The sequence below is a fragment of the Microbacterium sp. Bi128 genome (genome assembly GCF_918698205.1).
The window spans coordinates 1-40,395 of record NZ_CAKKMM010000004.1 but is presented as its reverse complement, the minus strand read 5'-3'; the positions used below and the strand labels follow the sequence as shown (position 1 = coordinate 40,395).

The window sequence follows — 40,395 nt, the reverse complement described above, 5'->3', positions numbered from 1 at the left end:
GGCTCTGGGTGGCGAAGCCGCCCGAGAGCGCTTGCACGGTGCCGATCATCAGGGCGTTCACCGCGATCGTGACGACGAGCGGCGGCAGACCGAACAGCGTGATGACGACGCCGCTGGCCAGGCCGAAGGCGGCGGTGGCGATGATCGCGGCGGCGATGGCCCCCGGCAGCCCCAGAGCGTCGTCCGCACCGAAGCGGGCGACGATGAGGGCTCCGAGCGTGACGGCGCCGGGGATGGAGAGGTCGAGTCCGCCCTGCTGGATCACGAGCGTCTGCCCGACCGCCACGATCGCGATGAGAGCCGCGAACGGCAGCATCGAGACGATCGCCGTCGGCCCCACGCTCCCCGGCGCGATCACCGGGCTGATCAGGAACAACGCCGCCACGGCGATGAGCGCGCGGGTCCCCGGCCAGGCCAGGACCATCCGCGCCGTGGGACCGTGGTCCTTCGGCGCGATGCGGGCGGGAGCGGCGAGGTCGGTCATGCCGTCACCAGCGTGGGGTGCCAGGTGCCGTCCAGACGCGCCTCGGGCATCTCGCCCAGCAGGTAGCTGCGGGAGGCCTCGGCATCCGCCTTCAGCCGGCCGAGGTCCACCCCCACGAGCTCGCCGTCCTTCTTCACCCGGCGCCCCTGCACGAACACGTCGCGCACGAGACCGGGGTGGGCGGAGTACACGAGGCTGCCGATCGGGTTGTTCAGCGGCGTCAGCGCGAGCGAACGGTCGTCGAGGACCACGATGTCGGCGGCCTTGCCCACGGCGATCGAACCCGTCGTCTCGGCCAGGCCCGCGGCGTGCGCGCCGTCGATCGTGGCGAACTGCACGACGTCGGCGCACGTGAGACTGATGCGTTCGAGGACCTCGCCGGTGTCGACCGAGGGGGCGTTGTCGAGGGCGCGCTGCATCCCGATGGCGGTGCGCATCGTGGCGAACATGTCGCCGCCGTTCGAGCTGCACACGTCGATCGAGAACGTCGGGCGGATGCCGGCGCGCAGCAGACGGCCGGTGGCCGGGAAGCCGTGACCCATCTGCATCTCGACGTCGGGGGCGACCGAGGCGGTGCCGCCGCTGTCGGCGATGAGGCGCAGCTCGTCGTCGCTGAGGGTGCAGCAGTGCACGTACGTGGTGCGGTCCGAGAGGAGTCCGTCGGCGTGGAGCTTGTGGATCGGGCCGGACTTGCCCCAGTAGCCGTCGCCGGCGTGCATCGTGACGCGGAGGTCGAGGTCGGCCGCGAGCCGGAAGTCCAGGACGTTGACCTCGGGAGTGACGAACTGCGGACCGCGCAGCGCGAGCGCCATCGTGACCAGACCGTCGCTCGAGGCGAAGTGCTCGTCGCGGACGCGGCGGGCGTCCTCCGGGTGCGGATTGGCCGACGGGAGGCTCCCCCACTGGTCGGCGCCGCCGCCGTGCGCGAAGACGGCGCGCATCCCGGTGTCCTTGAGGGCGGCGACGGCGGCGTCCGCGTGCTCGGGGGTCGCGAGGTTGTGCGACCAGTCCACGAGGGTCGTGATGCCGGAGTCGAGGGCCTCGAGGGCGCCCAGGTAGTTGCCGGTGTAGGTGTCCTCGGGGCGGAAGTGCTTGCTGAGCCCGGAGTGCAGTCCCACCAGGTACTCCGTGAGCGACCAGTCCGACGCGAGGTTGCGGACGACCGACTGCCACGTGTGCCGGTGGGTGTCGACGAAGCCCGGGTGCACGATGCGTCCGCGCACGTCGATGACCTCGGCACCCGCGGCATCCAGACCCTGTCCGATGGCCTCGATCGTCCCGTTGGCGCCGATCAGGATGTCGGTGTCGGTGAGGACCTCGCCGGGGCGGACGGCCGTGATGACGGTCCCTCCCCGCAGCAGCGTGCGCTCGCTCATGTGGTGGTGACTCCCTCGTCGAACCGGAGCGTCCTCGCTCCGGTGATGTGCGTTGATTGGATGCTAAAAAGCCAGACTGAACATGTCAAGTATTTGTTATCACTATGTGCAGTTCGTCCAGCAGGACTGAATTTCACGCGCGCTCGCGGTACAGCGGAATGTCGATCGGGGGCTGCGGAATGAAGGACGCCGCACCGCCCATCCGCTCATACAGGTACTCGTGGGAGCGCTCGAGGGTCGCCGTCGCGGCCGGCAGGTCGACGTGAGACAGTGTGCCGCCGCGCTTGACGATGCGCCCGTCCACGAACACCGTGTCGATGCAGCCGGCGTGCGCCTGCGAGATGACCGCCCCGGTCGGGTCGGCCCTGTTCCACCCCACCTGGCTGATGCCCGACATGTCCACCAGAACGATGTCCGCGCGTTTGCCCGGGGTGAGCGAACCGACGAGATGGTCCACACCCGCCGCCCGCGCACCGTTGAGCGTCGCCCACCGCAGCGCATCCTTCGTCGTCCACGACATCTCCTGCGGGGCCCGCATCGCCGCGTACCCCGGCTCGTCGGCGCGATAGCGCGACGCCTGCAGCACGAGGCGGCTGTGCGAGACCATGTCGCCGCCGTTGCCCGACACGCAGTCGATGCCGAGGGTCGGCCCGGGAGTGAAGGCGGTGGCCTCGCTGATGGCCGGATACCCCATGCCCATCTGCATCTCGGTCTCGGCGCACACCGACACCGTCACGCCGCTGTCCTTCAGCAGCTCCCACTCGCGGGGGGTGTTGAAGGTGCAGTGCACGAGGAGCAGGTCGTCGGCGAGCAGGTCGTGGGCGTGCAGCATCTCGACGTCCTGGAACAGCTGACGCACCATGACCTGATTGGCGTGCATCGTCACGCGGGCCCCCAGCTCGCGCGCGAGGCGGAACTCGGCGGCCACGTCGGCCACGGGGGCGATCGCCAGCTCCTGGGGCGCGATACCGAACCGCAGCAGCTGGTCGTCGCTCGCGAAGTACTGGTCCCGGATCTCGCGCGCGAGCCGCGCCCGCGTGGCCAGGGCGGCCGGATCGGATCCGGCCTCCGACCCGCCCCGAGACTGACTCCACGTGTTCGTGGTGATCGGGGTGAGCCCGTGTCCGTAGAGCGCCCGGATGCCGGCATCCCGGAGCCCCGTCACGGCGGCGTGGGCGCCGTCGGGGTCGAGGATGTTGTGACAGTAGTCGACGATCGTGGTGATGCCGGAGTTGAGCGCGTCGAGGGCGCCCACGTAGTTGCCCGCATACATGTCCTGGGCGCGGTAGAGCGGAGCCATGTGCAACCGGATGCCGCGCAGGTAATCGGGGATGTTGCCGTCGGCCAGGATGCCGCGCAGAGCGGTCTGCCACGTGTGGCGGTGCGTGTCGACCATGCCGGGGATGGCGATCTTGTCGCGCCCGTCCACGATCTCGGCGTCGGCGACCGAGATGTCGGGGCGGATCTCGCGGATGACCCCGTCCTCGATGAGGATGTCGGTGCGGGTCAGGTCCCCCAGGTCGTCATCGACCGTGGCCGCCGCCACGTTGCGGATGAGTGTGCGCATTTCTTGCTCGCTCCCTCGCGATCCGTTCGGGTCTTCCTCGACCCGACGTTGTGCTGAACTACACACGAATGTACAGTCGCTCCCAGATTTGTAAAGCAGCAGCGAACGTTTTGATGGCGTCGAGGAGGACCCATGAACACAACGACCCCCCGCATCGCCGTGCTGGGCACGGGCGCACAGGGAGCGAGCATCGGCGCGGATCTCCTTCGCGCCGGGCTCGACGTGACGTACATCGAGCAGTGGCCCGCCCACGTCGAGGCGATGCGTGCCCGCGGGATCGAGGTGCGTCTTCCCGACGAGACGCACGTGACGCCCGTCCACCCCCTGCACCTGTGCGAGGTCGCGACGCTGCGAGAGCCGTTCGACATCGTCTTCATCGTCGTGAAGGCCTACGACACTCGCTGGGTCGCCGAGCTCATCGCCCCCCACGTCGCCGATGACGGACTCGTGGTCGGGCTGCAGAACGGGATGACCCAGGATGCCATCGCCGCCGCCGTCGGCGCGCACCGGACGATGGGCGCCGTCATCGAGGTGGCCTCGAACATGTTCGAGCCCGGCATCGTGAACCGGCAGACCCCCGTCTCGGGCTCGTGGTTCGCCGTCGGCGCGTACGACGATGCCGCCCGCGGCCGGGAGCACGAGGTGCAAGCGGTCCTCTCGCACACGGGTCGCGTCGACGTGTCCCCCGACATCCGCTCCTCCAAATGGATGAAGCTCGTCGCCAATGCCGGGGAGCTCGTCCCCTCCGCGATCCTCGACCTCCCGCTCGCGTCCGCCGTCGCCCTCCCCGGCGTCCACGACTTCATGATCGAGTGCGGAAAGGAAGCGGCGCGCGCGGCCCTCGCCGACGGGAGCCGGCTGGTGCCGATCTTCGGCCTCTCCGACGAGGCCGTGACCGACCCCGACCGCTACGCCTCCGACCTGTTGGGCGAGGTGCTCGACAGCTTCTCGCTTCCCGACACCAAGACCACGGTGCTGCAGGACTGGATGAAGGACCGGCACGCCGAGTACGACGAAGTGAACGGCCTCGTGGTGTCGGTGCTCGCCGCCGCCGGGCAGGCAGCCCCCTACAACGCGCACACGGTCCGACTCGCCCGCGAGATCGAGGCGGGCCGGATGACGCGCTCCGCCGCCAACGTCGACGTCCTGCTGGACGTCCCCGGGATCGGGTGAGGCCCCGCCGTGTTCAGGCGCGGCGCACACGCTGTGTGCAGGGCGGCGGGTAGCGTGGTGCTCCAAGAGGCGGGACCCCGATGATCGGAGTCACCGCCTTCGGAAGAGGAGGCGCCGACATGACCGACGACATCGGTGGCAGACTGCGGGACGCGCGGCTGCAGCGGGGGCTGAGCCTGCGGAGCGTGGCGAGTTCCCTCGGCGTCTCGGCCAGCCTCATCTCCCAGGTGGAGACGGGCAAGACCCAACCGTCGGTGTCGACGCTGTACGCCATCGTCACCCACCTCGGCATCTCGATCGACGAGCTCCTCGGGGTCTCCGCGAGCCCCGTGGTCGGTGCCGCGGCCCCCGCGCCCGAACCCGCGCTCGCCGACCCGACGGTGCAGCACGCCGCCGACAACGCCGTGCTCGACATGGAGAACGGGGTGCGGTGGGAGCGCCTGGCCGCCGGCGCCGGCCCCGCCGACGCGCTGCTGGTGACGTACCAGCCCGGGGCGTCCAGCTCCGTCGAGGGCAAGATGATGCGCCACGCCGGAATGGAGTACGCCTATCTGCTCGAGGGCGAGCTGACCCTGCGCTTGGAGTTCGACACGTTCACTCTGAGGCCCGGCGACAGCCTGCACTTCGACTCGGTGCGGCCGCACCTGTACGTCAACCAGAGCGACGCGATCGCGCGCGGCATCTGGTTCGTCGTCGGTCGCCGCGAACAGAATCAGGCCATGCCGTCGGCGGGGCAGCAACTGGGCGCCCCGCGCGAGACGATCGAGTCAGCGGTCGACGTCCTCCGGGCGATGGACGACCTCGACCGCTGACCGCGCTCAGCGCGTCACGCCGTGACGCGCGGACCGACGCCGTGACGCGCGGACCGACGCCGCGTCGCGGTGGGGTCGATGATCGTCTTGATCTGCCGTGCGCCGCCGTGGGTGAGCGGGCCGAGAGCACCCTCGGCCACGTCGTCGAGCGGGAGCACTTCGTCGGCGACATCCGTCCAGTCTTCCCGAGCCGCGAGCAGTTCGACCGCCCGCGGAAGATCGGCGGCCATCGCGTGGGCGACGGTTCCGACGATCGTGTACTCGCGCAGCGTCCACGATCCCAGCGGAACGGGGACGTCTTCGCGTTGGATGCCGACCGGCACCAGGACCGCACCGGGCAGGGCCGCCGCCACGATCTCGTCCCAGCCGGCGCGCGATCCGCTGACCTCGAACAGCACGTCGGCCTCCCACCCCGCCGCGGCGAGCTCGGCGACGACGGTGCTCTCCCCCGCCACGAACGTCCGCTCGGCGCCGAGGTCGCGCGCGAGGGCGAGCCGCGCCTCGGAACGGTCCACCGCCATGACGCGTGCGCCGACGGCCGCGGCCGCGACGGTCAAGAAGGCCCCGATGCCGCCGATGCCGAGGATCACGGCATCCTGACCCGCCGACAGTCCACTGCGGGCGACGGCGTGGACGGCGATGGCCATCGGCTGCGCGAGGGCGAGCGTGTCGGATGCCAGCCCCCACGCCGTGACGTCCAACAGCGTGGCGGCGGGGACGCGGACGAATTCGGCCAACCCGCCGTCTACCTGGAGCCCGGCCGTCCGGTAGTGACGGCACAGGTTGGTCCGACCCGACCGGCAGGGCTTGCACTCGCCGCACGAGATCCCGGCGCCGCACACGACCTGCGCGCCGACGGCAAGATCGACTCCCTCGCCGACCGCTTCGACGATTCCGGTGAACTCGTGCCCCAGGACGACGGGCAGCTGTGTGAGCACAGGCCCCCGGGAGTACTCCGTGGCATCCGATCCGCACACCCCGCACCCGGTCACGCGGACGAGGGCCTCTCCGGGACCGGGCGTGGGCACGGCGCGGCTTTCGACGCGCAGATCGCCCGATCCGTACAGCACCGCGGCCCGCATGTCGGTCACAGGGTCGTTCCGTCCGGCACGTCGAGCTGCACAGCCTGGCGCGACTCGATCATCCGCGACAGGTGGGCGGCGTACACCGCCGCGTGCTCCGGGGAATCGAGGTACGCCCCGAGTGCTTCTTCGTCGGCGACCAGAGCGATCACGGCGTAGTCGGCGGGACTCGGACGCAGGCGGAGGTTGGTGCCGCAGCGGTAGCCGCGCAGCATCGGCAACGCCGTCGCCATCTCCTCGAGCGCTCCCGTCAGCGCCTCCACCTCCTCCGGGCGGACCTCGGGTCTCCAGGTGAACAGTGCGGCGTGCAGGATCATGCGGTCCTCTCAGTCGTGGGAGCGGGCGACGACATGAGCGTCGCCGTCGGTGTAGCGGTAGGGGTTCTCGATCTCCTCGTCGACGGGGATCTCGGGGTGCATCCCCTCGGCCCACGCCTGCTCCCCCAGCTTCGAGCGCACGTACTCCACCGACGCCGCGACCTTGTCGCGCACCGGAGCGAGCGGCAGACCGATGCGCGCGCCCTGGTACTTCACGACCTTCCCGTCCACCACGACGGTGTGCACGTCGGCCGTTCCGGCCTGGTACACGACGTGGGCGTAGGGGTGCAGGATCGGGGTCATCGCGGGCGACTCGTCGTTCTTGATGAGCACGATGTCGGCGCGTTTGCCCGGGGTGAGCGAGCCGATGCGGTCCTCCATTCCGAGCGAGAGGGCACCGCCCATCGTCGCCATGCGCAGCACGTCCTCGGCGCGCAGCCGGTTGGCCACGATCGTCTCGCCGCGCGCGTGCGCCTCGAGGTGATCGCGCGAGCGGTCGGCGCTGAGGGTCGCCCGCATGGCCGAGAAGAAGTCGGCGCTCCACCACACGCTCGTGTCCATCGAGAGGGATGCCGAGATGCCGTGCTTGCGGATGGCCCACGTGGAGGGATACCCCTGCCCCGCGCTCTGCTCGGACTCGGTCGCGACCGAGACGGTGCCGCCGGTCGCGGCGATCTTCTGGTAACTCTGCTCGTTCAGCGAGGCGGAGTGGACGTAGCAGATCTCGGGAGTCATGAACCCGGCGTCGTACATCTGCGTGATGGCGGTGTCGGTGGTGGCGCCCCACACGCCCGCGTGCGTCGTGACGCGCAGACCGAGCTCGCGCGCGGCTTCGAACGCGCCGCGCTCGGGGAAGTCGGAGGCCCCGGGCACGTCGAAGGCCAACTGCAGGCCCATCATGTCGTTCTGCGCCGAGAAGTTGCGCGAGACGAAGTCGCGGAACTCGGGGGCGTTGGCCCACTCCCACGGCGCCCCGAGGTAGTTGCCGTACCCGAGCACGAAGCGGCCGGGAATCTCGCGCAGCGCCTGCAGCGCGGCCTCGCCGTATTCGGGCGTGCGCAAGCCGTGCGACCAGTCCAGGGTGGTGGTGACACCGGTGTCGACGGATTCCAGTGCGCTGAGGAGGTTGCCGGCGTAGACGTCCTCGGGGCGGAAGACCTCGCCCCAGTTCAGGTAGTAGAAGACGAAGTACTGGCTCAGCGCCCAGTCGCCGCCGTAGCCGCGCAGAGCGGACTGCCACATGTGGCGGTGCGTGTCGACGAAACCGGGGGTGACGATGCCCCCGGAAGCGTCGATCTCGAGGGTGCCCTCGGGCACGTCGAGACGGTGCCCGACCGCGGCGATGTCGCGGCCGATCACGAGGACGTCGGCGTCCTCGAGGACGCCCTGTTCGTCCATGGTGATCACCGTCGCATTGCGGAAGACGAACGGGCGATCTGCCGAGAACTGCTCGGCGGCGGGTGTGGTGTCGGTCATGGCCTTCTCCCCATCGAGAATGTTCGTTCCTGGTTTACACTCTCTGCAAGGCGGAGGCAAGAGTGCGATTTCCGTTCAGTCCAATTGGATGATCGGCGCAACATCCCCCGCCCACGTACGCCCACACTCCAACGAAGGAGCATGATGTCCACACCGTCCATCGCCGTGCTGGGCGCCGGTGCCAACGGCGCCTCGATCGGCGCAGATCTCATCGACGCGGGCCTCGATCCGGTGCTCATCGAGCAGTGGCCCGCGCACGTCGACGCCATGCGTCGCGACGGCCTGCGCATCGAGATGCCGTCGGGAACGCGCCACGTCCACCCGCGGACGCTGCACCTCTGCGAGGTCGCCACGCTCCGCGAGACCTTCGACCTGGTGCTGCTCGTGACGAAGGCCTACGACGCCCGCTGGGCCGCGACGCTCATCGAGCCGTACCTCGCCCAGGACGGCGCGATCGCCGCGGTCCAGAACGGCATGACGACGCAGACCGTCGCCGACGTCGTGGGCGCCGACCGCTGCGTCGGAACGGTGATCGAGATCTCCTCGACCATGACCGACCCCGGTGTCGTCCACCGCCACGTCGACCCCGAGCGTTCGTGGTTCGCGGTGGATGCCACCGCCCGGCGCGGCCACGACGTCGCCGACGTCCTCTCCCACGCCGGAGAGGTCGCCCGCGTGGACGACATCGCCTCGGCGAAGTGGATGAAGCTCGTCAGCAACGCCTCGGTCCTGGTTCCGACGGCCGCGCTCGGCCTCCCCATGGTCGACGCGATCGCGGTGCCCGGTATGCGCGACCTCATGCTCGAGGCCGGACGCGAGGCCCTCCGGGCCGCCGGGGATCACCGCGTCCTGCCGATCTTCGGCCTCACGCCCGCCTCGATCGCCGCGTCACCCGACGTCGTCGTGACGATGCTCGACGCGCTCTACGAACGGTTCACGGTGCCCGGGGCGACGACGACCGTCCTCCAGGACTGGCGCAAGGGCCGACGCAGCGAGGTCGATGACATCAACGGCACCGTGGTGGCGGCCGGTCGCCGACTCGGCATCCCGACTCCCGTCAACGAGGCGATCGTCGCCGTCGGCCACGCCATCGAGCGCGGCGAGGTCGACCCCTCCCTCGACGCGCTCGCCCTCATGCGGGGCGGCGGAGCCGCTTAGCCGGCGTGGCGCAGCGTCGAGACCTGATAGAGCGCGACGGATGCCGCGATCCCGGCGTTCAGCGACTCGGCCGCCGTCGAGATCGGGATCGACACGACCTGGTCGCACGTCTCGGTGACCAGGCGCGAGAGACCCTTGCCCTCGGAGCCGACGACGATCACGACGGGACGGTCCGCGAGCTCGAGCGAGGGCAGCGACACGTCGCCGTCTCCGGCCAGACCGAGGATGAAGACACCCTGCTTCTTGAACTCCTTCAGCGTCGCGGTGAGGTTCGCCGCGAGAGCGACGGGGACGCGCGCGGCCGCGCCGGCGCTGGTCTTCCACGCCGCCGAGTTCACGCTCGCCGACCGGCGCTGCGGAAGGATGAGCCCCTGGCCGCCGAACGCGGCGGTCGAGCGGATGATCGCGCCCAGGTTGCGCGGGTCGGTCACACCGTCGAGGGCGACGAACAGCGGCAGCTCACCGCGGTCGACGACCTTCTCGAGCATGTCCTGCGGGTGCGCGTACTCGTACGGCGGCACCTTGAGCGCGACACCCTGGTGCACGCCGTCGAACCCGGCCATCCGGTCGAGCTCGGGGCGCGTGACCTCGAGGACGGGGATGCCGCGGTTCGTGACGATCGACAGCATCTCTTTGACGCGGTCGTCCATCTCGACGCGCTGCGCGATGTAGAACGCGGTGGCCGGGATCTTGGCGCGCAGGGCCTCGAGGACGGAGTTGCGGCCGGTGACCGTTTCGGTGTCATCGGCCTGCTTCGCACGCCCGCGGCCCTGCGAGGAGCCGACCGGGCGCACGCCCGGCTTGCCCTTGCCGCCCGCGGCGGCGTAGCGCTCCTGAGCGGCCTTGCGCTTGCCCGCGACGTGCCAGGCGCGGTCCTCGGCCTTGGGCGTGGGGCCCTTGCCCTCGAGCGCCTTGCGCGAGTGTCCGCCGGTGCCCTTCAGGGGCCCCTTCTTCTTGCCGGGGTTGCGTGCTCCCGGGCGTCCAGGCTTAGGCATCGATACTCCAATTGGTTCCGGCCGGAGTGTCCTCCAGCGTGATTCCGGCGGCGGCGATGGCATCTCGGATGCGATCGGCGGCCGCCCAGTCCTTGTCGGCGCGAGCGCGGGCGCGCTGCGCGATCATCTCCTGCACGAGGGCGTCGAGGGCGACGTCGACTCCACCCCCGGCGGTTGATTCGGTGAGCTCGAGGCCGAGGACGGCGAGCATTGCGACGACCGCCCGGGCGGCGGCCACGGCGGCGCGGAGATCTCCGCCGTCGATCGCGACGTTGCCGGCGCGCACCGTCTCGTGGATCACCGCGAGCGCCTGGGGAACGCCGAGATCGTCGTCCATCGCCGCGGCGAATGGCTCGGGCAGCGAGTCGGCGGCATCGAGCGCGGACTCCGCCGCGGCCCGCTGGACGCGCTGGGTGAACGTGTCGATACGACCGAGCGCCGCGGCCGCCTCCTCGAAGGCGCGGTCCGAGACGTCCAGGCTCGAGCGGTAGTGGGCTCCGGCGAGGGCGTACCGCACGACCCGCGCGTCGCGCTCGGCGAGCACGTCATCGGCGAGGACGAAGTTGCCGAGCGACTTCGACATCTTCTGCCCGTCGACGGTCACGAGACCGTTGTGCACCCAGTAGCGCGCGAACGGATCGCCCGCGGCGGTCGACTGGGCGATCTCGTTCTCGTGGTGGGGGAAGCGCAAATCGAGGCCGCCGCCGTGGATGTCGAACTCGGGCCCGAGGTAGCGCCGTGACATCGCGGAGCATTCGATGTGCCACCCCGGTCGGCCCTCGCCCCACGGCGACGTCCAGATCGCGGAGGTCGGCTCGCCCTCTTTCGCGCCCTTCCACAGCGCGAAGTCGCGGGGATCGCGCTTGCCGCGCGGGTCGGCGTCGGCCGCCGACTCCATGGCATCCACGCTCTGACGCGTGAGCTCGCCGTAGGCGGGCCAGGACCGCACGTCGAAGTAGACGTCGCCGGCGGCGGCGTAGGCGTGTCCGCGATCGATGAGCTCGGCGATGAGCTCCTGCATCTGCGTCACCGAGGCGGTGGCGCGCGGCTCGTAAGTGGGGGGAAGGATGCCGACGGCGGCGTACGCGTGCGAGAACTCCTGCTCCATGCGGTACGCGAGCGCCCACCACGGCTCGGTGTCGGTGGCGTTGGCGAGCACCTTGTCGTCGATGTCGGTGACGTTGCGCACGAACGTGACCCGACCGAAGCGGTGCGCGAGCCAGCGGCGGAGCAGGTCGAACGCGAGGGCGGCGCGGACATGGCCGATGTGCGGACCGGACTGCACGGTGGGGCCGCAGACGTACATCGTGACGTTCGCGGGGTCGACGGGGACGAAGTCGCGCAGAGCCTGCGCTTTCGTGTCATACAGCCGAACGGTCACCGCACAAGCCTACCGGCCGCCCCTGACGGCGACCCGTGCCCGAAACACGCCGCCGTTAGTGTCTCGGCATGGCCCTCGAGATCCACCCCGACGACCTGTCCGCCGCCGACACCCGTGCCCTCGTGACCGCCCACGTCTCGGGCATGCTCGAGGACACCCCGCCCGAGAGCTGCCACGCGCTCGACGCGGATGCGCTCGTCGACAACGGCGCGCTGCTGTGGGCGGCGCGAGTGGATGGCGAGCTCGTGGGCATCGGCGCGCTGGCGGCCTGGGGCGAGGATGCCGGGGAGCTGAAGTCGATGCGCGTCACCGAGGCGTTCCTCGGGAAGGGCATCGGCCGGGCGATCCTCCGGCACATCATGGCCGAGGCACGGGCACGCGGCATCCGGAGCCTGTGGCTCGAGACCGGCAGCGGCGACGATTTCGCCGCCGCGCGCGGCCTCTACGCGAGCGAGGGGTTCGTCGAATGCCCGCCGTTCGGGTCATACCGCGCCGACCCGCTGTCGACGTTCATGACGCGAGAGATCTAGACCGGGACGACCAAGGCGGTCGCGAAGGCGGCGACACCCTCGGTGCGGCCCGTGAAGCCGAGCCCGTCCGTGGTCGTCGCGCTCACCGAGACCGGCGCTCCCCCGAGGGCCTCGGACAGGACGCGCTCCGCCTCGTCACGGCGCGACGCGAACCGCGGACGGTTCGCCTGCACCTGCACCGAGACGTTGCCGATCCGCCAGCCGGCCGCCGCCACGAGGTTGCGCGTGTGGGCGAGGAAGGCCTCGGCGTGCGCGCCCGCGAACTCGGGCCGATCGGTGCCGAAGTGAGTCCCGATGTCACCGAGTCCTGCCGCCGCGAGCACCGCGTCGACGATCGCGTGCGCGACGGCATCGCCGTCGGAGTGGCCGGACAGCGCCGGCTCCCCCGGCCATTCCAGACCGGCGAGCCACAGCGTGCCCTCGCCGCCGAAGCCGTGGACGTCCGTGCCGATGCCCACGCGCGGGGTCCGTTGCGGCGGGGACGGGTGGGCCGCCGGAACCGGAGCCGAGAGCAGGGCTCGGGCGCGGTCGAGATCGGGCCCCGTGGTGATCTTGAACGAGGCCGCATCGCCGTCCACCGTGATCACGTCGTGGCCGGCGGCGGCCACGAGAGCGGCGTCGTCGGTGTGGTCGGCGTCGGCGGAGGCGAGCGCCTCCTCCAGGACACCGCGCCGGAACCCCTGCGGGGTCTGCGCCGCAGCCAGCTCGGACCTGTCCACCGCCGCGACGATCGCGCCCGTGGCATCCACGCGCTTGATCGTGTCCACGACGGGGACGGCCGGGATCACCGCGTCGGCTCCGCGTTCCAGGGCCGCCACCACCCGCTCGAACACCGCGGGCGGCGTGAGGGCGCGCGCCGCATCGTGCACCAGGACCGTGTCGACGTCGGCCCAGAGCCCGGCGAGCCCCGCGGCGACCGAGGACTGGCGCGTGGCTCCGCCCGACACCACCGACACCAGATCGATCCGGTCGCCGGCCACCTCGCGGGCGTCGGTGAGGGCGGGACCCTCGAAGCCGGCGGGCACGACGATGACGACCTGTGCGCGCGGCGCGCCGAAGACGCCCCGCAGCGCGTGCCGCAGGATCGTGTGCTCGTCGAGCCCGACGAATGCCTTCGGAGCGCCGCCGGCCAGGCGTGTGCCGGAGCCGGCGGCGACGACGATGACGGCCAGACGCGGAACGGGTGAGGGAATCACCCGACCACGCTAGCGCGGACGCGCGGACGAACCGCGCGCGGGATCAGGACGCCAGGACCTCGTCGAGCACGACGCTCGCGCGGTCTTCGTCGGTCTTCTCGGCCAGGGCGAGCTCCGAGACGAGGATCTGCCGGGCCTTGGCCAGCATGCGCTTCTCGCCCGCGGAGAGACCACGGTCCTGATCCCGGCGCCACAGGTCGCGCACGACCTCGCTCACCTTGATCACGTCGCCCGAAGCGAGCTTCTCGAGATTCGCCTTGTAGCGGCGCGACCAGTTGGTCGGCTCCTCGGTGAAGGGGGCACGCAGCACTTCGAACACGCGGTCGAGACCCTCTTTGCCGATCACGTCACGAACGCCGACCAGGTCGACGTTGTCGGCGGGGACCTCGATGACGAGGTCGCCCTGCGTGACGTTGAGCTTCAGGTACTTCTTCGTCTCGCCCTTGATGACGCGTTCTTTGACCTCGATGATCGTGGCCGCGCCATGGTGCGGGTAAACGACGGTCTCGCCAACCTCAAAAAGCATGGAGTTATGTCCTTTCGGCAACATCCAGGATACCACAGGGCCCGATGCGCTAAAGTTCCGCCCCACCCCGGACGATCCCTCCTCCACGCGCGCGAGGAGGACCGCGGCGGGCGGGCGGCACGTCCGGACCCCGTAGGATAATCAGGATGCCGTTTGTCGTTCCGGGAGGATCCGTGAAATCGCGCCTGTTCGCGTCTCTGGCCGTTGGTGCCGCTGTCGTTCTGGGCACGACGGGATGCAACCTCGTTGCCCCCCAGGCGACCACCATCGACTACTCCGCCTCCGACGGGGTGAACGTGCCCGAGTCGGGCCCCTTGCAGGTGCGCAACGCCCTGATCGTGGCCGATGAAGAGGGCACGGTCGGCAACTTCGTCGCCGCCATCGTCAACGACACCACGAAGTCGCAGATGCTGCGGCTCGAGGTCGGCGAGGGCAGCAGCGCCGTCCGCGCCTCGGTGAACGTCGCGGCCGGCCGCACGCTCAGCCTCGGCGACCTGGCGAACGACGTCGCGCCCCTGCAGCTCGACGGCATCGATGCCGTCCCCGGCTCGACGATCCCGATCTTCTTCCAGTCCGGCGATGCCGAGGGTGCCCTCATCCAGGTGCCCGTGCTCGACGGCGCGCTCGAGTACTTGCGCCCGCTCGCGCCGACCCCGACGCCAACGGGTCTTCTGGTGGCGACGCCGACGCCCACGCCGTCTTCCTGACCTCACACGACGAAGGCGCCGACGGGATTCCGTCGGCGCCTTCGTCGTTGCGGCGAGTCAGGCCTCGAAGCGATAGCCGAGACCGCGAACGGTCACGAGCATCGACGGCTCGCTCGGGCTCTGCTCGATGCGCGACCGGATGCGCTTGATGTGCACGTCCAGCGTCTTGGTGTCGCCGAAGTAGTCGGTCCCCCATACGCGGTCGATGAGCTGGCCGCGCGTGAGCACGCGACCGGCGTTGCGCATGAGGACCTCGAGCAGCTCGAATTCCTTCAGCGGCATGTTGATCTCGGCGCCGTCGACCGAGACCGTGTGCCGGTCGATGTCGAGGGTCACGCGACCGCCGGTGAGGATGCGCTCGTCGAGGTCGGACTCCTCCGGGCTCCGGCGGCGCAGCACCGCGCGCATGCGCGCGAGCAGCTCCCGGGTCGAGTAGGGCTTGGTGACGTAGTCGTCCGCGCCGAGCTCGAGCCCCACGACGATGTCCACCTCCGAGTCCTTGGCGGTGAGCATGATGATCGGCACCTGCGACGTCAGCCGCAGCTGACGGCACACCTCGGTGCCCGGCATCCCGGGGAGCATCAGATCCAGCAGGAGGATGTCGGCACCGCGCTCACGGAACGCGGTGAGGGCCAGCGCACCGTCCTCGGCGATCTCGACCTCGTAACCCTCCCGTCGCAGCAGGTAGGCGAGCGGGTCTGCGAGATCGGGCTCGTCCTCGACGATCAGAACGCGGGTCATGCGGTGTCTCCCTTCACGGGTGCGGGGCGGGCGGCGGAGCCGGTCTTGCGGCTCTTGCGACGCGCCTTGGGACGAACGAGGTCGAGGTCGGGTGCCTCGGACCGGGGCAGTCGGATGGTGAACGTGGACCCGCGTTCGGGGCGCGACCACAACCGCACCTCGCCGCCGTGGCGCTGCACGGCGTGCTTGACGATCGACAGTCCGAGGCCGGTGCCACCGGTGCGACGGGATCGCGCCTGATCCGCGCGGTAGAAGCGCTCGAAGACGCGGTGCTGATCGCTCTCGGGGATGCCGATGCCGCGGTCGGTGACCGCGATCTCCACGACGTTCTCGTCGAGTTTGACCCCGACGCCCACCTTGGACCCGTGCGGCGAATACGCGATGGCGTTGGCGATGAGGTTGCCGAGCGCCTCGGTGAGGATCTGCGGCTCCCCGCGCACCCACAGGCCCTTCGTGCCACCGCGCACGACGGTAACCTGCGCCGAGTCGGCCTGGATCGTGTGCGACTCGATCGCCGCGGTGACGACCTCGTCGATCGAGACGTCGCGGACCTCGCTGAGCTCGTCCGAGGCCTGCAGCCGCGACAGGCTCAGGATGCGATTGGTGAGCGCGGACAACCGCGAGATCTCGGCCTGGAGGCGCCCGGAGAAGTACCGCACCTGCGGAGGGTCATCGGCGGCGGACTCGATCGCCTCGGCCAGCAGGCTCACGGCACCGACGGGTGTCTTGAGCTCGTGGCTGGTGTTGGCGACGAAGTCGCGGCGCATCTCCTCGACGCGCTCGCGTTCGGTGATGTCGCGCAGCACCAACAGCACGAGGCGGGCCGAGACGGGTGCGGCACGAACGGCGACCAGGCGCGGCTCGGCGGGGGCCGCTCCCCGCCGGAGGCGCAGGTTCTCGCTCACGGCGGCGCCGTTGTCGCGGGCCTCGCGCGCGACGCGGCGCAGATCCTCGTCGGCGATCGCGCTGCCGGCATCCAGCCCGAAGACCTCGGCGGCGGGCGAGAGCGCCAGTACCGTGCCCGACGTGTCGCACACGACGGCGGGGTCGTCGAGGGCACCGAGCACCGACTCCACCCCCTCGGGGAGAACCGACGAGCCCTGGGCGGCCGCCCGGTCGCGAACGCGCTGCGCGGCCACGACGAGACCCACGACGGAGCTCCCGACAATGATTCCCACGAGGAGCGCGAGCAGCGAGAGCTGCGTCTGATCCATGGCACCAGCGTAGAGCCGCCCATCGGGCGTCACCGTCCGTTCAGACGGGGAGGGCGGTGGCGAGAGGCTACTATTCACTGTCACAGCACCACTCGTTAACCTTCGCTCGGAAGAATCCCCCGAGGGTCGCGGAACGTTTGTGTGCCGTGCCGCCGACGAGGAAGGTACCGCGATGCGCGAAGTATTCCATCAGTCCCTCGAGGACGTCCAGGGCCGACTGGTCGAGATCGCCGACCTGGTGGCGGTCGCCATCGACCGTGCCACGCGCGCGTTCGGCACGAGCGACGTCGCCCTCGCCGAGGAGGTCATCGAGGCCGACGCGATCATCGACGAGAAGGCACTGGCGCTCGACGAGCTCGCCATCGAGATCCTCGCCCGCCAGCAGCCGGTCGCCCGCGACCTGCGGATCGTCGTCACCGCTCTGCGCGTGAGCGCCTCGCTCGAGCGCATGGGCGACATGGCCGAGCACATCGCGCAGCTCGCACGCTCGCGGTTCCCGGAGCGGGCGATCCCGAAGGGCCTGAAGAGCACCTTCACGCGCATGGGCGAGCTCGACGTGGAGGTCGCGCGCAAGCTCGCCGAGCTCCTGCGCACGCAAGACCTGCGCATCGCCGAAGAGATCCGCGACAACGACGACGACATCGACGAGCTGCACGTCAGCGTGTTCGAGAAGGTCCTCGGCGATTCGTGGAAGGGCGAGGCCACGGCCACGGTCGACGCCACGCTCGCCAGCCGCTACCACGAGCGCTTCGCCGACCACGCGGTCTCGGTCGCCAAGAAGGTCGTCTACCTCGCCACGGGCGACTGGGCGGGCGCCGACGACGAGACTCCGGTCCCGGCCGCCTGACGCAGAACGACGAAGAGGGGGTGGATGCCACGGCATCCACCCCCTCTCGCGTTGCGGCTCGTCAGCCCTTCGAGCCCTGCGCAGCGACGGCGGCGGCACCGGCGGCGGCGGCCTCGGGGTCGAGGTACTCACCGGGGCCGAGCGGCGCGAGGTCGTCGTCGAGACGGTAGACCAGCGGGATGCCGGTGGGGATGTTCAGCTCGGCGATGTCGGCGTCGCTGATGCCCTCGAGGTGCTTGACGAGGCCGCGCAGCGAGTTGCCGTGCGCGGTGACCAGGACGGTCTTCCCGGCCTGCAGGTCGGGGACGATGTCACTGTGCCAGTACGGGAGCATGCGGTCGATGACGATCTTCAGCGACTCGGTGTCGGGCACCTCGCCGTCGATCCCGACGTAGCGCGGGTCGCCGACCTGGCTGTACTCGTCATCGGCGGGCAGCGGCGGCGGCGGCACGTCGAACGAACGGCGCCAGAGCATGAACTGCTCGTTGCCGAACTCTTCGAGCGTCTGCGCCTTGTCCTTGCCCTGGAGGGCACCGTAATGGCGCTCGTTGAGGCGCCACGTGCGCTTGACCGGGATCCACAGGCGGTCAGCCGCGTCGAGGGCGATGTTGGCGGTCTGGATCGCACGGCTGAGCACCGAGGTGTGCAGCACGTCGGGCAGGACGCCGGACTCCTTCAGGAGTTCGCCGCCGCGCTGGGCCTCGGCCTTCCCCTGGTCGGTGAGCCGGACGTCGACCCAGCCGGTGAACTGATTGGTCTTGTTCCACTCGCTCTGCCCGTGGCGGAGGAGGATCAGCGTGTGAGGCATGACTCCATGCTAGCGACGCCGTGCGGTCGTCTCCGAGCGCGCGCCTGGCATCATGTCGGAGTGAGTCCCTCCCCCGTCGGCCGCCCGACACGCGGCACGACCGGGGTCAATCGGCTGCGGCGGGTCGACCGCTGGATCGCGCGGCATCCCGCGCTTCGCCGCGCCGACGACCCCCTCGTCGTCGACCTCGGGTTCGGCGCCAGCGCGGTCACCCCGCTCGAGCTGCACGCGCGACTCACGCGGGTGCGCCCGGATGCCACGGTGCGGGGCCTCGAGATCGATCCCGAGCGTGTCGCGCGGGCGCGCGCCCAGGCTGCGGGGGTCACGGGCGTCGACTTCGCGGTCGGCGGATTCGAGGTGCCGATGCCGCACGGTCGGCGTCCGGCCATCATCCGGGCCATGAACGTGCTGCGGCAGTACGACGAGGCCGACGTCGCCGCAGCCTGGGAGCGGATGTGCGGGCGGCTGGCTCCCGGCGGCATCCTCGTCGAAGGCACGTGCGACGAGATCGGCCGCGTCGTGACCTGGGTGGAGGTCGGCCCGGATGCCGCACCCCGAACGCTGACCGTGTCGCTCCGGCTCGCGGGTCTGGAGGATCCCGCGATCCTGGCCGAGCGCCTCCCGAAGGCGCTCATCCACCGCAACGTTCCCGGCGAAGGCGTGCACGAGTTCGTCGCCGCGCTGCAGCGGGAGTGGGTTCGGGCGGCGGCGGTCGCGCCGTTCGGCGCCGTCCACCGGTGGCGCACCTCCGTCGAGGCGCTGGCGGCCGCGGGATGGCCGGTGCGGGGACGCTCGCGTTGGCGACTCGGCGAGGTCGGAGTCGAGTGGAGCGCCGTCGCGCCGCGCTGAGCCTCTCAGACCCGCGGCAGCAGCGCCTGGGCCTCGGCGGACGGCATCCCCGTCGCGACGAGCAGATCGACGGTGAGTGGCCGCATCGCCGAGATGAGGTTGAGTTCGCCGATGTTGCCGTCGGGCAGGATCACGGCCGGATCCAGACGCGCGGCCAGCGCGGCGAGCGCGGCACGGGCGGCCGGTTCCATCGCCACGTCGTCGAGGGCGTCACGAACGAACCCCGCGCCGCGTTCGATCTCGCCGAGGAGGTCGGCCGACACCGCGCGGGGCTGCCCGTCGGCACACAGATACGCCGCGCGGCGGGCGACGACGCGTAGGTTGCGGGTGGCGAGATCCATCGCGGCACGGACGCGGGCGTGCCGGTCGAGCTCGGTGCGCTGGCGCCGCAGGAACGGCGAGATGCGCGCCACCTCCTGCCCCGACTCGAGCGAGCCGCTCCAGGCGTCCACGTAGGTCTGGAGGGCGCGGGCGCGCTCGAGACCTCGGTCGGCGCGGGCGCGGTCACCGCGACGGAGGGCGCGCACGATCGTGGCGGTCGCCACGTCGAACGCGTCGAACAGCTCGTCGGCGTCGCGCAGCTCGGTGCGGCGGAGCGTGCGCGGGATGAGCGCCGTGACCAGCAACGCCGCCGCTCCCCCGACCGCCCCGTCGATGAGCCGCACGAAAGGGACGCCCGTGACGAGCACGAGGGCGATGAGCGACTGGACGACCGCGGCGAGGGCGAAACCGGGCTGCGGTGACAGGAATCGCGCCACCAGCAACGTGACCAGCATCGCCAGTCCGATCTGCCACCAGCCGGCACCGACGATCATCAGCACCAGCTCGGCGAGCAGGATGCCGACGAGCATGCCCGCGACGGTCTCGGCGACCCGCCACGGACGCGCGTCGCGCACCAGGCCGAGGCTGGACACCGTGACGGTCGCCGCCAGCAACGGAACGGGGTGTCCGAGGACCGCGTGCGCGAACGCGTACGCCGCGGTGGCGGCCACCACGATCTGCACGATCGCGGGAAGGGACTCGCGGACGCGGCCCAGCCGACGCCGCAGGGTCGTGCGCAGGCGCGACCGTGGCACGACGACCCCGATGGTCGTCGAGGAATCCTCGTCGGTCATTCCGCGGGGCGGCGACGGCCCAGGCGCGGCAGGCGCGGGACGCCGGCCGTGGCGCCCGCGTCGGCGGGCACGACCGTCTCGGCAGAGGCGGCGATCGGGCCGTCGGCGGTGTCGACGACGTAGGGCACGTCGGCCGCGGCGGTGCGCTTGACCAGCGCGAGGGCGATGGGCCCGTCCTCGTAGTGCAGGGCGACCGAGGTCACGGCGCCGACGGCGTCGTCGCCGATGCGCACGACGTCGCCGCGCGCCGGGAGCACGCTGTCGCTGCCGTCGAGCTGCAGGGCGACGACGCGGCGCGGCGGGTGCCCGAGGTTGTGCACCTTCGCCACGGTCTCCTGACCGCGGTAGCAGCCCTTCGACAAGTGCACGGCGGTGCGCAGCCAGTCCATCTCGTGCGGGAGCAACCGCTCGTCGGCGTCGACCGACACGCGCGGACGCCACGCGGCGACACGCAGCGCCTCGACGGCGTCCCGACCGGCGAGAGCGACCTCGCCCGCCACCGCGGCGGCGACGATGCGATCGAACTCCGCAGCATCCACCACCGCTTCGGCCCAATCGCGCTCCGCACCGGGGTGATCCTCGACGCGGGCGTACGCCCAGCCGCCCGGCGACACGTCCGGCCAGGGATCGACCCACACGACGGGGGAACCGGTCGGGGCGAAGGCGGCGAGCGCGCCCACGGCCGCGCGCGTCCCCCCGATCACCGAAAGTTCGTCGGAGCGGTCGCGCACCTCCACCCGCAGGCGGAAGCGCATCCGACCCAACCATGCCGCCAGTGGCTCGGCGTCAGCGGCATCCACGAGGAGCCACGCGGTCTCACCGTCGTCGACGACCGCGGCGGCGTGCTCGACGCGGCCCTGCGGGTCGAGGATGAGCGTCTCGGTCGAGACGCCCGGGGGCAAGTGCGTGAGCGCCTGCGACGACAGCGAGTCGAGCCAGCTCAACCGGTCGGGACCGGAGACCGACAGCACGCGGCGATCGCCCAGGGGTGCGAGGGCGGAGCCGGATGCCAGGCGTCGCTGCTCCGCGAGAGGGGCGCCGACGTGACGCAGTCCAGCATCGTCGACGACGGCCCCGGGAACCTCGGAAAGGGGCGCCATCACTCGGCCCGAGCCAAGCGTGCCGAGGCGTGCGACGCGCGTTCGCGTCCGAACGCCGCGATGTCCCACGCCCACAGCAAGTGGTCGTCGACCAGTCCGTACAGCCGTGTCGCGGACGTGTACGGCTTCGCCCCCGCGGTGCGGACGACCGCGTCGGTCGCGAGGTCGATGCGGGGTCCGCGGACCTGACCGAGGTAGAGCTCGAGGATGCCGTCGGAGTGGGCCAGGCTCACCTCGAGGGGGAAGCCTCCCTCGGCAGTGCGGAGCGTCTCGACGTCGTCGGCGGTGCGGGCCGCGGCGGACGCGGTGGGCGGCAGGAGCGCCGGACCGGCGTCGGCGTCGGTGGCCGGGCGCGCAACGCGCCAGTATCCGGTCTCGGACACGAGGGGCCGACGGCTCTCGCCGTCGAGAAGCCACGCGTGACCGGTGTAGTTCAGGAAGTCGCCGCCGTCATGGCTGAAGCTCACGCGGTGCGCGAACTCGCCGGAGAACGTGCGGCCATCGGCCTCGTAGTCGATGACGCCGGTGCCCTCCCACACGCCGATCAGCCACGAGAGCGGGACGAGGTCGGCGGGGAGGTCGGTCGGGATCTCGATCACGACGGCGCTCGTCAGCGCTGGCCGCGGTAGAGGTTCCAGATGACCGTTCCGGAGACGAAGGCGATCGCCAGCGAAGCGAGGCCGAGAAGTCCCACGAAGAAGAGTTCGAGCGCGAGGAGGTCCATGGCCCAACTCTACCGGGGAACGATGGATGCCAGACCGAACCCGGCCGTGATCAGACCCAACACGATCAGGGCGCCCAGGACACTGGCCGCGACCCGCTGGATGAACGCCTGCGACCGCCCGCCCCAGAGCTGCACCGCGAACGCGGCGATGACGCACCCGCCGAGCGCGACGGTGATCCACTGCGCGCGCCACTCCGTCGGGACGAACAGTCCGATCGCGACGCCGGCCACGAGGGCCAGCCCCCAGACCGCGACGATCCCGCCGAACGTGCGGCGCGGCGCGAGGTCGGGGGTCGACATGCCCTCCATCATGGCGCACCCCGGGCCATTCGTGCGCCCGGGCATGTCCGGGGCGCGTCGCACGCGAGGCCGTGACGGTGCGAACGCGCCGCTGACCCTAAGATGGGGCGGGTGCGGCAGGCCCGCACTGGGAGGTCCGTTTGGCTCAGCTTCTGGTACTCAGCTCCGCCCCCGGCGGCAGCGCCGTGCTGCCTGCGCTCGAGCTGTTGAGCCACCGCGTGCGGCAGATCCCCGCCGAACCGGCCCAGCTGGTCAACGCGCCGAGCGCCGATGTCGTCTTCATCGATGCGCGCGTCGACCTCGTCGGCGCCAAGTCCCTGTGCAAGATCCTCACGACCACGGGCATGGAAGCACCGCTCGTCCTGGTGGTGACCGAGGGCGGGCTGACCGCCGTCTCCACCGACTGGGGCGTCGACGACGTCGTGCTCGTGGGAGCAGGGCCGGCCGAGATCGACGCGCGCATCCGCTTGGCGATGGGGCGCCGCAGCGCAGAGCAGGTGTCCTCGCGCATCTCGACCTCCGGCATCACGATCGACGAGTCCTCGTACTCGGCGAAGGTGCACGGCAAGCCGCTCGACCTGACGTACAAGGAGTTCCAGCTCCTGCACTTCTTCGCGACGCACCCGTCGCGGGTGTTCACTCGCGAACAGCTGCTGAGCGAAGTGTGGGGCTACGACTACTTCGGCGGCACCCGCACCGTCGACGTCCACGTCCGTCGCCTGCGCGCCAAGCTCGGCGACCTCGAGCAGCTGATCGGCACCGTGCGCAACGTCGGATACCGGTTCAACGTCTACGAGGACGAGCAGCCGCCCGTCCCCGCACCGTCCGCCTGATCCCCGCCGCGCGGTTCCGTTCACGCGCGTGTCACCGACCCCTGCAATGATGAGGGAATGATCGAACACGACGTGCTCGACGCGGGCCTGGGCGACGCGGACGACGACGATTTCGACGAGGCCGTCGAGGCCGCGGACGAGCAGCTTCCCGACCATCGCTATCTCGATCGCGAGATCAGCTGGCTGTCGTTCAACCAGCGCGTGCTCGAACTGGCCGAGGACCCCACGGTTCCGGTGCTCGAACGCGCGAACTTCCTCGCGATCTTCGCCAGCAACCTCGACGAGTTCTTCATGGTGCGCGTCGCCGGCCTCAAGCGCCGCATCGTCACCGGCCTCGCCGTGCCGACGAACGTGGGCCGGGCTCCGCTGGACGTCCTCGCCGACATCTCGGCCGAGGCCCACCGTCTGCAGCTGCGGCACGCCGCGGCCTGGACCGACCAAGTGCGCCCGGCTCTCGCGGACGCGGGCATCGAGGTCGTGTCCTGGGATTCGCTCGACGAGGACTCCGCGTCGCGGCTCACCGAGTACTTCCAGCGCAACGTCTTCCCGGTGCTCATGCCGCTCGCGGTCGACCCGGCGCACCCGTTCCCGTACATCTCGGGCCTTTCGCTGAACCTCGCGATCCGCATCCGCAACGCCCGGACCGGTCGCCAGGAGTTCGCCCGCCTCAAGGTGCCGCCGATGCTGCCGCGCTTCGTCGAGGTGCCCAGCAACGGCCGCGGCGTGCGGTACCTGCCGCTCGAGGAGCTCATCTCCAATCACCTCGGCGATCTCTTCCCCGGGATGGAGGTGCTCGACCACCACGCGTTCCGCCTCACCCGCAACGAAGACATGACGATCGAAGAGGATGAGACCGAGAACCTCATCCAGGCGCTCGAGGCCGAGTTGCTGCGGCGCCGATTCGGTCCGCCGATCCGACTCGAGATCACCGACGACATGGACGATCTCACGCGCGATCTCCTGCTCAGCGAACTCGACATCACCGATCAAGAGGTCTATCGCCTCCCCGGTGCGCTCGATCTGCGCGGCCTGTTCGATCTCTCGCGCATCGACCGCCCCGATCTGCACTACCCGCCGCACGTGCCCAAGACGGCCCTGCCGTTCCAGCCGCCCGAGCAGAACGGTCGCGCCGACATCTTCGGTGCGATCCGCAAGGGCGACGTTCTCGTGCACCACCCCTACGAGTCGTTCGCGACGAGTGTCCAGGCCTTCCTCGAACAGGCCGCGAAGGACCCGAACGTCCTCGCCATCAAGCAGACGCTGTACCGCACCTCGGGCGACAGCCCCATCGTGCAGGCGCTCATCGACGCCGCCGAAGCGGGCAAGCAGGTGCTCGCGCTGGTCGAGGTGAAGGCACGCTTCGACGAGGCGAACAACATCGTCTGGGCGCGCAAGCTCGAGAAGGCCGGCGTCCACGTCGTCTACGGTCTCGTCGGGTTGAAGACCCACTGCAAGCTCGCTCTCGTCATCCGCGAAGAAGAGGGCCGTCTGCGGCACTACAGCCACGTGGGCACGGGCAACTACAACCCGAAGACGAGCCGCATCTACGAAGACTTCGGCCTGTTCACCGTCGACGACCAGGTCGGCCGCGATCTGACGCGTCTGTTCAACGAGCTGAGCGGCTACGCGATCGAGAAGAAGTTCAAGCGTCTGCTCGTCGCCCCCTTGCACCTGCGCAAGGGCCTCCTCCGCCACATCGAGAAGGAGCGCCAGAACGCACTCGCGGGCAAGCCCTCCGGCGTGCGGATCAAGGTCAACTCCATGGTCGACGAGCAGATCATCGACGCGCTGTACCGGGCGAGCCAGGCCGGTGTCCCGGTCGAGGTGTGGGTGCGCGGCATCTGCTCGATCAAGCCGGGTGTCGAGGGCATGAGCGAGAACATCCGGGTGCGTTCGATCCTCGGCCGCTACCTCGAGCACTCCCGCATCTTCGCGTTCGCGAACGACGGCGACCCGCAGCTGTTCATCGGGAGCGCCGACATGATGCACCGCAACCTCGACCGCCGCGTCGAGGCACTGGTGCGCGTGGTGGACCCGAAGCAGGTCCAGGAGCTCTCCGACCTGTTCGATCTGGCGATGGACGACGGTACGAGTTCGTGGCATCTTCGTCCCGAAGGAGAGTGGATCCGGCACAGCGTGGGGGCCGACAGCGCGCCGCTGATCGACCTGCAGGAGCACACGATGGCGCGAGTCCAGCGCAAGCGGCGCTCGCGGGCGGTCCGGTGACCGAAACCGCCGTCTACGCCGCAGGCGGAGTGGTCTGGCGCCTGGTCGAGGGCAAGTTCCGTGTGCTGCTCATCCATCGCACCAAGTACCGCGACGTGACGCTGCCCAAGGGCAAGGTCGATCCCGGCGAGACGCTCGCCGAGACCGCCGTGCGCGAGATCCGCGAAGAGACCGGCATCCGCGTCTCGCTCGGGGTGCCCGTCGGCGTCTCGCGCTACCGGATGCCGAGTTCGCGGACGAAGATCGTGCACTACTGGGCGGCCGAGGCCACCGATGCCGCGGTGCGCACCTCGACGTTCGTGCCGAACAAAGAGATCGCGGCGATCGAGTGGGTGGGCCTGAAGAAGGCCCGCAAGCACCTCAGCTACCCCGTCGACATCGAGATCCTCGACGAATTCGTCCGCCTCGTCGACGAGCAGGCGCTCCCGACGTTCCCGATCGTCGCCCTGCGGCACGCCAAGGCCCGTCCGCGCGAGGAGTGGGATGCCGAGGATGCCGCGCGCCCGCTCAGCCCGCGCGGCCGCCGTCAGTCGAATGCGATCGTCGGGCCGCTGCTGGCCTTCGGAGTGCGGCGGATCGTGTCCAGTCCCGCCGAACGTTGTGTGCGCACCGTCACTCCCCTCTCGGCGGCGCTCGCTCAACGCATCCAGGTGACCGAGGCGATCAGTCAGGACGCGTGGGAGGACGGGCGCAGCGACGCCCGGACGATCGTCGGCGAGCGCGTCCGCGCCCGCAAGCCGGTGGTGCTGGTCAGCCACGGTCCGGTCCTGCCCGACATCATGCACGAGCTCGCCTTGGCCACCGGGACCATGCGGGGCTCGTACCTGGGCAGTTCGTCGGCTCTCGAGCCGGCGGCGTTCTCGGTGGCCCACGTTCCGGTCGCCCACCCCGGGTCGGGGATCGTCGCGATCGAGACGCACGAGCCGCAGGTGTGACCCTCCCCGCGGAGGTCGAGGTCCGGTGGCGTCGCGTGCCCGAGGGAACCGCGCGGCGCGCCGTTTCCCGCGCCCTGCTGGCCGAGCTGCTCCCGGGGGCGTCGTTCGCCGCGCGGTGCGCCCGCTGCGGGGGCGACCACGGCCGACTCCGGGTGTCGGGGGCGGATGCCGCGGTCTCGGTGTCCTACGCCGAAGGATGGGCGTTCACGGTGGCGGCCTCCGGGACGTTGTGCGTGGGCCTGGATGCCGTGCCGGTCGCGGTGACGGGTCTGGAACGGGTGCTCCCCGGCGCCGACGCGCGGTCGTGGGCGCGTGTCGAGGCGGTGCTCAAAGCCGACGGGCGGGGGCTCACCGTCGACCCCGCACGCGTCCGTTTCGCAGCGGCCCCGGCCGGGGCGGACTGGAGCGCCCGCATCGGCGACGGTCCCGCGCTGACGGGGTGGGACGTCACCGGACCGCCCGGGGTCGTCGTCGCCGTGGCGCTGCCCACGCGGGGCTGACACACCCTGGGTGATTCGCGCGCGCTCCGTGGCGCGGCATCCGGAGGACGCCGGCTCCGGGCGTCAGGGCAGCGGAGGCAGCTCGGTGCGGTCGAGCCAGCGCGACAGCACCTCGACGGCATCCGGTCCACCCGCCGTCCGCACCGCGGCGCGGAAGTCGTCGGTGCTCACGAGGGCGTGGCGGTGCTCGGCGGTCCAGCGTCGCAGCAGGTCGAAGAACGCCGCATCGCCCAGCGTCTTCCGCAGTGCGTGCAGCGCGAGAGCGCCGCGCTTGTAGACGCGGTCGTCGAACATGTCGTCGGGGCCCGGATCGACCAGCAGCAGGTCGCGCGGCTTCGCCGCGAGGCGGGCGTAGTGGGTGCGGACGCAGGCGTCCGCTGTCGGTCCCCCGGAAGCCTCGGACCACAGCCACTCCGCGTAGCAGGCGAACCCCTCGTTGAGCCAGATATCGCTCCAGCGACCGATGCCGACGCTGTTGCCGAACCACTGATGCGCCAGTTCGTGCGCGATCAGCCGCTGCGCGGCGGGCACGAGGTGGTTCATGCCGAACACCGCGAGCCCCTGGGCCTCGAGCGGGATCTCGAGCTCGTCGGCCGTGACCACGAGGGAACACGCCTCTTGCGGATAGGGGCCGAACAGTCCGTCGAACACCCGCAGCATTTCGGGCACGGTCGAGAACGCCCGGTCCGAGGCCGTCGCGAGGGCCGGCGGAGCCGTGACGCTCACGGCGGGCACCACGCCGACTCCCGTCCCGGCCAGCGGCCGCGTCCGGTAGCGGCCCACGTGCACCGCGGCGAGGTAGGTCGCGGTCGGCACGCTCGAGGTGAAGGTCGTGGTGACGCGCCCCCCGGTGCGGGTGGAGACACCCGTCACGCCCGTGGCGGCGACCGCGTATCCCTCGTCGACGGTGATCCTCATCGTCATCCGGGCGCGATCGTCGGGGCGGTCGTTGCACGGGAACCACGTCGGCGCGCCGATCGGTTGTCCGGCGACGAGGGCACCGTCGGCGAGCTCCTCCCAGCCGACCGCGCCCCAGCGCGAGCGGCGCGGGGCGGGTGCCCCGGCGTACACGACCTCGACGGTGAAGGGCTCCCCCGCGGCGAGGGATCCCGCCGGCGTCACCCGCACCTTCCCCGCCGCCGCTGTGAAGCGCGCGGGCGCACCGTTCACGCGCACCCGCGACGCGCGGAGACCCACGAGGTCGAGCGCAACGACAGAGAGGCCCTCCACCGCGACGGCCGCGAGGACGGCCGTCCCCTCGAGCCGATTCGTGCGGACGCGGTAGCCCAGAGTGAGGTCGTACGACTCGACGCGGTACCCGGCGTCGCCGCTGTGCGGAGCGTACGGATCGACCGCGCTCACGTGGTCGACTGGTAGGCGCGCACCTTCACCGCGCGCCAGGGGCCGATGGGGTTGCCGCTCCACCGCGAACCCACGGGGACGGTTTCTCCGCGCATCACGAGGGACGCCGGTCCGACCGTGGCGTGTGCCCCCAGGGTCGAGGCCGGCAGCACCACGCTGTGCGGCCCGAGGGTCGCACCGGGTTCGAGTTCGACGGTGTCCATACTCATGATTCGATCATGGAAGAGGTGGGTCTGGACGACGCACCCGCGGTTGACCGTCGATGCATCGCCCAGAGTCACCAGATCCGGCTCGGGCAGCCAGTAGCTCTCGCACCACACTCCGCGTCCGATCCGGGCACCGAGGGACCGCAGCCAGACCGCCAGCGCCGGCGTCCCGGCCGCCGCCCGGGCGAACCAGGGCGCGGCGACCATCTCGGTGAACGTGTCCGACACCTCGGTGCGCCACACGAAGCTCGACCACAGCGGCTGCTCCCCCGCACGGATGACACCGACGATCGCCCACTTCGCGATCGTCGACACACCCGCCGCGACCGCTCCCGCGGCCAGGAGCACCACGCCCGAGAGCAGGAGCGTCCAGACCGGCCCGACGGTCTCCCACAGGGCAGCGAGCGCGAAGAGCACCCCGAGCCCGATTCCGCACGTCACCACGACCGGCACGAACCGGCACAGCTCCCACAGGGTGCGCGCCAAGCGCAGCGCGGGCGTCGGGCGGTACGTGCGCGACGCGTCGCCCTCGGCCGAGAGCCGTCGCAGGCGGACCGCCGGCGAACCGAGCCACGAGGATCCGGGCTTGGCCTTCAACGGCGCCGCCGACAGCACGGCGACCAGGCCGTCGCGCGGCACCCGGTGTCCGGGAGCAGCCATGCCGGAGTTGCCGAGGAACGCGCGCTTGCCGATCCGCACGGGACCGACGCGCAGCCACCCCGCCCGCAGCTCGTACGACGCCACCATCGTGTCGTCGGCCAGGAACGCCCCGTCCTCGATCCGCGTCATCGTCGGCAGGAGCAGGACCGTGGATGCCTCGACGTCGCGGCCCACCCGCGCGCCCAGTAACCGCAACCAGACGGGGGTGAACAGGCTCGAGTACAGCGGGAACAGGATCGTGCGCGCCGAGTCCAGCAGACGCTCGATCGTCCAGGCCTGCCACGCGACGCGACTGCGGACGGGGAACGTCCCTTCGACCAGGCCGATCGAGAACAGGCGCACGAGCAGCAGCACCGAGGCCGCGAACACCAGGCCTGTCGCGGCGACACCGGGCACGAGCCACGCGAACGCCGCGCCGGCGGCCGCTGCGAGCGAGTCCGCTCCGCGCATCCCCTGCGCGATGACGAGACCGCCGACGGCGAAGGACGACAGCGGGAGGAGCGCGAGCAGGACGGCCGACGCGGCGAACGCCCACAGCCAGCGCGTGGGAGCCGGCGGACGGCCGGTCGGCCAGCCCTTCGCCGTGCCGCCCACGCGGACGGCGGGAGACCCGGCCCAGGACTGGTCCGCCTTGACGCGACCGAACACCGCCGAACCGGGGGCGATCTCGGCACGACGACCGATGCGGGTGCCGGGCGCGAGTGTCGAGCGCGCACCCACGGTGGCCTCGGCGCCGATGCGCACTTCGCCGATGCGGACGAGGTCGCCGTCGATCCAGTAGCCGGTGAGGTCGACTTCGGGTTCGATCGAGGCGCCGTCTCCCACGACGAGCATGCCCGTCACGGGCGGCAGGGCGTGGAGGTCGACGTTGCGGCCGATGCGGGCACCGAGCGCCCGGGCGTAGTACGACACCCACGGGGCTCCGGCGAGGCCGACGGCATCCACCTGGGCGGCGATCTGCTCGGCGAGCCACAGGCGCACGTGCACCCAGCCGCCGCGGGGGTAGTCGCCCGGGCGGAGCCCCGCGAGCAGCACCCGCGCCGACACCACCGCGATCGCCATGCGGCCGAAGGGGGTGGCGAACAGCAGGAGACCGATCACCAGAACCGGCCACGGGACACGAGGCAGCACCTCGAAGCCCGGCACGAGCTGCAGCAGTGTCGAGGCGGTGAGCAGGTACAGCAGCCACCGCACCCCCGAGAGGATGAACAGCGGCACACCGAGGAGGGTCTGCACCCACTGCGTCGCCCGGGGCGTCGGCGCCGGACGGTGGAAGGCCGCCGGAGCGTCGTCGCTCAGCTGCGGTCCCAGCGCCTTGGCCATCGCCCCCAGGCGCGGGACGTCATAGATGTCGGCGACCGAGAATTCCGGCACGCGCGCGCGGATCCGCGAGACCAACTGCGCGGCGGCGAGCGACCCTCCGCCGAGGTCGAAGAAGTCGGCCTTGCGGTCGGTGACCGCCAGCCCGAGCACCGCCTGCCACTGCGCGGCGAGCCACGCCTCGTCGTCCGAGAAATCGGTGGATGCCGGGGCGTCGACGCCGGGAAGCGGCCACGGCAGCGCGGCACGGTCGACCTTGCCCGATGTCCGCACCGGCAGCTCGTCGACGACGCCGAGCAGGGGGATCGTCGCGGCCGGGAGACGCTCGACCAGCAGCGCACGGGCGGCCGCGCGGTCGAGCTCGGCCCCCTCCTCCATCACGAGGTAGCCCACGAGGACGGGCACTCCGGCCTCGGTCGTGCGCACCGCGACGGTCGCAGCAGAGACCCGGGGAAGATCCTGCAGCGCGGACTCCACCTCGCCCAGCTCGATCCGGCGTCCGCCGACCTTGACCTGGTCGTCGGCACGCCCCTGGAACACGAGGCCGGCGCTCTCGAAACGCACGAGGTCGCCGGAGCGATACGCGCGCTCCCAGCCGAGCGTCGGCATGGGCGCGTACTTCTCGGCATCCTTGGCCGGATCCAGGTAGCGGGCCAGGCCCACTCCCCCGATGATGAGCTCGCCCACCTCGCCCTCGGCCACGGGCTGTCCCTCGGGGTCCACGACCGCGAGAGCCCAGCCGTCCAGCGGCAGGCCGATACGCACGGGGAGCGACCCGTCCAGCGGGGCGGCACAGGCGACGACGGTGGCCTCGGTGGGCCCGTACGTGTTCCACACCTCGCGTCCGTCGGCGACGAGTCGCGCGGCGAGCTCGGGCGGGCACGCCTCGCCGCCGAAGATCAGCAGGCGCACGTTCTCGATCGAATCGGCCGGCCACATCGCCGCAAGGGTCGGGACGGTCGAGACCACCGTGATCCCCTGCCGCAGCAGCCACGGCGCGAGATCCTCGCCGGAACGCACGAGCGAGCGGGGCGCGGGCACGAGGCAGGCTCCGTGCCCCCACGCGAGCCACATCTCCTCGCAGGACGCGTCGAAGGCGACCGACAGCCCCGCGAGCACGCGGTCGCCGGGACCGAGCGGTTCGGGCTGCAGGAAGAGTCGCGCCTCCGCCTCGACGAAGGCCGCCGCGGACCGGTGGCTCACCGCGACACCCTTGGGCACCCCGGTCGACCCGGAGGTGAAGATGATCCAGGCGTCGTCGTCGACGGTCGGAGGCGCCACGATCGGCACGGCGCTCGTGCTCGGGTGCGGAGCTTCCCCGTCATAGAGGCGGACGAGATCGTCGTCCTCTCCGACGTACTCACCGTTACCCGCGATGATGCCTCTGACCCCAGCCTCGCCGAACACGAGGCGGGCGCGCTCGTCGGGGTCGTCGGCATCCACCGGGACGTACGCGGCGCCCGCGGCCATGACGGCGAGGATCGAGACGTACAGCTCTTTCGATCCCGACGGCATCCGCACCCCGACGCGATCGCCACGGCGCACTCCCGCCCCGTGCAGCGCCGCGGCGGTCCGCCACACGCGCGCGAGCAGCTCGCGGTAGCTGAGCGCACCCGAGCCGTCGTCGATCGCGGAGGCCTCCGGATGCCGCGAAGCGACGTCGGAGAGGATGTCGATGAGCGTACGCGCAGGCGCGGCGGCGCCCTTGCGGTCGAGCAGCTCCTGGCCGGAGAATGCGGGGGTCGTCACGGAGGTGAAGCGTATACCGGCCAGGAAAACACCCCGGACGGGCCATCCCGGTTCACCTTCCGTTCACCCGTGCAACGCACTCTCGTAAGAGTCGGTGTTTACCGTGCGGGAGAACCCTGCACCGGGTTCGTGTCCCCGACATGCGAAGGATTCACACAGTGAAGCTCTCCCGACTCGCCCAGCTGGGCACCGTGGCCGCCGTGGCCTCTCTTGCCCTGGCCGGCTGCGCCTCCTCCACTGGCGGCACCACGGAGTCCTCCCCGTCCGCCACCTCCTCCGACGTGGCGTTCACGATCGACCCCAACCTCTCCGGCACGATCACCGCCGGTGGTTCCAGCGCCCAGTCCAACGCGCAGGCCGCGTGGACCACCGCCTACAACGCCACCGCCAAGGGCGTGACGATCAACTACGACAAGTCGCAGGGCTCCGGCGGCGGTGTCACCAACTTCCTCAGCGGCGCGTACGACTTCGCCGGTTCGGACTCCCCGCTCAACGCGGACCAGACCACGCAGTCGCAGGCCCTCTGCACCGACGGTGGCGTCAACATCCCCGTCTACCTCGACGGTGTCGCGATCATCTTCAACATCCCCGGCGTGACCGAGCTCAAGCTCACCGGCGAGACCATCGCGAAGATCTTCGCGCTGCAGATCACCGACTGGTCCGACCCGGCCATCACCGCCGACAACGGCACCGCGCTCGCCGCCGGCCCCATCACCACCGTCGCTCGTTCGGACGGCTCGGGCACGACGCAGAACTTCACCAACTACCTCGCCGCGACCCAGTCGTCGGTCTGGACCGCTCCCGCGGGCAAGGACTGGCCGATCGAGGGCAACGTGTCGAAGCAGAAGGGTGGCTCGGGCGTCGTCGAGGCCGTCAAGGCCGGCACCGGCACCATCGGCTACGCCGACCACTCGGCCATCGGTACCCTCAACGCCGCCGCCATCATCCAGGACGGCACCGCGATCCCCTACAGCCCCGAGGCCGTCACCGCGACCTTCGCGGCCGCGGCCGTGGACGCCTCCAACGGCGTGACCGGCGACCTGTCGAAGAAGTTCGACTACAGCAAGCTCACCGCCGAGACCTACCCCATCCCGCTGGTCTCGTACGCCATCACCTGCACCGAGTTCAAGGACACCAAGCAGGCTGAGCTCGTGAAGTCGTACCTCGGCTTCGTCACCAGCACGCTCGGCCAGTCGGTCGCCGCGAAGAACGCCGGTTCGGCCCCGCTGCCGGACTCGGTCCTCGCCGACGCCGCGAAGACCCTCGAGGCGATCAAGTAAACATCTCTCGGATCCGAACCGGTCCGCACACACGTGCGGGCCGGTTCGGGCTGATCAGAAGCGTCGACGTCCGCGTCGACGCTTCCGCTGAGCCCGATCATCCTCAGAGAGAAACCCGACCCGAGGAGCACACCATGACCACTGCCGAGCACGAGGTCAGCCGTGGCTGACACCGTCTCTGCGCCGCCCGCGGCGGCCCGCTCGACCATCGTCGGCAAGCGCCGCGCAGGAGACACGGCGTTCCTGGGTCTGTCCATGACGGCCGCCGTCTCGATCATGATCATCCTGGCGGGCGTCGCGATCTTCCTGATCATCAAGGGCCTGCCCGCCATCACCGGCAACTGGACCGAGGGCGACCTCGCCGGCTACCAGAACGGCTCGTGGACGAACTTCTGGGAGTACGTCGGACCGCTCCTGTGGGGAAGCATCTGGGCCGCTCTCATCGCCATGGTGCTCGGTACGCCGGTCGCGATCGGCATCGCCCTCTTCATCTCGCACTACGCCCCGCGCCGCATCGCCGGAGCCCTCGGCTATGTCGTCGATCTGCTCGCGGCGGTCCCCTCGATCGTGTTCGGCCTGTGGGGCATCATCGTGATGCGCCCGCTGCTGATCCCGCTGGGCGAGTTCCTGAACACCTACTTCGGATGGATCCCGCTGTTCCAGGGCCCCGTGTCCAGCACCGGTTCGACGATGCTGACCGGTGGCGTGGTGCTCGCGGTCATGATCCTCCCGATCGTCACCTCCATCACGCGTGAGATCTTCCTGCAGACCCCGCGACTGCACGAAGAGGCCGCTCTGGCGCTCGGTGCGACGCGGTGGGAGATGATCCGCCTGTCGGTGTTCCCCTACGCCCGCAGCGGCATGGTCTCGGCCACGCTCCTCGGCCTCGGTCGCGCCCTCGGCGAGACGATGGCCATCGCGCTGATCATCTCGCCGAGCTTGATCTACTCGGTGCTCGTCCTCACCGACGGATACAACTCGCAGACGATCGCCGCCAACATCGCGCTGAACTTCCCCATCGCCACCGACCTGCAGCGCTCGGCGCTCATCGGGACGGGTCTGATGCTGTTCGTCGTGTCGCTCGCGGTGAACATCCTCGCCCGCTACATCATCAGCGCGACCGGCCCGGGGGCAAAGGGTCGCCGGAAGGGGAAGCGCTCGTGACCACCACCAACGCCCCGCAGGCGCCGTCGGCCTCCGCGCCGCTCGCCCTGACCAGCGGACGCCTTCCCGCCTACATCGAGCCGGCCATCCTCGTCGGTGTCGCGGTGCTCATCGCCGGGGTGCAGCTGCTCCTGGGCGGCTTCCACCTGCCGAGCTGGCTGATCCTCACCGCCCTGCTGTATCTGATCGCGATCGGCGTCGGATCCTCGATCGTCGAGAGCCGGCGCAAGGCGGTGGACCGCGTCGTGCGCGGGCTCGTCACGGCCGCCTTCCTCCTCGCGGTCGCGCCGCTCATCTCGACCCTGTGGACGGTGGTGTCCAAGGGCCTCGCGGTCGTCAACTGGAACTTCATCACCCAGACCGGCGGCAGCGCGTTCGACCCCGAGACGCTCGAGGTCGTCGCGACCCCCGGCGCCCTCCAGGCGATCGTGGGAACGCTCATCATCACCGGTATCGCCGCCCTCATCTCGGTGCCGATCGGTGTTCTGGCCGCGGTCTACCTCGTCGAGTACGCCCTGCCGACCAACCCGCTGCGGCGCACCATCACGTTCCTCGTCGACGTCATGACCGGTATCCCCTCGATCGTCGCGGGTCTGTTCGCGTTCTCGTTCTTCGCGCTGATCGTCGGACCGAAGGCGTTCAGCGGGTTCTCGGCATCCATCGCCCTATGCGTGCTGATGATCCCGATCGTCATCCGCTCCACGGAAGAGATGCTGCGTCTGGTCCCCGCCGACCTGCGCGAGGCGTCGCTCGCCCTCGGCGTGCCCCGCTCGGCGACGATCGTGAAGGTCGTGCTGCGCACGGCCGCGAGCGGCATCATCACCGGCGTGGTGCTGGCCGTGGCCCGTGTGGTCGGCGAGACCGCGCCGATCTTCATCGCCGCCAGCTTCACCGACAACTTCAACTCCAACCCGTTCGACGGTCCGATGCAGACCCTCCCGGTCATGGCGTACACCGCGTACAGCTTCCCGGGACAGGACATCGACGCTTCTCAGGCCCAGGCCTGGGGCGCGGCGTTCCTGCTGGTCGTCCTCGTCGTCATCTTCAACCTGATCGCCCGCATCGTGGCCTCGGTGTTCGCACCGAAGTCCCGCTGATCCCAGGAAGGCATCCGTGTCCAAGCGCATCGAGGTCGAAGACCTCAACGTCTACTACAGCGACTTCCTCGCGGTCGAAGGCGTCTCCATCGACATCCAGCCCCGCACCGTCACGGCCTTCATCGGCCCGTCGGGGTGCGGCAAGTCCACGTTCCTGCGCACGCTGAACCGCATGCACGAGGTCATCCCCGGCGGTCACGTCAAGGGCCGCGTGCTGGTCGACGGCGATGACCTGTACGGTCCCGGGGTCGACCCGGTGCTCGTGCGCCGCCACGTCGGCATGGTGTTCCAGCGCCCGAACCCGTTCCCCACGATGTCGATTCGTGAGAACGTGCTCGCCGGCGCGAAGCTGAACAACAAGCGCCTCTCCAAGAGCGACGGCGACGCGCTCGTCGAGAAGTCCCTGCAGGGCGCGAACCTGTGGAACGAGGTCAAGGACCGTCTCGACAAGCCGGGTGGCGGCCTCTCCGGTGGTCAGCAGCAGCGTCTGTGCATCGCCCGTGCAATCGCGGTCTCGCCCGACGTCCTCCTGATGGACGAGCCGTGCTCGGCTCTCGACCCGATCTCGACGTTCGCCATCGAGGAGCTCATCAGCGAGCTGAAGAACCAGTACACGATCGTCATCGTCACGCACAACATGCAGCAGGCGTCGCGCGTGAGCGACAAGACGGCGTTCTTCAACATCGCCGGCACCGGCAAGCCGGGCAAGCTCATCGAGTACAACGACACCGCGACGATCTTCACCGCCCCCACCGTGCAGGCGACCGAGGACTACGTCTCGGGACGCTTCGGATAAGCAGCGCTCCCCCGCGATGGCCCCGCTCCGGCGGGGCCATCGTCGTCTCCGGGGTCAGTCGCGCGGAGACAGCAAGTAGGCGTTGAGTTCGTCGGTGAGCGCGCGGTCGATCGCCTTCGCCGCGCCGTCGACCGCCGCGATCGGCGCCGCCAGACGCACGCTCGAGAGCAGCCAGGCGGCATCCGCCCGCGCGAGGTCGGCCACGGCCACGGTCTCGTACGCGGTCGCGAAGCCGCGCTGCTCCAGATAGCCGAACAGGCTCAGCTGCGTGGTGCCGTGCAGGATGCCGGCGCTCGGTGCCGGGGTGACGAATCGGTCGCCGAAGCGCAGGACGACGGATGCCGTGGGCGCTTCGAGCACGAACCCGTCGGTCGTGACGAACACGGCGTCATCGGCGTCACGGCGCTTCGCTTCGCGGATCGCGGCCATGTTGACCGCGTACGACAGGGTCTTGGCCCCCAGCAGCAGCCAGGGAGCCCGATTCGGGACCTCGAGGGGGTATCCGCGGTCGAGGGTCACGACGCGCACGCCTTCGTTGCGGGCGCGGGCGTTGTCGGGCGCCGTCGCCAGGGTCACCCACGCGGTGGGCACGGCTCCGTCTTCGAGCCCGCGGCTCAGGATGAGCTTGATCACGCTCTCACCGGTGCCGGCCTCGGCGGAGACGCGGCGGATCGCGGCGCGCCACTGGTCGAGGTTCGGTTCCGGCAGGTCGCACAGCTGCGCCGAATGCGCGAGGCGCGAGAGATGGGGCTCGACCTCTTGCGCGTGCCCGTCGACGACGCCGATCGACTCGAAAACCCCGTCGCCGCGCTGGGCGCTGAGCTCACCGACGGGCAGGGCGGGAGCCGTCGGATCGATGACGGTGAAGGTGTCGGCGTGGTCATCCCGCCGGACGTCGGATGCCACGGGATCGATCACGAGCGCGAAACGCCAAGCCATGCAACGACCCTATGCCCTGCCACCGACACGCCCGGATTGCGCCAAGCGGCCCGGCCGAGGGAATGCCTCGGCGCAGCCCTTGTTACACTTCCATAGCCGGGCCGCAGTAACCCCGGGCTCCATCTTCTGCCGCTGTGAGCGGCCTCGCGCCGAGAGGCGTTCTGCGGCCCGGCACTTTCTTTGCCCGGCGCAGTTCGCCGGCGCCGCAGCGGTCTGCTCCTCGGGCTTCCCGGCCGCGCACGCGCGCGGGGCTCAGGTCAGCGCGTCGCGCCGCCACAGCGCCGCCGCGGCCGACAGATCGTCCGCATAGGTCGACAGGCGCAGGGCGCGCGTGGTGAGGGCGCTGGCCCGTTCGGACTCGGTGTTCTCGTAGTCGTCGGCGAGGTGCGTCGAGCCCGAGGCCTGCACCCGGCAGAACGCCGCCGCGCGGTCGAGGGCCACGGCGAAGTCTCCCTCGAACAGGCCGCGCAAGATCGTGTCGATCAGCTGCACGAGCTCCTCGGGTCCGGCGGGGGCGGGCGCTCCGACCACGACCGGGTCGACCGTGGCCATCTCGGCGCGCCCGCGCTCGAAGAGCAGCGCCGCGGTGGGCGCGTCGTCGTGGATCATCAACTGCAGCAGATACAGCCGCCAGAGCGCTCCCGGCAGCGAGCGCGCGGGAGACCGCGACCACAGTTCGGCGATGTCGTCGATGCCGTGATCGTCGGTGAACGCGACCAGCCTCTCGACCACGTCGACGGTCGGGTCGGCGCGCACACGAGACAACAGGGCCTGAGCCGTGCTGTGCGCGACACGCGAGACTTCGGCCGGGTCCTCGGCGGCGAAGAGGCGGTCGAACAGCTCGGCGGGGCGCCGCACGGGCTTGTGGAACTCGCGAGGGGAATCGCTCATCGTTCCAGGCTAGAGCGTGAGCGATTCGCCCCGGGCCGGGCAGGGCCGACGTTCAGGCAGTGGCCACCGCGATGACGGGGGCCGAACTCGGCGTACCGTCGGGCGATCCTCCCGCGGGCTCCACCGTGACGGCGATGATGTCGCCCGAGTGGAAGTCGCCCTGCAAGATCGCGGTCGCGCGCCCGTCGGCATCCGTCTCGAAGATCCCGGCTGCGATCGGAGTGTCGTCCCGGACGAACCACAGCTCGTAGGTCTGGTCGCTGGGCAGCGAGGGCATGCCCTCGGTCACGAGCACGCTCTGACCGGTGGATGCCGACCAGTGCGCCGTCGCGACGGCTCCACCGGGCATCGTTGCGGTCGCCGACTGGGCGTCGGGAGCTGTCGTGACCTGCTCGAGCGCGATCAGGGTGGCGGGGCGCGTGAGCTGCTGACTGACGGTGACAGCCCCGAAGCCCAGCGCGAGAACCGCGACGATGGATGCCGCGAGCGTGAACCAGCGACGCGGTCCCCAGCCCGAACCCGAGGTCGAGCCCGCGCTGGCCGCTTCGGACTCCGAATCCACCGGCGCGGGGCCTGCGGCCGCGAAGTCCTCGAGGGCTGCGGTGTCGAACACCGGTTCGGCCGCCGTGTTCTGCGGAAGTTCGGTGATGCGAGCCAGGAGCGAGTCTCGGACGGATGCCGGGGGCTCTACGGGCTCGATCGTCGCACTGATCGCGGCGACGGCGTCAGCGGCATCCCGGACATGGGAGGACCAGTGCGGATTGCCCGCCAGTGCCTCCTGGTATGCGCGCTCGTCTGCTTCCGATAGCGCGTTCAGCGCGTGACCGGCAGCGAGGTCGGCGAAATCCCTCTCGTTCACTTGTCCACCCCCATCTCGATTCTCAAGCGCGACAATCCGTCACGCATTCTGGTCTTGACCGTGCCGAGCGGCGCCCCGACGAGGGCAGCGACCTCACTTTGGCTGTACCCACCGAAGTAGGCCAGCGTGAGCGCTTCTCTCTGGGCGTCGGGAAGCGTCGCCAGTGCATCGACGACGCGCCGCCCTTCGATCTTGAGTTCTACTTTCTCAGAGACGTCGTCAAATGCGACGTCCAAATCCCGGAAGCCCGCGCGGACGTCTCGATCCACACTCGACTGCGACGACCGCACGCGGTCCACCGCTCGTCGATGCGCGATCGTGAGAACCCACGATCTTCCTTGACCTTTGTTCGGAGTGAAGCGCGCTGCGGATTGCCAGATCTCCAGGAACACCTCCTGGAGCACCTCTTCGCTCTGCGACCGGTCGACGAGCACCCGCAGGATGAGACCGAACGCACGAGCAGACAGTGTGTCGTAGAGCTCGGCGAAGGCGTTCCGGTCACCCGAGGCGACCTTCTGCAGCAATTCTCCGACGTGGTCGACGTGGTCCGCCCCGTCATCGGGGAGAGAAAAGCCGTCGATCACCATGAATCCCAGCATGCCGTACGAGAAGAACTCTTCCCTTCCCCGTGCGCGCGTGGCGCGCATGAGGTACAGAACCGTGATCGGCCGGCCCCGCGGTGGGCGCCCCGGCGACGCGGAACGGCATCCGGAGAACATTCTGAAGAATATTTACAAGCCTCTGACCAGGCTTTTCCTTCGTCGAAGCGTGCGGATCCGCCGCTATCTCGCGACGACTCGCAATCCGAACGGCGCGGGGTCCCGAAGACCCTGTGTACGCCGCAACACGGCGAACCGCCCCCGCACCGGGGTGTCCTAAACGGGTCGCAGCCGCGGTCCGAACGATTTCGGAGGAATGTCATGCTCATCAAGAAGAAGCCTGTCGTCGCCGGTCTCGCCCTCGTTCTGGGTTCGGCCTTCGCTCTCACCGCATGTTCGGGTGGCACCACCTCGGGTGGCTCCATGACCGAGGAGTCCTCGGCTCCCTCGATGGCCGCGTCGCCCTCTGCGTCGTCGAACATGATGGACCCCGCCGCCAAC

The 40,395-nt window shown here is 70.5% G+C and carries 37 protein-coding genes and 2 pseudogenes; 16 read left to right on the top strand and 23 right to left on the bottom strand.

The annotated features are described in order from the left end of the window. The 3 genes and pseudogenes from LQV45_RS00975 to LQV45_RS00965 all read right to left on the bottom strand — a co-directional run. Nucleotides 1–484, bottom strand: a pseudogene (locus LQV45_RS00975) (ABC transporter permease); the annotation flags it as partial. Continuing rightward, nucleotides 481–1,860: an amidohydrolase family protein gene (locus tag LQV45_RS00970; protein WP_230005325.1), complete on the bottom strand. Its 1,380-nt coding sequence runs from the start codon at nucleotides 1,858–1,860 to the stop codon at nucleotides 481–483. The gene LQV45_RS00970 and the pseudogene LQV45_RS00975, both read right to left, overlap by 4 nt. A gap of 133 nt (nucleotides 1,861–1,993) precedes the next feature. Continuing rightward, on the bottom strand, nucleotides 1,994–3,427 hold the full coding sequence (locus tag LQV45_RS00965; RefSeq protein ID WP_230005324.1) for an amidohydrolase family protein: 1,434 nt from the start codon (nucleotides 3,425–3,427) through the stop codon (nucleotides 1,994–1,996). Between the two features lie 132 nt (nucleotides 3,428–3,559). Here LQV45_RS00965 and LQV45_RS00960 point away from each other — a divergent pair, with 132 nt between their 5' ends. Continuing rightward, nucleotides 3,560–4,600: a ketopantoate reductase family protein gene (locus LQV45_RS00960; protein ID WP_138172692.1), complete on the top strand. Its 1,041-nt coding sequence runs from the start codon at nucleotides 3,560–3,562 to the stop codon at nucleotides 4,598–4,600. A 119-nt stretch (nucleotides 4,601–4,719) separates the two neighbouring features. Further along, complete coding sequence (locus LQV45_RS00955) at nucleotides 4,720–5,412, top strand: helix-turn-helix domain-containing protein (RefSeq protein WP_230005323.1); 693 nt, start codon at nucleotides 4,720–4,722, stop codon at nucleotides 5,410–5,412. A gap of 14 nt (nucleotides 5,413–5,426) precedes the next feature. On the opposite strand, the gene LQV45_RS00950 is transcribed toward LQV45_RS00955, so the two are convergent. The 3 genes from LQV45_RS00950 to LQV45_RS00940 are packed head-to-tail and all read right to left on the bottom strand — an operon-like array spanning nucleotide 5,427 to nucleotide 8,287. Next, on the bottom strand, nucleotides 5,427–6,494 hold the full coding sequence (locus LQV45_RS00950; protein WP_230005327.1) for a zinc-binding dehydrogenase: 1,068 nt from the start codon (nucleotides 6,492–6,494) through the stop codon (nucleotides 5,427–5,429). 5 nt (nucleotides 6,495–6,499) lie between these two features. Further along, nucleotides 6,500–6,811: a Dabb family protein gene (locus tag LQV45_RS00945; protein WP_230005322.1), complete on the bottom strand. Its 312-nt coding sequence runs from the start codon at nucleotides 6,809–6,811 to the stop codon at nucleotides 6,500–6,502. A 9-nt stretch (nucleotides 6,812–6,820) separates the two neighbouring features. Then, nucleotides 6,821–8,287, bottom strand: coding sequence for an amidohydrolase family protein (locus LQV45_RS00940; protein WP_230005321.1), 1,467 nt, complete (start codon nucleotides 8,285–8,287; stop codon nucleotides 6,821–6,823). 141 nt (nucleotides 8,288–8,428) lie between these two features. Between LQV45_RS00940 and LQV45_RS00935 the strand changes: the two genes are divergently transcribed. Beyond that, nucleotides 8,429–9,445, top strand: coding sequence for a ketopantoate reductase family protein (locus tag LQV45_RS00935; protein WP_230005320.1), 1,017 nt, complete (start codon nucleotides 8,429–8,431; stop codon nucleotides 9,443–9,445). Here LQV45_RS00935 and rlmB read toward each other — a convergent pair. Both rlmB and cysS read right to left on the bottom strand, forming a co-directional pair. Further along, a complete protein-coding gene (rlmB, locus tag LQV45_RS00930; protein ID WP_230005319.1) occupies nucleotides 9,442–10,440 on the bottom strand; it encodes a 23S rRNA (guanosine(2251)-2'-O)-methyltransferase RlmB in 999 nt (332 codons plus the stop codon). The two genes, LQV45_RS00935 and rlmB, sit on opposite strands and share 4 nt — an antisense overlap. After that, entirely contained in the window at nucleotides 10,433–11,821 is a 1,389-nt protein-coding gene (gene cysS / locus LQV45_RS00925) for a cysteine--tRNA ligase (RefSeq protein WP_230005318.1), read from the bottom strand. The genes rlmB and cysS overlap by 8 nt, the downstream gene beginning before the upstream one ends. 68 nt (nucleotides 11,822–11,889) lie before the next feature. Here cysS and LQV45_RS00920 point away from each other — a divergent pair, with 68 nt between their 5' ends. Beyond that, a complete protein-coding gene (locus LQV45_RS00920; protein ID WP_230005317.1) occupies nucleotides 11,890–12,351 on the top strand; it encodes a GNAT family N-acetyltransferase in 462 nt (153 codons plus the stop codon). Here LQV45_RS00920 and ispD read toward each other — a convergent pair. Then, nucleotides 12,348–13,547 (bottom strand): 2-C-methyl-D-erythritol 4-phosphate cytidylyltransferase, encoded by a 1,200-nt coding sequence (gene ispD / locus LQV45_RS00915; protein ID WP_230005316.1) that lies wholly within the window; start codon nucleotides 13,545–13,547, stop codon nucleotides 12,348–12,350. The genes LQV45_RS00920 and ispD overlap by 4 nt on opposite strands. A gap of 43 nt (nucleotides 13,548–13,590) precedes the next feature. Beyond that, nucleotides 13,591–14,073: a CarD family transcriptional regulator gene (locus LQV45_RS00910; protein WP_056229249.1), complete on the bottom strand. Its 483-nt coding sequence runs from the start codon at nucleotides 14,071–14,073 to the stop codon at nucleotides 13,591–13,593. 173 nt (nucleotides 14,074–14,246) lie between these two features. Between LQV45_RS00910 and LQV45_RS00905 the strand changes: the two genes are divergently transcribed. Next, nucleotides 14,247–14,780, top strand: coding sequence for a DNA modification methylase (locus LQV45_RS00905; protein ID WP_230005315.1), 534 nt, complete (start codon nucleotides 14,247–14,249; stop codon nucleotides 14,778–14,780). A gap of 57 nt (nucleotides 14,781–14,837) precedes the next feature. Here LQV45_RS00905 and LQV45_RS00900 read toward each other — a convergent pair whose 3' ends face one another. Next, nucleotides 14,838–15,521 carry a response regulator transcription factor gene (locus LQV45_RS00900; protein WP_138172703.1) on the bottom strand — a complete coding sequence of 228 codons (684 nt, stop codon included), beginning with the start codon at nucleotides 15,519–15,521 and terminating at the stop codon, nucleotides 14,838–14,840. Then, nucleotides 15,518–16,735: a cell wall metabolism sensor histidine kinase WalK gene (locus LQV45_RS00895; RefSeq protein WP_230005314.1), complete on the bottom strand. Its 1,218-nt coding sequence runs from the start codon at nucleotides 16,733–16,735 to the stop codon at nucleotides 15,518–15,520. The genes LQV45_RS00900 and LQV45_RS00895 overlap by 4 nt, the downstream gene beginning before the upstream one ends. 172 nt (nucleotides 16,736–16,907) lie before the next feature. Between LQV45_RS00895 and phoU the strand changes: the two genes are divergently transcribed. Continuing rightward, nucleotides 16,908–17,582: a phosphate signaling complex protein PhoU gene (phoU, locus tag LQV45_RS00890; RefSeq protein WP_230005313.1), complete on the top strand. Its 675-nt coding sequence runs from the start codon at nucleotides 16,908–16,910 to the stop codon at nucleotides 17,580–17,582. Between the two features lie 61 nt (nucleotides 17,583–17,643). Here the strand turns inward: phoU and LQV45_RS00885 are convergent, their stop codons facing one another. Further along, a complete protein-coding gene (locus LQV45_RS00885; RefSeq protein ID WP_138172706.1) occupies nucleotides 17,644–18,390 on the bottom strand; it encodes a phosphoglyceromutase in 747 nt (248 codons plus the stop codon). A gap of 60 nt (nucleotides 18,391–18,450) precedes the next feature. Here LQV45_RS00885 and LQV45_RS00880 point away from each other — a divergent pair, with 60 nt between their 5' ends. Beyond that, complete coding sequence (locus tag LQV45_RS00880) at nucleotides 18,451–19,239, top strand: class I SAM-dependent methyltransferase (protein ID WP_230005312.1); 789 nt, start codon at nucleotides 18,451–18,453, stop codon at nucleotides 19,237–19,239. A gap of 5 nt (nucleotides 19,240–19,244) precedes the next feature. Here LQV45_RS00880 and LQV45_RS00875 read toward each other — a convergent pair whose 3' ends face one another. From LQV45_RS00875 to LQV45_RS00860, 4 genes are all read right to left on the bottom strand, one after another. Beyond that, on the bottom strand, nucleotides 19,245–20,354 hold the full coding sequence (locus LQV45_RS00875) for an aromatic acid exporter family protein (protein WP_230005311.1): 1,110 nt from the start codon (nucleotides 20,352–20,354) through the stop codon (nucleotides 19,245–19,247). After that, nucleotides 20,351–21,454 (bottom strand): folate-binding protein YgfZ, encoded by a 1,104-nt coding sequence (locus tag LQV45_RS00870; protein ID WP_230005310.1) that lies wholly within the window; start codon nucleotides 21,452–21,454, stop codon nucleotides 20,351–20,353. Before LQV45_RS00870 ends, LQV45_RS00875 begins: the two co-directional genes overlap by 4 nt. Further along, nucleotides 21,454–22,053, bottom strand: a complete 600-nt coding sequence (locus LQV45_RS00865) for an FABP family protein (RefSeq protein ID WP_230005309.1) — start codon at nucleotides 22,051–22,053, stop codon at nucleotides 21,454–21,456. Before LQV45_RS00865 ends, LQV45_RS00870 begins: the two co-directional genes overlap by 1 nt. 134 nt (nucleotides 22,054–22,187) lie before the next feature. After that, nucleotides 22,188–22,478 (bottom strand): hypothetical protein, encoded by a 291-nt coding sequence (locus LQV45_RS00860; RefSeq protein WP_230005308.1) that lies wholly within the window; start codon nucleotides 22,476–22,478, stop codon nucleotides 22,188–22,190. Between the two features lie 140 nt (nucleotides 22,479–22,618). On the opposite strand from LQV45_RS00860, the gene LQV45_RS00855 reads away from it, so the two are divergent. The 4 genes from LQV45_RS00855 to LQV45_RS00840 are packed head-to-tail and all read left to right on the top strand — an operon-like array spanning nucleotide 22,619 to nucleotide 26,972. Beyond that, the gene (locus LQV45_RS00855) at nucleotides 22,619–23,311 is read left to right on the top strand and encodes a response regulator transcription factor (protein WP_138172711.1); all 693 of its coding nucleotides are present in this window, start codon (nucleotides 22,619–22,621) and stop codon (nucleotides 23,309–23,311) included. Nucleotides 23,312–23,368: 57 nt separating this feature from the next. Next, a complete protein-coding gene (locus LQV45_RS00850; protein ID WP_230005307.1) occupies nucleotides 23,369–25,537 on the top strand; it encodes an RNA degradosome polyphosphate kinase in 2,169 nt (722 codons plus the stop codon). Further along, on the top strand, nucleotides 25,534–26,472 hold the full coding sequence (locus LQV45_RS00845) for an NUDIX hydrolase (RefSeq protein ID WP_230005306.1): 939 nt from the start codon (nucleotides 25,534–25,536) through the stop codon (nucleotides 26,470–26,472). The genes LQV45_RS00850 and LQV45_RS00845 overlap by 4 nt, the downstream gene beginning before the upstream one ends. Continuing rightward, the gene (locus LQV45_RS00840; protein ID WP_230005305.1) at nucleotides 26,469–26,972 is read left to right on the top strand and encodes a hypothetical protein; all 504 of its coding nucleotides are present in this window, start codon (nucleotides 26,469–26,471) and stop codon (nucleotides 26,970–26,972) included. Before LQV45_RS00845 ends, LQV45_RS00840 begins: the two co-directional genes overlap by 4 nt. Nucleotides 26,973–27,035: 63 nt before the next feature. Here the strand turns inward: LQV45_RS00840 and LQV45_RS00835 are convergent, their stop codons facing one another. Both LQV45_RS00835 and LQV45_RS00830 read right to left on the bottom strand, forming a co-directional pair. Next, nucleotides 27,036–28,334: a M1 family metallopeptidase gene (locus tag LQV45_RS00835; protein WP_230005304.1), complete on the bottom strand. Its 1,299-nt coding sequence runs from the start codon at nucleotides 28,332–28,334 to the stop codon at nucleotides 27,036–27,038. Beyond that, complete coding sequence (locus tag LQV45_RS00830) at nucleotides 28,331–32,269, bottom strand: Pls/PosA family non-ribosomal peptide synthetase (RefSeq protein WP_230005303.1); 3,939 nt, start codon at nucleotides 32,267–32,269, stop codon at nucleotides 28,331–28,333. The genes LQV45_RS00835 and LQV45_RS00830 overlap by 4 nt, the downstream gene beginning before the upstream one ends. Before the next feature lie 158 nt (nucleotides 32,270–32,427). On the opposite strand from LQV45_RS00830, the gene LQV45_RS00825 reads away from it, so the two are divergent. The 4 genes from LQV45_RS00825 to pstB all read left to right on the top strand — a co-directional run bounded on the left by LQV45_RS00825 (nucleotide 32,428) and on the right by pstB (nucleotide 36,606). Then, nucleotides 32,428–33,549, top strand: a complete 1,122-nt coding sequence (locus LQV45_RS00825; protein ID WP_230005302.1) for a PstS family phosphate ABC transporter substrate-binding protein — start codon at nucleotides 32,428–32,430, stop codon at nucleotides 33,547–33,549. A 162-nt stretch (nucleotides 33,550–33,711) separates the two neighbouring features. Then, on the top strand, nucleotides 33,712–34,713 hold the full coding sequence (pstC, locus tag LQV45_RS00820) for a phosphate ABC transporter permease subunit PstC (protein ID WP_230005301.1): 1,002 nt from the start codon (nucleotides 33,712–33,714) through the stop codon (nucleotides 34,711–34,713). Next, nucleotides 34,710–35,810: a phosphate ABC transporter permease PstA gene (gene pstA, locus LQV45_RS00815; RefSeq protein ID WP_138172719.1), complete on the top strand. Its 1,101-nt coding sequence runs from the start codon at nucleotides 34,710–34,712 to the stop codon at nucleotides 35,808–35,810. The genes pstC and pstA overlap by 4 nt, the downstream gene beginning before the upstream one ends. A 16-nt stretch (nucleotides 35,811–35,826) precedes the next feature. Continuing rightward, on the top strand, nucleotides 35,827–36,606 hold the full coding sequence (pstB, locus tag LQV45_RS00810) for a phosphate ABC transporter ATP-binding protein PstB (protein ID WP_138172720.1): 780 nt from the start codon (nucleotides 35,827–35,829) through the stop codon (nucleotides 36,604–36,606). Nucleotides 36,607–36,660: 54 nt separating this feature from the next. On the opposite strand, the gene LQV45_RS00805 is transcribed toward pstB, so the two are convergent. The 4 genes from LQV45_RS00805 to sigK form a co-directional block, all read right to left on the bottom strand. Then, on the bottom strand, nucleotides 36,661–37,545 hold the full coding sequence (locus tag LQV45_RS00805; protein ID WP_230005300.1) for an aminodeoxychorismate lyase: 885 nt from the start codon (nucleotides 37,543–37,545) through the stop codon (nucleotides 36,661–36,663). Nucleotides 37,546–37,797: 252 nt separating this feature from the next. Beyond that, nucleotides 37,798–38,436 (bottom strand): DNA-directed RNA polymerase subunit beta, encoded by a 639-nt coding sequence (locus LQV45_RS00800; protein ID WP_138172722.1) that lies wholly within the window; start codon nucleotides 38,434–38,436, stop codon nucleotides 37,798–37,800. Nucleotides 38,437–38,488: 52 nt separating this feature from the next. Beyond that, nucleotides 38,489–39,295, bottom strand: coding sequence for an anti-sigma factor domain-containing protein (locus tag LQV45_RS00795; RefSeq protein ID WP_230005299.1), 807 nt, complete (start codon nucleotides 39,293–39,295; stop codon nucleotides 38,489–38,491). Further along, nucleotides 39,292–39,894 (bottom strand): ECF RNA polymerase sigma factor SigK, encoded by a 603-nt coding sequence (gene sigK / locus LQV45_RS00790; protein ID WP_230005326.1) that lies wholly within the window; start codon nucleotides 39,892–39,894, stop codon nucleotides 39,292–39,294. The genes LQV45_RS00795 and sigK overlap by 4 nt, the downstream gene beginning before the upstream one ends. Before the next feature lie 321 nt (nucleotides 39,895–40,215). Here sigK and LQV45_RS00785 point away from each other — a divergent pair. Then, a pseudogene (locus LQV45_RS00785) lies at nucleotides 40,216–40,395 on the top strand (fasciclin domain-containing protein); the annotation flags it as partial.

Coding starts and splice junctions, on each gene's coding strand:
- LQV45_RS00970 (WP_230005325.1), bottom strand. CDS start 1,860: ATGAGCGAGCGCACGCTGCTGCGGGGAGGGACCGTCATCACGGCCGTC.
- LQV45_RS00965 (WP_230005324.1), bottom strand. CDS start 3,427: ATGCGCACACTCATCCGCAACGTGGCGGCGGCCACGGTCGATGACGAC.
- LQV45_RS00960 (WP_138172692.1), top strand. CDS start 3,560: ATGAACACAACGACCCCCCGCATCGCCGTGCTGGGCACGGGCGCACAG.
- LQV45_RS00955 (WP_230005323.1), top strand. CDS start 4,720: ATGACCGACGACATCGGTGGCAGACTGCGGGACGCGCGGCTGCAGCGG.
- LQV45_RS00950 (WP_230005327.1), bottom strand. CDS start 6,494: ATGCGGGCCGCGGTGCTGTACGGATCGGGCGATCTGCGCGTCGAAAGC.
- LQV45_RS00945 (WP_230005322.1), bottom strand. CDS start 6,811: ATGATCCTGCACGCCGCACTGTTCACCTGGAGACCCGAGGTCCGCCCG.
- LQV45_RS00940 (WP_230005321.1), bottom strand. CDS start 8,287: ATGACCGACACCACACCCGCCGCCGAGCAGTTCTCGGCAGATCGCCCG.
- LQV45_RS00935 (WP_230005320.1), top strand. CDS start 8,429: ATGATGTCCACACCGTCCATCGCCGTGCTGGGCGCCGGTGCCAACGGC.
- rlmB (WP_230005319.1), bottom strand. CDS start 10,440: ATGCCTAAGCCTGGACGCCCGGGAGCACGCAACCCCGGCAAGAAGAAG.
- LQV45_RS00920 (WP_230005317.1), top strand. CDS start 11,890: ATGGCCCTCGAGATCCACCCCGACGACCTGTCCGCCGCCGACACCCGT.
- LQV45_RS00910 (WP_056229249.1), bottom strand. CDS start 14,073: ATGCTTTTTGAGGTTGGCGAGACCGTCGTTTACCCGCACCATGGCGCG.
- LQV45_RS00900 (WP_138172703.1), bottom strand. CDS start 15,521: ATGACCCGCGTTCTGATCGTCGAGGACGAGCCCGATCTCGCAGACCCG.
- LQV45_RS00895 (WP_230005314.1), bottom strand. CDS start 16,735: ATGGATCAGACGCAGCTCTCGCTGCTCGCGCTCCTCGTGGGAATCATT.
- phoU (WP_230005313.1), top strand. CDS start 16,908: ATGCGCGAAGTATTCCATCAGTCCCTCGAGGACGTCCAGGGCCGACTG.
- LQV45_RS00885 (WP_138172706.1), bottom strand. CDS start 18,390: ATGCCTCACACGCTGATCCTCCTCCGCCACGGGCAGAGCGAGTGGAAC.
- LQV45_RS00875 (WP_230005311.1), bottom strand. CDS start 20,354: ATGACCGACGAGGATTCCTCGACGACCATCGGGGTCGTCGTGCCACGG.
- LQV45_RS00870 (WP_230005310.1), bottom strand. CDS start 21,454: ATGGCGCCCCTTTCCGAGGTTCCCGGGGCCGTCGTCGACGATGCTGGA.
- LQV45_RS00860 (WP_230005308.1), bottom strand. CDS start 22,478: ATGTCGACCCCCGACCTCGCGCCGCGCCGCACGTTCGGCGGGATCGTC.
- LQV45_RS00850 (WP_230005307.1), top strand. CDS start 23,369: ATGATCGAACACGACGTGCTCGACGCGGGCCTGGGCGACGCGGACGAC.
- LQV45_RS00805 (WP_230005300.1), bottom strand. CDS start 37,545: ATGGCTTGGCGTTTCGCGCTCGTGATCGATCCCGTGGCATCCGACGTC.
- LQV45_RS00800 (WP_138172722.1), bottom strand. CDS start 38,436: ATGAGCGATTCCCCTCGCGAGTTCCACAAGCCCGTGCGGCGCCCCGCC.
- sigK (WP_230005326.1), bottom strand. CDS start 39,894: ATGCTGGGATTCATGGTGATCGACGGCTTTTCTCTCCCCGATGACGGG.